The organism is Actinacidiphila sp. DG2A-62, assembly GCF_035825295.1.
Lineage (GTDB): Bacteria > Actinomycetota > Actinomycetes > Streptomycetales > Streptomycetaceae > Actinacidiphila.
The window spans coordinates 7,748,086-7,805,756 of record NZ_JAYMGI010000002.1; the positions used below are offsets into that span (position 1 = coordinate 7,748,086).

The 57,671-nt window shown below is 73.9% G+C and carries 42 protein-coding genes and 4 pseudogenes (2 of these 46 only partly in view); 17 read left to right on the plus strand and 29 right to left on the minus strand.

The window, feature by feature from the left end:
- Both VSR01_RS34200 and VSR01_RS34205 read left to right on the plus strand, forming a co-directional pair.
- On the plus strand, positions 1–3,663 hold the 3' portion of the coding sequence (locus tag VSR01_RS34200; RefSeq protein ID WP_326452858.1) for a GH92 family glycosyl hydrolase. Its footprint begins 291 nt before the window's first position; 3,663 of the gene's 3,954 nt are visible here — the last part of the coding sequence; its start codon lies beyond the left edge, outside the window; its stop codon occupies positions 3,661–3,663.
- Between the two features lie 522 nt (positions 3,664–4,185).
- Positions 4,186–5,619 carry a hypothetical protein gene (locus tag VSR01_RS34205; RefSeq protein ID WP_326452859.1) on the plus strand — a complete coding sequence of 478 codons (1,434 nt, stop codon included), beginning with the start codon at positions 4,186–4,188 and terminating at the stop codon, positions 5,617–5,619.
- An 18-nt stretch (positions 5,620–5,637) separates the two neighbouring features.
- On the opposite strand, the gene VSR01_RS34210 is transcribed toward VSR01_RS34205, so the two are convergent.
- The 7 genes from VSR01_RS34210 to VSR01_RS34240 form a co-directional block, all read right to left on the minus strand.
- A complete protein-coding gene (locus VSR01_RS34210) occupies positions 5,638–6,024 on the minus strand; it encodes a UBP-type zinc finger domain-containing protein (protein ID WP_442785603.1) in 387 nt (128 codons plus the stop codon).
- Positions 6,021–7,472 carry an ATP-binding protein gene (locus VSR01_RS34215; protein ID WP_326452860.1) on the minus strand — a complete coding sequence of 484 codons (1,452 nt, stop codon included), beginning with the start codon at positions 7,470–7,472 and terminating at the stop codon, positions 6,021–6,023. Before VSR01_RS34215 ends, VSR01_RS34210 begins: the two co-directional genes overlap by 4 nt.
- The gene (locus VSR01_RS34220) at positions 7,469–9,145 is read right to left on the minus strand and encodes an FAD-dependent oxidoreductase (protein WP_326452861.1); all 1,677 of its coding nucleotides are present in this window, start codon (positions 9,143–9,145) and stop codon (positions 7,469–7,471) included. The genes VSR01_RS34215 and VSR01_RS34220 overlap by 4 nt, the downstream gene beginning before the upstream one ends.
- Before the next feature lie 109 nt (positions 9,146–9,254).
- Positions 9,255–10,085, minus strand: coding sequence for a M55 family metallopeptidase (locus VSR01_RS34225; protein ID WP_326452862.1), 831 nt, complete (start codon positions 10,083–10,085; stop codon positions 9,255–9,257).
- Positions 10,082–11,047 (minus strand): N(4)-(beta-N-acetylglucosaminyl)-L-asparaginase, encoded by a 966-nt coding sequence (locus tag VSR01_RS34230; protein WP_326452863.1) that lies wholly within the window; start codon positions 11,045–11,047, stop codon positions 10,082–10,084. Before VSR01_RS34230 ends, VSR01_RS34225 begins: the two co-directional genes overlap by 4 nt.
- Positions 11,048–11,159: 112 nt before the next feature.
- Positions 11,160–12,677: a glycerol kinase GlpK gene (gene glpK, locus VSR01_RS34235; RefSeq protein ID WP_326452864.1), complete on the minus strand. Its 1,518-nt coding sequence runs from the start codon at positions 12,675–12,677 to the stop codon at positions 11,160–11,162.
- A 51-nt stretch (positions 12,678–12,728) separates the two neighbouring features.
- Positions 12,729–13,592: an MIP/aquaporin family protein gene (locus VSR01_RS34240; RefSeq protein WP_326452865.1), complete on the minus strand. Its 864-nt coding sequence runs from the start codon at positions 13,590–13,592 to the stop codon at positions 12,729–12,731.
- A gap of 300 nt (positions 13,593–13,892) precedes the next feature.
- Here VSR01_RS34240 and VSR01_RS34245 point away from each other — a divergent pair, with 300 nt between their 5' ends.
- Positions 13,893–14,702, plus strand: a complete 810-nt coding sequence (locus VSR01_RS34245; RefSeq protein ID WP_326452866.1) for a ferritin-like domain-containing protein — start codon at positions 13,893–13,895, stop codon at positions 14,700–14,702.
- Positions 14,703–14,836: 134 nt separating this feature from the next.
- On the opposite strand, the gene pntB is transcribed toward VSR01_RS34245, so the two are convergent.
- The 9 genes and pseudogenes from pntB to VSR01_RS34285 form a co-directional block, all read right to left on the minus strand.
- A complete protein-coding gene (gene pntB, locus VSR01_RS34250) occupies positions 14,837–16,294 on the minus strand; it encodes a Re/Si-specific NAD(P)(+) transhydrogenase subunit beta (RefSeq protein ID WP_326452867.1) in 1,458 nt (485 codons plus the stop codon).
- Between the two features lie 6 nt (positions 16,295–16,300).
- Complete coding sequence (locus VSR01_RS34255) at positions 16,301–17,842, minus strand: Re/Si-specific NAD(P)(+) transhydrogenase subunit alpha (protein WP_326452868.1); 1,542 nt, start codon at positions 17,840–17,842, stop codon at positions 16,301–16,303.
- Positions 17,843–18,174: 332 nt separating this feature from the next.
- On the minus strand, positions 18,175–19,269 hold the full coding sequence (locus VSR01_RS34260; RefSeq protein ID WP_326452869.1) for a sugar ABC transporter substrate-binding protein: 1,095 nt from the start codon (positions 19,267–19,269) through the stop codon (positions 18,175–18,177).
- A 329-nt stretch (positions 19,270–19,598) separates the two neighbouring features.
- Positions 19,599–20,198, minus strand: a complete 600-nt coding sequence (locus VSR01_RS34265; RefSeq protein WP_326452870.1) for a hypothetical protein — start codon at positions 20,196–20,198, stop codon at positions 19,599–19,601.
- Positions 20,156–20,725, minus strand: coding sequence for a hypothetical protein (locus tag VSR01_RS34270; protein ID WP_326452871.1), 570 nt, complete (start codon positions 20,723–20,725; stop codon positions 20,156–20,158). The genes VSR01_RS34265 and VSR01_RS34270 overlap by 43 nt, the downstream gene beginning before the upstream one ends.
- A 43-nt stretch (positions 20,726–20,768) precedes the next feature.
- Positions 20,769–21,017 (minus strand): annotated as a pseudogene (locus VSR01_RS38095) (FAD-dependent oxidoreductase); the annotation flags it as partial.
- 19 nt (positions 21,018–21,036) lie between these two features.
- Positions 21,037–21,438 (minus strand): CGNR zinc finger domain-containing protein, encoded by a 402-nt coding sequence (locus VSR01_RS34275; protein WP_326452872.1) that lies wholly within the window; start codon positions 21,436–21,438, stop codon positions 21,037–21,039.
- A gap of 506 nt (positions 21,439–21,944) precedes the next feature.
- Positions 21,945–22,913 (minus strand): ketopantoate reductase family protein, encoded by a 969-nt coding sequence (locus VSR01_RS34280; protein ID WP_326452873.1) that lies wholly within the window; start codon positions 22,911–22,913, stop codon positions 21,945–21,947.
- A 111-nt stretch (positions 22,914–23,024) separates the two neighbouring features.
- Positions 23,025–23,855: an aldo/keto reductase gene (locus tag VSR01_RS34285; protein WP_326452874.1), complete on the minus strand. Its 831-nt coding sequence runs from the start codon at positions 23,853–23,855 to the stop codon at positions 23,025–23,027.
- Positions 23,856–24,076: 221 nt separating this feature from the next.
- Between VSR01_RS34285 and VSR01_RS34290 the strand changes: the two genes are divergently transcribed.
- The gene (locus VSR01_RS34290) at positions 24,077–25,126 is read left to right on the plus strand and encodes a cellulose-binding protein (RefSeq protein WP_326452875.1); all 1,050 of its coding nucleotides are present in this window, start codon (positions 24,077–24,079) and stop codon (positions 25,124–25,126) included.
- Positions 25,127–25,206: 80 nt separating this feature from the next.
- On the opposite strand, the gene VSR01_RS34295 is transcribed toward VSR01_RS34290, so the two are convergent.
- From VSR01_RS34295 to VSR01_RS34320, 4 genes and pseudogenes are all read right to left on the minus strand, one after another.
- The gene (locus VSR01_RS34295; protein WP_326452876.1) at positions 25,207–26,421 is read right to left on the minus strand and encodes a cellulose binding domain-containing protein; all 1,215 of its coding nucleotides are present in this window, start codon (positions 26,419–26,421) and stop codon (positions 25,207–25,209) included.
- Positions 26,422–26,583: 162 nt separating this feature from the next.
- Positions 26,584–27,511: pseudogene (locus VSR01_RS38100) on the minus strand (carbohydrate ABC transporter permease).
- Entirely contained in the window at positions 27,508–28,524 is a 1,017-nt protein-coding gene (locus VSR01_RS34315) for a carbohydrate ABC transporter permease (RefSeq protein ID WP_326452879.1), read from the minus strand. The pseudogene VSR01_RS38100 and the gene VSR01_RS34315 overlap by 4 nt, the downstream one beginning before the upstream one ends.
- Positions 28,524–29,879, minus strand: a complete 1,356-nt coding sequence (locus tag VSR01_RS34320) for an ABC transporter substrate-binding protein (RefSeq protein ID WP_326452880.1) — start codon at positions 29,877–29,879, stop codon at positions 28,524–28,526. The genes VSR01_RS34315 and VSR01_RS34320 overlap by 1 nt, the downstream gene beginning before the upstream one ends.
- A gap of 426 nt (positions 29,880–30,305) precedes the next feature.
- Here VSR01_RS34320 and VSR01_RS34325 point away from each other — a divergent pair, with 426 nt between their 5' ends.
- The gene (locus VSR01_RS34325) at positions 30,306–31,301 is read left to right on the plus strand and encodes a beta-ketoacyl-ACP synthase III (protein WP_326452881.1); all 996 of its coding nucleotides are present in this window, start codon (positions 30,306–30,308) and stop codon (positions 31,299–31,301) included.
- An 83-nt stretch (positions 31,302–31,384) separates the two neighbouring features.
- Here VSR01_RS34325 and VSR01_RS34330 read toward each other — a convergent pair whose 3' ends face one another.
- Both VSR01_RS34330 and VSR01_RS34335 read right to left on the minus strand, forming a co-directional pair.
- Positions 31,385–32,278, minus strand: coding sequence for an IS982 family transposase (locus VSR01_RS34330; protein ID WP_326451486.1), 894 nt, complete (start codon positions 32,276–32,278; stop codon positions 31,385–31,387).
- Between the two features lie 56 nt (positions 32,279–32,334).
- On the minus strand, positions 32,335–33,564 hold the full coding sequence (locus VSR01_RS34335) for a phosphotransferase family protein (protein WP_326452882.1): 1,230 nt from the start codon (positions 33,562–33,564) through the stop codon (positions 32,335–32,337).
- Between the two features lie 214 nt (positions 33,565–33,778).
- Here VSR01_RS34335 and VSR01_RS34340 point away from each other — a divergent pair, with 214 nt between their 5' ends.
- Positions 33,779–35,029, plus strand: coding sequence for a phosphodiester glycosidase family protein (locus VSR01_RS34340; RefSeq protein WP_326452883.1), 1,251 nt, complete (start codon positions 33,779–33,781; stop codon positions 35,027–35,029).
- Positions 35,030–35,234: 205 nt separating this feature from the next.
- Here the strand turns inward: VSR01_RS34340 and VSR01_RS34345 are convergent, their stop codons facing one another.
- A complete protein-coding gene (locus VSR01_RS34345) occupies positions 35,235–36,158 on the minus strand; it encodes a LysR family transcriptional regulator (RefSeq protein ID WP_326452884.1) in 924 nt (307 codons plus the stop codon).
- Between the two features lie 255 nt (positions 36,159–36,413).
- On the opposite strand from VSR01_RS34345, the gene VSR01_RS34350 reads away from it, so the two are divergent.
- Positions 36,414–36,812 (plus strand): RNA-binding S4 domain-containing protein, encoded by a 399-nt coding sequence (locus VSR01_RS34350; RefSeq protein WP_326452885.1) that lies wholly within the window; start codon positions 36,414–36,416, stop codon positions 36,810–36,812.
- A 175-nt stretch (positions 36,813–36,987) separates the two neighbouring features.
- Here VSR01_RS34350 and VSR01_RS34355 read toward each other — a convergent pair whose 3' ends face one another.
- The gene (locus tag VSR01_RS34355; protein WP_326452886.1) at positions 36,988–37,395 is read right to left on the minus strand and encodes a VOC family protein; all 408 of its coding nucleotides are present in this window, start codon (positions 37,393–37,395) and stop codon (positions 36,988–36,990) included.
- A gap of 177 nt (positions 37,396–37,572) precedes the next feature.
- Between VSR01_RS34355 and VSR01_RS34360 the strand changes: the two genes are divergently transcribed.
- From VSR01_RS34360 to VSR01_RS34375, 4 genes are all read left to right on the plus strand, one after another.
- Positions 37,573–38,253: a MarR family winged helix-turn-helix transcriptional regulator gene (locus tag VSR01_RS34360; RefSeq protein WP_326452887.1), complete on the plus strand. Its 681-nt coding sequence runs from the start codon at positions 37,573–37,575 to the stop codon at positions 38,251–38,253.
- A 175-nt stretch (positions 38,254–38,428) separates the two neighbouring features.
- Positions 38,429–39,616 (plus strand): thiolase family protein, encoded by a 1,188-nt coding sequence (locus VSR01_RS34365; protein ID WP_326452888.1) that lies wholly within the window; start codon positions 38,429–38,431, stop codon positions 39,614–39,616.
- Between the two features lie 134 nt (positions 39,617–39,750).
- Positions 39,751–40,617 carry a metallophosphoesterase family protein gene (locus VSR01_RS34370; RefSeq protein WP_326452889.1) on the plus strand — a complete coding sequence of 289 codons (867 nt, stop codon included), beginning with the start codon at positions 39,751–39,753 and terminating at the stop codon, positions 40,615–40,617.
- Positions 40,614–41,387: a 4'-phosphopantetheinyl transferase family protein gene (locus tag VSR01_RS34375; RefSeq protein ID WP_326452890.1), complete on the plus strand. Its 774-nt coding sequence runs from the start codon at positions 40,614–40,616 to the stop codon at positions 41,385–41,387. The genes VSR01_RS34370 and VSR01_RS34375 overlap by 4 nt, the downstream gene beginning before the upstream one ends.
- Here the strand turns inward: VSR01_RS34375 and VSR01_RS34380 are convergent.
- From VSR01_RS34380 to VSR01_RS38110, 3 genes and pseudogenes are all read right to left on the minus strand, one after another.
- Positions 41,353–42,396 (minus strand): LacI family DNA-binding transcriptional regulator, encoded by a 1,044-nt coding sequence (locus VSR01_RS34380; protein WP_326452891.1) that lies wholly within the window; start codon positions 42,394–42,396, stop codon positions 41,353–41,355. The two genes, VSR01_RS34375 and VSR01_RS34380, sit on opposite strands and share 35 nt — an antisense overlap.
- Before the next feature lie 45 nt (positions 42,397–42,441).
- Positions 42,442–44,115 carry a discoidin domain-containing protein gene (locus VSR01_RS38105; protein ID WP_442785737.1) on the minus strand — a complete coding sequence of 558 codons (1,674 nt, stop codon included), beginning with the start codon at positions 44,113–44,115 and terminating at the stop codon, positions 42,442–42,444.
- 942 nt (positions 44,116–45,057) lie between these two features.
- Positions 45,058–45,537, minus strand: a pseudogene (locus VSR01_RS38110) (discoidin domain-containing protein); the annotation flags it as partial.
- Between the two features lie 1,803 nt (positions 45,538–47,340).
- On the opposite strand from VSR01_RS38110, the pseudogene VSR01_RS34390 reads away from it, so the two are divergent.
- The 6 genes and pseudogenes from VSR01_RS34390 to VSR01_RS34415 all read left to right on the plus strand — a co-directional run bounded on the left by VSR01_RS34390 (position 47,341) and on the right by VSR01_RS34415 (position 56,570).
- Positions 47,341–49,913, plus strand: a pseudogene (locus VSR01_RS34390) (glycoside hydrolase family 3 C-terminal domain-containing protein).
- Between the two features lie 353 nt (positions 49,914–50,266).
- Positions 50,267–51,547 (plus strand): alpha-L-fucosidase, encoded by a 1,281-nt coding sequence (locus VSR01_RS34395; RefSeq protein ID WP_326452893.1) that lies wholly within the window; start codon positions 50,267–50,269, stop codon positions 51,545–51,547.
- A gap of 428 nt (positions 51,548–51,975) precedes the next feature.
- Positions 51,976–53,175, plus strand: coding sequence for an ROK family transcriptional regulator (locus VSR01_RS34400; protein ID WP_326452894.1), 1,200 nt, complete (start codon positions 51,976–51,978; stop codon positions 53,173–53,175).
- Positions 53,176–53,523: 348 nt separating this feature from the next.
- Positions 53,524–54,792 carry a glycoside hydrolase family 6 protein gene (locus VSR01_RS34405; RefSeq protein WP_326452895.1) on the plus strand — a complete coding sequence of 423 codons (1,269 nt, stop codon included), beginning with the start codon at positions 53,524–53,526 and terminating at the stop codon, positions 54,790–54,792.
- 144 nt (positions 54,793–54,936) lie between these two features.
- Positions 54,937–55,536, plus strand: a complete 600-nt coding sequence (locus VSR01_RS34410) for a hypothetical protein (RefSeq protein WP_326452896.1) — start codon at positions 54,937–54,939, stop codon at positions 55,534–55,536.
- 119 nt (positions 55,537–55,655) lie between these two features.
- Positions 55,656–56,570, plus strand: a complete 915-nt coding sequence (locus VSR01_RS34415; protein WP_442785738.1) for a carbohydrate kinase family protein — start codon at positions 55,656–55,658, stop codon at positions 56,568–56,570.
- Between the two features lie 75 nt (positions 56,571–56,645).
- Here the strand turns inward: VSR01_RS34415 and VSR01_RS34420 are convergent, their stop codons facing one another.
- Both VSR01_RS34420 and VSR01_RS34425 read right to left on the minus strand, forming a co-directional pair.
- On the minus strand, positions 56,646–57,491 hold the full coding sequence (locus tag VSR01_RS34420) for a DUF6227 family protein (RefSeq protein WP_326452898.1): 846 nt from the start codon (positions 57,489–57,491) through the stop codon (positions 56,646–56,648).
- Positions 57,492–57,651: 160 nt separating this feature from the next.
- A protein-coding gene (locus VSR01_RS34425; protein ID WP_326452899.1) for a ThuA domain-containing protein crosses the window boundary here: on the minus strand, positions 57,652–57,671 show its final stretch. Its footprint extends 661 nt past the window's final position; only the last 20 of its 681 coding nucleotides appear in the window; its start codon lies off the right edge, out of view; the stop codon is at positions 57,652–57,654.

Consider the following 57,671-nt stretch of genomic DNA (forward strand, 5'->3'; position numbering starts at 1 on the left):
AGTTCGGACAACCCGCCGAACGAGATCGCGAAGAACGCCGCCGACGAGGACCCCAACACCAAGTGGCTGACCTTCGCGAGCACCGGCTGGGTGCAGTACAAGCTGTCCGAGGACGTGACGGTCAAGAAGTACGCCCTGACCGCCGCGAACGACGCCCCGGAGCGGGACCCGAAGGACTTCACCCTCCAGGGCTCGGCCAACGGCACCGACTGGACCACCGTCGACAGCCGTAGCGGGGTGAAGTTCGCCGGCCGGTTCAAGAGCAACGTCTACGAGGTCGCGAACCCGGCCGCGTTCCGCTACTACCGGCTGAACGTCACCGCCAACAACAGCGGCGCCATCGTGCAGCTGGCCGACCTGATCCTGTCCGACGGCTCCGCGCCGCCGCCGCCGGTCTCCGGCATGACCACCGAGGTCGGCAAGGGCCCGTCCTCCGGGCCCAACGTCAAGCCGAGCGTCGGCTTCACCGGCCTCAAGGCCCTGGAGTACGCGGGCAGCCACATCCAGTCCGGCGAGGTGTACGCGTACAACAAGCTGTACGACGTGCACATCAAGGTGAAGCACGACACCCGGCTGTCGTACGACATCTTCCCCGAGCTGACCGGCGGCGACCTGAAGTACCCGAGCACCTACGCCTCGATCGACCTGCACTTCACCGACGGCAGCTACCTCAGCCAGCTGCGCACCGCGGCGCAGGACCAGAACGGCGTGCCGCTCACCCCGAACGGCCAGGGCGCGGCGAAGATCCTCTACGCCTCGCAGTGGAACGCCGTGGCCGCGGACATCGGCAAGGTGGCCGCGGGCAAGACGATCGACCGCATCCTGCTGGGCTACGACAACCCGACCGGCACCGCGCAGGAGGGCTCCAACACCCAGTTCAAGGGCTGGATCGACGACCTCACCATCGGCGCGGCCCCGGCCGTCGACCGCTCCGCGACCTACGCCGAGCACGTCGACACCCGGCGCGGCACCAACGCCTCCGGCTCCTTCTCCCGTGGCAACAACCTGCCGCTGACCGCCGTGCCCAACGGCTTCAACTTCTTCACGCCGGTCACCGACGCGGGCTCCACCAGCTGGGAGTACAGCTACGCGGCGCAGAACAACGCCGACAACCTGCCGACGCTCCAGGCGCTCGGCATCAGCCACGAGCCCAGCCCGTGGATGGGGGACCGCGACACCTTCCAGGTGATGCCGTCGGCCGCGTCCGGCACCCCCGACCTGAACCGCGGCAAGCGCGCGCTGGCCTTCGACCACAAGGACGAGGTGGCCCAGCCGCACTACTACGGCGTCACCTTCAAGAACGGCATCAAGGCCGAGATAGCGCCCACCGACCACGCCGCGGAGTTCCGCTTCACCTTCCCCGGCGACACCGGTGACGTGCTGTTCGACAACGTCAACAACAACGGCGGCCTGACCTTCGACGCCGCCAAGGGCACTCTGGACGGCTACTCCGACGTCAACATCGGCGGCGGCGAGGCCGCGACGCGGATGTACGTGCACGGCGAGTTCGACCGGGTCCCCGGCACGGCCACCAAGGTCACCGGCCAGGGCCGGGACAACGTCACCGGCTACGCCCAGTTCGACACCTCCTCGTCCAAGACCGTGACGCTGCGGATCGCCACCTCGTTCATCGGCGCCGACCAGGCGAAGAAGAACCTGGACCTGGAGATCCCGCAGGGCACGTCCTTCGCCACGGTCGAGAAGAACGCCGAGCGGCTGTGGAACGCCAAGCTCGGCAAGGTCCAGGTGCAGGGCGCCAGCCAGGACCAGCTCACCACGCTGTACTCGAACCTGTACCGGATGAACCTGTACCCCAACTCCGGTTCGGAGAACACGGGCACGGCCGCGAAGCCGGTGTACCAGTACGCCAGCCCGTTCTCGCCGGCCACCGGCGCCAGCACGGCCACCCGGACCGGCGCCAAGATCGTGGACGGCAAGGTCTACGTCAACAACGGCTTCTGGGACACCTACCGCAGCGAGTGGCCCGCCTACTCCCTGCTGGAGTCCAAGACCGCCGGTGAACTCGCCGACGGCTTCGTCCAGCAGTACAAGGACGGCGGCTGGACCTCCCGCTGGTCCTCGCCGGGCTACGCCGACCTGATGACCGGCACCAGCTCCGACGTGGCCTTCGCCGACGCCTTCGCCAAGGGCGTGGACAACTTCGACGTCAAGGCCGCCTACGAGGCCGCGGTGAAGAACGCCACCACGGTGCCGACCCAGTCCGGCGTCGGCCGCAAGGGCCTGGACACCTCGGAGTTCACCGGCTACACCAACACCGACCAGGACGGCAGCATCTCCTGGTCGCTGGACGGCTACATCAACGACTTCGGCATCGGCACCATGGCGGCCAAGCTCGCCAAGGACCCGCACACCTCCAAGGCCGACCGGGCCCGCTACCAGGAGGAGTCCGACTACTTCCTGGGCCGCGCGCGGAACTACACGACGATCTTCAACAAGAACGTCGGGTTCTTCGAGGGCCGCAACGCCGACGGCTCCTGGCGGGTCCCGGACGCCGACTTCGACCCGCAGCAGTGGGGCAGCGAGTACACCGAGACCAACGCCTGGAACTACGCCTTCACCGTGCCGCAGGACCCCAACGGTCTCGCCGCGCTCTACGGCGGCCAGCAGAGCCTGGAGAAGAAGCTCGACGCCTTCTTCGGCACCCAGGAGACGGCCGACGGCGACGCCGGCGGCTACGGCGGCACCATCCACGAGATGATCGAGGCGCGCGACGTCCGCATGGGCGAGCTGGGCATGAGCAACCAGCCGTCCTTCGGCATCCCGTACATGTACGACTACGCGGGCGCCCCGGCCAAGACCCAGGCCGCGGTCCGCGAGATCCAGCAGCGGCTGTTCACCGGCAGCTCGATCGGCCAGGGCTACCCCGGCGACGAGGACAACGGCGCCACGTCGACCTGGCAGATCTTCAGCGCGCTGGGCTTCTACCCGCTGCAGGTCGGCAACGACAACTACGTGATCGGCTCGCCGCTGTTCACCCGGGCCACCGTCCACCTGGACAACGGCCGCAGCATCGTGGTGAACGCCCCGAACAACAGCCGCAGCAACGTCTACGTGCAGTCGCTGCGGGTCGACGGCAAGCCGTGGAACAAGGTCTACCTGACCGGTGACCAGCTCAGGAACGGCGCGGTGCTCGACTTCACCATGGGCTCCAAGCCGTCGTCGTGGGGCACCGGCAAGAACGCGCTGCCGCCGTCCCTGACCCCGGCCGGCCAGACCCCGCAGGGGCTGACCGACACCACCGGGCCCGGCCAGGGCACCGCGAGCGCGGCGGACGGCACCGACGCGGCGAAGCTGTTCGACAACACCTCCGCCACCCGCGTCACCTTCCCGACCGCGACCCCGGTGATCGGCTACGCCTACTCCGGCAGCGGCGCGCAGGCGCGGCACAAGGCGGCCTTCTACACCCTGACCTCCGCCACCACGGCGGACCAGGACCCGAAGAGCTGGCAGCTGCAGGGCAGCACCGACGGCACGCACTGGACGACGCTGGACAGCCGCAGCGGCCAGGTCTTCTCCGACCGGCTGCAGACCCGGCCGTTCGAGATCGCCCACCCCGGCGCGTACTCCTCGTACCGCCTGGTGGTCTCGGCCAACGCCGGCGGCTCCTCGACGTCGCTCGCGGAGGTGGAGCTGCTCGACTGACGCACCACGGTACTGAGTGGCAGGCGGTGGAACCGCCTCGATAGGGTGCACGTCTTGCCATTCATGTGCGCTTTCGCGCGGCACGTCCGCGGGCCCACCGCCCGCGGACGTGCCGCGCGGCGCGTCCTGGGAGGGGACGGTCACGGTGGTACCGGAGGACGAACCGACGGACACGGAACCGGGGGAGAAGCCGGCACTGCCTGACTCCGGACACGGCGCGGCGATCCCGCCGCCCAGGCCGGAACAGCCACCCGCGGCGCAGGCCGCCGCGCCGCTGCCGGCCGCCGCGCCGCCGCCGGCCGAGGGGGCGCCGCCGGCGGGGAGCCGTACGCGCAGTCGCCGTACGCGCCGCCCGGGTACGGCCCGTCGCCGTACGCGGGACCGCCGTACGCCGGCGGCGGGTTCGGGTTCCCCGCGCAGCCGTCCGCGCCCGCCGCGCCGCCGCGCGGACCGGCCGACCCGCTGCGGGCCGTCGCCGTCGCGCTGCTCAACCTCGGCGGCCTGGGCCTGGGGTACGCGCTGATGCGCCGGTGGATCGCCATGGCGGTGTGCCTCGCCGCCACCGCGGCGCTGCTCGTCGTCGCGCTGCCCGCCGACCCCGACGGGGTCCCCGGCGGCGTGGTCGCCGGCTACCTGGCGGTGCTCGTCCTCGCCGCGGCGCACGGCGCGCTGCGGGCGCTGCGCACCCCGCTGCGTGTTCCGCCGCGCCGGCCGCCGAGCGCGCCGATCGCCGCGCTGCTCGGCCTGGTGCTGCTGGCCGTGCCGGTCGGCGGCGCCCTCGCCTACGGCAGCGCCAAGGACGAGGCGACGCAGAAGATGCTGCTGGACCGCCTCGCCGCCGCGGACGCCCTCGTGCAGGCCGCCAAGGACAAGCCCTTCGACGCCGCCCGCGACGACTACCGCACGGCCCTGTCCGCCTACCGCGACCTGCACCGCCGGCACGCCGGCTCACGCGCCGCGCAGCGGGTGCCGGACCGACTGCGGACCTACTACGCGACCGTTGGCGCCCCTTACGCCCGCAAGGACTACTGCGGCGCCGTGCAGCCGCTGACGTACCTGCGCACCGTCCCGGCCGACTACGGCGCGAAGGACCTCGGCGACCTGGCCCGCTGGCCCGACGACCGGCTGGCCACCTCGCTCTACGAGTGCGGTGCGGCGGACCTGGCGCACAACGGCACCGGCGCGTCCCGCGACGAGGACGACTTCTCCGAACTGCTCACCACCTTCCCCCGGTCCGCACAGGCCGCCAAGGTCGCGCCGGCCCTGGGCGCCTCCATCGACGCGGCGGGCAGGGCGGTCAAGGGTTCCGACCCGTGCGCCGCCACCGACCGGGTCAAGGCGCTGGGCACCCGCGCCGGCGACCTGCCCGGCGACAAGGCGGGCGCGAGCGCCGCACTGGCCCAGGACGCCCGGCGGGCCGACGGCTACGCCGAGTCCGGCGCCTACGCGTGCGGCGTGCACCAGTACCGCGCCGGCGACTTCGACAGCGCGCAGCAGACCATGGACGACTTCGCCGCCGCCTACCCGCACGACCGCAACAGGGCGCTCGCGCGGAAGTTCTCGATCGCCGCGCAGATCGCCCAGCACGAACCGGCGGCGGGCAAGCACGTGCCCACGCTCGCCACCGGCGGCGGCATCGACGTGACGGTCAGCAACGACAGCCCCGACCCGGTGACCGTGCTCTACACCGGCACGGTCACCGGCAGCTTCACCCTCGGCGCGTGCAAGGGCTGCAGCACCTACGCCAGCCGGGCCGAGGCGCGCCTGAGCGCGTGCAAGGCGGGCAAGAGCTACCCGCACCGGACGCTGCACCTGCCCGCCGGCGCGGTGTACTTCATGCACAAGGGCGGCGGCAGCGGCGTCTCCGGGACGCCCGCCACCGACTCCGAGACGCTGCGCTACGGCTACATCTACACCGAGTGCGCGTACTCGGTGACATCGGCCTTCGACCTCTGACTCGGTGCAGCCGGTGACTCAGTGCAGCCGGCTCTGCCAGTCCGGCGGCACCCGGTCCTGCGGGCCGGGCGCCGGCTGGTCCTCGGGGTGGGCGGACGGCTCGGCGAGCGCCGGGCCGTCGTCCACGTACGCCTCGGTGCGGTAGTTCCAGAACCAGTCCTCGCCCGGCTCGAAACTCTGCACCACCGGGTGCCCGCTGGCCTGCGCGTGCGCGCTGGCGTGCTGCCCGGGGGAGCTGTCGCAGCAGCCGACGTGCCCGCAGGCGGCGCACCTGCGCAGGTGGAACCACCAGCCGCCGGCCTCGTCGCAGTCGGCGCAGCCGGTGCCGCTGGGCCGGACGGTGGGGTCGATGGCCACCCCGCCCTGGCCTTCTGGCATCTCGTCCGGGGGGTTCAGCGAGGTCATGCGGAGGTCTCCTCTGCGTCGGGGGTCGCCGCCGCGGTCAGCGGCAGGCACACCCGGAAGCGGGTGTTGCCCGGTTCGGACGTCACCTCCAGGTCGCCGTGGTGCTTGTTGACCACGATTCGCCAGGAGATGTCGAGGCCCAGGCCGGTGCCCTGGCCCACCGGTTTGGTGGTGAAGAACGGCTCGAAGATCCGGTCCCGGATCTCCGGCGGGACCCCCGGCCCGGTGTCCAGGAAGTCCACTGCCAGCCTGCCGCGGTCGAGCGAGGTCCGCACGGTGAGCGTGCCAGGGCCGTCCATCGCGGAGACCGCGTTGTCGATCAGGTTGGTCCACACCTGGTTCAGCTCCCCGGGGAAGGCCGGCACCTTCGGCAGCGTGTGGTCGAACTCCCTGACCACCGTCACCTCCGGCCCGATCTTCCCGGCGAGCATCTGCAGGGTGCTGTCCAGCAGCTCGTGGATGTCGACCACCTGGTACGGCGCCCGGTCGAGCTGCGAGTACTGCCGGGCGGCGTTCACCAGCCCGGAGATCCGGGCGGTCGAGTCCTCGATCTCGTTCATCAGCAGCTCGGTCTCGACCGTGTAGTTCAGCCAGCGCAGCGCGCTCTCCAGCAGCTCGGCGTCCACCGCCGCGGCCACCTGGTCCAGCCACTCCTCGTCCAGACCCGCCTGCACGAACACCGGCGCCAGGTCCCAGCCGCCGGCGATGCCGTGGCCGTCCAGCCAGTCCGCGACCGCGTCCTCCTGGTCCGAGGCGTCCAGTGGGCCGAGCTGCTCGGCCTTGGCCACCCGCTCCGCGGCGCGCTCCTGGATGCCCACCAGCGTGTCCAGGTCGGCCTGCCGGTAGGGGCCGCCGGCCAGGATCTTCAGCTTGTGCCGCATCCCCGCGACCCGCTCGCGCAGCGCCGAGGTGGCCCGCAGCGCCGCCGCGGCCGGATTGTTCAGCTCGTGGGTCAGGCCCGCCGACAGCGACCCCAGCGCGAGCAGCCGCTCACGCTGGCTGACCTTCTGCTGGAAGGTCCGGTTGCCGAAGAACAGCCCCTCCAGCAGGTGCACCGCCATCGGGAACCAGTCGTGCACGATCCGCGAGAACTCCTGCGCGGACAGCACGAAGAACCGCGAGCGGACCGGCACCCGCATCGAGTTGGTGTACAGCTGCGGTACCTGGTCGTCCAGGTACGCCTGGAACGCGCCGGCGTACACACCGCGCTGCGAGGTGCGGTTGATCTCCACGTCGTCGGCGCCGACCCGCCGCGAGGTCACCACCGTGCCCTCCAGCAGGACGTAGAAGCACGTCGCCGGGTCGCCCTCGGCGTACACCGGGCCGGCCTCGCGCACCTCCACCCGGCCGGAGCGGCACAGCTGCCCGAGCTGGTCGTCGGTGAGCTTCTCGAACAGGAAGAGGCTGCGCAGCTCCTCCGGGTCGCAGGGCGACGGTTGCACGGTCACAGCCCCTCCAGATATCGGTGCACCAGCATCACGGCCATGGCGCCCTCGCCGACGGCGGACGCGACCCGCTTGGCCGACTCCGACCGCACGTCGCCGGCCGCGAAGACGCCCGGCACGCTGGTCTCCAGGTGGTACGGCGGCCGGTCCGGCTCCCAGCCGGCCGGCGCCCCGTCCCCGTCGTCCAGGTCCGGCCCGGTGAGCACGAAGCCGTGCCGGTCGCGGCGCACCGTGCCGTCCAGCCAGTCGGTGCGCGGCGCGGCGCCGATGAAGACGAACATCCGCTGCGCGTCGACCAGCTCGGTGCCGCCGCCGTCCCGGTCGCGCAGCACCAGGCCCTCCAGGTGGTCCGAGCCGTGCACGGCGGACACCTCGGTGCCGGTACGCACCCGGATGCTGGGTATCGCCGCGATCTGCTGGATCAGGTAGTGCGACATCGACGCCTCCAGCGAGGGGCCGCGCACCAGCAGCGTCACCGACTTCGCCCGGCGGGAGAGGTAGACGGCGGCCTGGCCGGCGGAGTTGGCGCCGCCGACGATGTAGACGTCCTGGTCCTCGCAGCCTGCGGCCTCGGTCAGCGCCGAGCCGTAGTAGACGCCGCGGCCGGTCAGCTCGGCGACGCCCGGCACGTCCAGCATCCGGTAGGCCACCCCGGTGGTCAGCAGCACGCTCTGCGCGGCGATCGCCGAGCCGTCCGACAGGCGCACGGTCCGCGCCGGGCCGCTCACCTCCAGGCCGGTGACCTCGCACGCGGTGAGGATCTCGGCGCCGAACCGGCTGGCCTGGCGGCGCGCCCGGTCGGTCAGCTGGGCCCCGGACACCCCGTCGGGGAAGCCGAGGTAGTTCTCGATCCGCGCGCTCTGGCCGGCCTGTCCGCCGGTCGCGGTGCGCTCCACCAGGACCGTGCGCAGGCCCTCGGAGGCGCCGTAGACCGCCGCGCCGAGCCCGGCCGGGCCGCCGCCGACCACCACCAGGTCGTAGAACTCCTCGGCCGGTGCGGTCGACAGGCCGACCCGGGCGGCCAGGTCCTGGTCGCTGGGCTCGACCAGCACCTCGCCGCCCGGCGCGATGACCAGCGGCAGCCGCAGCCCGTCGCAGCCCGCCGCGGCCAGCAGCCGCTCGCCCTCGGGCTGGTCGGACAGGTACCAGCGGTACGGGATCTGGTTGCGGGCCAGGAACTCCCGCACCTTCGACGAGCGCGCCGACCAGCGGTGGCCCACCACCTTGGTCTCCGGCACCGGCCGGTGGTCCGAGGCCAGCCAGCTCTCCAGCAGGTCGTCGACCACCGGGTAGAGCTTCTCCTCCGGCGGGTCCCAGGGCTTGAGCAGGTAGTGGTCCAGGTCCACCACGTTGATCGCGTCGATGGCCGCGCCGGTGTCGGCGTACGCGGTGAGCAGCACCCGGCGCGCGCCGGGATAGACGTCCATGGCCCGTTCGAGGAACTCGATGCCGTTCATGTCGGGCATCCGGTAGTCGGCGAGCAGCACCGCGACCAGGTCGCCGCGCAGCTTCATCTGCTTCAGCGCGTCCATCGCCGAGGCGCCGGACTCCGCGCGCACCACGCGGTACCGCTCGCCGTACCGCCGGCGCAGGTCGCGCGCGACCGCCCGGGAGACCCCCGGGTCGTCGTCGACGGTGAGGAGCACGGCACGGCGCGTGCCGTCCGGCTGTGGCATGGGCAGTCCCCGCATCCGGTCGTGGCCGGACCCCCGGTGTCCCGGCCGCTTCGCGTTTCAGCCTAGTGGCCGGTCGGGGACCGCGCACGGGCGTTCCTCCCAGCTCAGGTCACTCGGCGATGGCGCGGGTGAGCAGCACCACCGTGATGAAGGTGCGGTACAGCCGCAGCGGGTCGTCGCCGGTGATCGTCACCGCCGCCGGGTCGGCCGGGTCGGGCTCGACGCCGGCGACCCAGGTGGCCATCTCGGCCAGGTCGGGGTTGCGCATCCGCACCGCGAGCGTCGCCGGCAGCTCGATCCGCGGCAGCCCCGCCCCCGGCAGCGACTCCACCGCCCGCCGGGCCGCCGCCCTGATGGCGTCGCGCGCGTCCAGCGGGTGCATGCTGTCCGCGGAGAACCGCGACAGCGAGGACTTCACCACCGCGGGCACCGCGTCCGGGCAGAACGGTTCCAGCTCGCGCGCCGTCGTCTCGTCACCGGTGACCAGCAGCACCGGCACGCCGTGCCCGAGCGCCGCCAGCGCGTTGATCCCGCTCTCCCCGGCGACCACGCCGTTCAGCCGGACCTCGCTGATCGCCAGCGGGTTGTAGGTGTGCGACAGCGTCGCGGGGGAGCCCTGCATCGAGCCGTGGTACGACACGAAGAAGACGCCGTCGAAAGAGGCGTCGAGACCCTGCATCATGTACAGCGGCTTGTGCCGGCCCGACAGGTAGCGGGCCCGGCCGGCCAGCGCGTCGGGCCGCAGGTTCGCCATCGCGCCGTGCGAGTCGTTGACCAGGAAGCCGGTGGCGCCGGCCTGCGCGGCGCCCTCGATGGCCGCGTTGACCTCTTCCAGCAGCAGCGTCCGGTAGTGGGCGTACTCCTCCTGGCCCGGCCGGCACTGCGACCAGTCGACGACGCCCGCGGTGCCCTCCATGTCGGACGAGACGAAGATCCTCACGCCGACCCCCGCGGACGCAGCACCTCGCGCGGCCGGAACTCCGGCTCGGTGGACGAGGGGGTCATCAGCGCGTACACGCTGCCCTCCTGCCCGGCGGCGCCGCCGTGCCGGCCGTCCGGGGTCAGCGCCAGCGCGCGCAGCTCCGAGCGGTACTCGTCGGGCAGCGTCGCGGCGTCGGCGAGCGCGGCCAGGCACGCCTGCGCCGGGTCGGAGCCCGCGCCGATCAGGTCCACGATGGTACGGGCGGTGCCGCCGCGCATGCTCAGCTCGCCGCGGCCGGTGCAGGCCGCGCCGCCGGCCCGCAGGTCGCACCAGTTGCCCGCGCCCGGCAGCGCCGAGTCGCCGACCCGGCCCGGGTACTTGTACGGGTAGCCGGAGGTGGACACCCCCACGCACATCTCGCCCCGCGCGTCCAGCGCGATGATGTTGATGGTGCCCCACGGGCCGTCGTGCGGCGCCAGCCGCCGGATCAGCTCCAGCGCGCTCTCCCGGTAGCGGCGGTCCCCGTCGGTGGCCTCGGTGTTCTCGCCCTCGACCGCCTCGCGCGAGTCCGCGACCTGCTTGCGCCACTGCTCGCGGGACTCGTCGGTGAGCAGGTCGGCGGTCTCGAAGCCGTTCTCGCGGGCGAACAGCGCGGCGCCCTCGCCGACCAGCAGGCTGTGCTGCGGCAGCTTCTCCAGCACCGCCCGCGCCACCGAGATCGGGTGCGGGTAGCCCTGGAGGGCCGCCACCGCGCCGAACTGCCGGCCCGAGCCCAGCATCACCGAGGCGTCCAGCTCCACCACGCCCCGCGCGTTGGGCAGCCCCGCGGTGCCCACGTAGTGGTCGGCCGGGTTGTCCTCGCAGACCCGCATCGCGGCCTCCACCGCGTCCAGCGCGGAGCCGCCGCGCAGCAGCGCCTCCATGCCGGCCGGCAGCCCGACCTCGCTGCGTTCGCTGCCGATGATCACCTGTTCGTGCACGGGGCCCCTCCGCTCGGATCGACCGTCACGGCGCGGCCGAGGGTGACGGCCGCGCCGTGGATCAACCTATGCGACCGGTGGCCGCGGTGAGCGCGGGGCCCCGGCTACCCGGTCACTCGACGTCCACCCAGTCCAGCGTCCGCTCCACCGCCTTCTTCCAGCCGGTGTAGCCGGTCGCGCGCTGCTCGTCGGTCCACTGCGGCTCCCACCGCTTGGACTCGTTCCAGTGCTCGCGCAGCTCGTCGGTGTCCCGCCAGAAGCCGGTGGCGAGCCCCGCCGCGTAGGCCGCGCCGAGCGCGGTGGTCTCGGCCACCACCGGACGGCTGACCGGCACGCCGAGGATGTCGGCCTGCGTCTGCATGCACAGGTCGTTGGCGGTCACGCCGCCGTCGACCTTCAGCACGTCCAGGTGCACCCCGGAGTCCTGCTCCATCGCCTCGACCACGTCGCGGCTCTGGTAGCACATCGACTCCAGCGTGGCCCGGGCCAGGTGCCCGTCGGTGTGGTAGCGGGCCAGGCCGACGATCGCGCCGCGCGCGTCGGACCGCCAGTACGGCGCGAACAGGCCGGAGAACGCCGGCACGAAGTAGATGCCGTCGCTGCTGTCCACGGTACGGGCCAGCCGCTCGCTCTCCGGCGCGCCCTTGATGATGTGCAGCTGGTCGCGCAGCCACTGCACCGCGGAGCCGGTCACCGCGATCGACCCCTCCAGCGCGTACACCGCCGGCGCGTCGCCGAACTTGTACGCCACCGTGGTGATCAGGCCGTGCTCGCTGCGCACCGCCTCGGTGCCGGTGTTGAGCAGCAGGAAGTTGCCGGTGCCGTAGGTGTTCTTCGCCTCGCCGGGGGAGAAGCACACCTGGCCCACGGTCGCCGCCTGCTGGTCGCCCAGCACGCCGGCGATCGGCACCGGCGACCCGGTCGGCCGCGAGGCGCGGGTGCTGCCGTACGCCTCGGGGTGCGAGGAGGGGTTGATGGTCGGCAGCATGGCCCGCGGGATGCCGAAGATCTCCAGCAGTTCGTCGTCCCAGTCCAGCGTCTCCAGGTCCATCAGCATGGTGCGGCTGGCGTTGGTGACGTCGGTGGCGTGGATGCCGCCGTTCGGGCCGCCGGTGAGGTTCCACAGGATCCACGAGTCGGTGGTGCCGAACACCGCGTGGCCCTGCTCGGCCGCCTCGCGCAGCCCCTCGACGTTCTCCAGCATCCACTTGATCTTGCCGCCGGAGAAGTACGTGGCCGGCGGCAGCCCGGCCCGCCGCCGGATCAGGTCGCCGTGCCCGTCGCGCTCCAGCGCCTTGGCGATGGAGTCGGTGCGGGTGTCCTGCCAGACGATCGCGTTGCCGTAGGGCCGGCCGTTGCGCGGGTCCCACACCACCGTCGTCTCGCGCTGGTTGGTGATGCCGATCGCCGCCAGGTCGGACGCCTGCAGGCCGGCCGAGCGGACCGCGGTCTGGATCGCGACGTTGGTGCGCTCCCAGATCTCGGTCGGGTCGTGCTCGACCCAGCCGGGCTTGGGCAGGTACTGGGTGTGCTCCAGCTGGTGCTTGGCCACCTCGTTGCCCTGGTGGTCGAAGATCATGAAACGGCTGCTGGTGGTGCCCTGGTCCACCGCGCCGACGAAGTCCGCCATGGGTGTCGCCTCTCGTCAAGCCCGTGGGGCTGGGGGATGTCGGACGGTGTCTCAGACCTGCGGCTGCGAGGCCGGGGCGCGCCCGGGGGGCTCGGGCTCGGCGCCGGGCAGGAACCTGGAGACGAAGAACTTGTAGAACACCCCGCCGATCAGACCGCCGACCAGCGGCGCCACGATCGGCACCCAGAAGTAGAGGTTGCCCCATTGATCTCGCCAGGCCGTGTGGTAGCCGGTGATGTAGCTCGCCAGCCGCGGCCCGAAGTCACGCGCCGGGTTGATCGCGTACCCGGCGTCGGTGCCGAACGCCATGCCGATCGCGACCACGATCAGACCGACGATGAACGGGCCCAGGTTCGCCCCCGGCGGGGTGTTGAGCGCGTCCGTCACGGCCAGGATCAGGATCAGCAGGATGGCGGTGCCGATCACCTGGTCGCGGAAGGCGCCCCACTCGTGCACGCCGGCCGCCGGGTTGCCGTTGCCGGGCAGCGTGGAGAACACGGTCTGCGTCTTGATGGTGTGACCGGGGTCGAAGTGCCCCAGCACCTCGGTGTAGTTCCACCGCACGATCAGCGCCGCGACGAACGCGCCGAGCGTCTGCGCGATCATGTACGGCGCGACCTTCTTCCAGGAGAACCCCTTGAAGGCCGCCAGCGCCAGGGTCACCGCCGGGTTGAGGTGCGCGCCGCTGAGCCGCGCGGCCACGTACACGCCGAGGGTCACGCCCAGGCCCCAGGCCCAGGAGATGCTGTCGTGGTTGCCCAGCCCGCCGGCCGGATCGGTCAGTCCGCCGCCGGCCACCACCTGGGCCACGACGCCGATACCGAAAAGAAGGAGGATCATCGTGCCGGCGAACTCCGCTGAGAGTTCGCCGATCAGCCCAGATCCCGATGCCGCATCGCGTTCGCGTTCCGCCATGGATACCTGCTTCCCGCCGCCGCGGGGTGCGCCCGCGCGCGGCTGTCGGCCAGTGCTGCTCCGGCTGCTCGCTTCCACCGAAACACCTGGGGCCGTCGCGGGCGCGAGGCGGTGAGCCGTCCGGGCGACGTCCACGGCGTTCCGGCGCGTCGACAGTATGCCCCCGCACTGCCCCGATCGGCCCAGTCCCTGCGCCGCCCGGTTGCGACCCGTTGCGGACGGCCATTGACTGCTGCTGACCGGTGGCCGTCCGTCCGGCTGCCCGCGACGGCGCGGGCGTACGACCGAAGGAGGCACGCGATGCTCTCGGCGCGCAGCCTGTTCACGGAAATCCTCGACGACGACGAGTCCTTCCGGCTGTTCTGCTCCATCGCCGCCAGCGGCGAGGCGCAGGGCGGCTGGGAGAACGGCAGGATCGCCGCGCTCGTCCCCGACTCCCAGCGCGACCTGGCGCCGAAGATCGCCCGGCACGGCGCCGACGAGGACAAGCACGGCCGGATCTTCGCCGCGCTGATCCGCAAGCGGGGCCTGACCCCCGTCCCGGTGCCCGGCGACACCGACTACACGATGCTGCTGGAGCGCTGCGGCATCGGTCTCGCGCACGTCCGGCTGCGCCGCGACGAGCCCCTGACCGAAACGGACATCGTCACCTACCTGGCCCACAGCAGGGTCACCGAACAGCGCGCCTCGGAGCAGATGGCGCTGCTGCTCAAGCACTTCGGCGCGCACCCCGAGGTGGGCCGCGCGGTGCGGGCGATCTCCCGCGACGAGGACAACCACCTGGCGTACTGCCACGAGGAACTGCTGCGGCTGGCCGGCGAGGGGCACGCGCGGACGATCCGGCGCGTCCTGCGCGAGAGCGCGCTCGCCGAGATCAGGATCTACCGCGACGTCAGCCTCGCGGTGATGGCGCACATGGGCCGGGTGCTGCACTGGCCGGCCGCCAAGTCGGCGGTGCTGCGGGCCGGCATCCAGGGCGTGTACCTCTACGAGCGGCTCGGCGGCTGGCGGCGGATGGTCCGGCTGCGGATGCCCGAGCCGGAGCTCAGGAACGCGCTGGGCGGCCCGGCGCCGGCGCCCGCGGTCGCGCCCGTCGCGTCCGAGGGCTGAGCCCAAAGCGCGGCGGGCGGACCGGACACGCCGTCAGGCCGGCCCCGAACGCGTCCATTCGGGCGCGGGCGGCCCGCCCGTGTCGGCCGTGCGCCTGGCCCCGCTCGGGCGCCGGCGCCGCGGCTACGAGGCGGTCACCGCGGTCGTCCGCCGCGGGCCGCCGGCGGCGCGCCGGGGTCCGCGGAGCCGAGCGCCCGCAGGATCGCTTCGACGCTCTGCTTGGCGTCGCCGAACAGCATCCGGCTGTTCTCCCGGAAGAACAGCGGGTTCTGCACGCCCGCGTAGCCGGAGGCCATCGAGCGCTTGAAGACGATGACGTTCTCCGCCTCCCACACCCGCAGCACCGGCATGCCCGCGATCGGACTCGACGGGTCCTCCGCGGCCGACGGGTTCACCGTGTCGTTCGCCCCGATCACCAGCACCACACCGGTCGACGCGAAATCGTCGTTGATCTCGTCCATCTCCAGCACCACGTCGTACGGCACCCGCGCCTCGGCCAGCAGCACGTTCATGTGGCCGGGCAGCCGGCCCGCCACCGGGTGCACGCCGAACCGCACCTCCACCCCGCGCTCGCGCAGCGCCCGGGTCAGCTCGGCCACCGGGTGCTGCGCCTGCGCCACCGCCATCCCGTAGCCCGGGGTGATGATCACCGAGCCGGCCGACGCCAGCAGCTCGGCCGCCTCCTCGGCGGTGGTCTCCCGGTGCTCGCCGGCCTCCTCGCCCGAGGACGCCGCCGCCTCGATGCCGAAGCCGCCGGCGATCACCGAGAGGAACGACCGGTTCATCGCCTTGCACATGATGTACGACAGGTACGCGCCGGAGGAGCCGACCAGCGCGCCGGTCACGATCAGCAGGTTGTTGTTCAGCAGGAAGCCGGCCGCCGCGGCGGCCCAGCCCGAGTAGCTGTTCAGCATCGAGACCACCACCGGCATGTCGCCGCCGCCGATCGACACCACCAGGTGCCAGCCCAGCGCCAGCGCCAGCACCGTCACCGCGATCAGCAGCCCGCGGCCCGGGTGCACCGCGAACCACACGGTCAGCGCGGCGAAGGCGACCAGTGCGCCCAGGTTGAGCGCGTTCTTGCCCGGCAGGGTCAGCGGGCGCGACTTGATCCGCGCGGACAGCTTCAGGAACGCCACGACCGACCCGGTGAAGGTGACCGCGCCGATGAAGATGCCGATGAACACCTCGGCGTGGTGGATGCGCAGCAGGTCGTGCGCGATCGCGGTCTGCGCCGCGCCCTTGGCCTCGACCTCCTGGTAGCTGCTCCAGCCCACCAGCACCGCGGCCAGGCCGACGAAGCTGTGCAGCATGGCGATCAGCTCCGGCATGCCGGTCATCTCCACCACCCGGGCCCGCCACAGCCCGACGGCCGCGCCGATCGCCATCGCGAGGATCAGCAGCGCGATGCCCCACCCGGAGATGTCGTCGGCGGTGAAGCCGAAGGTGGCCACCAGGGCGATGGCCATGCCCGCGGTGCCGAAGAGGATGCCGGAGCGCGAGGTGCGGTGCTGCGACAGACCGGCCAGGCTCATGATGAACAGCAGCGCGGCGACGACGTCGGCGGCCTGGATTCCCGTACTGGCTTTCATGCGGCCTCAGCCTTTCGAGAACATGCCGAGCATGCGACGGGTGACGGCGAACCCACCGAAGATGTTGATGCTGGTGAGCAGGATCGCCACGAACGACAGCACGGTGACGGCGGTCGAGCCGCGGCCGATCTGCAGCAGCGCGCCGATCACCACGATCCCGGAGATCGCGTTGGTCACCGACATCAGCGGGGTGTGCAGCGCGTGGTGGACCTTGCCGATGACGTAGTAGCCGATCACCACCGACAGCGTGAACACCGTGAAGTTCTCCGCCAGCTGCGCCGGGGAGAAGGCGATCACCAGGAACAGGGCCACCATCCCCGCGCCGATCAGGCCCAGCCGGGCCGGCGCCGACAGCCTCCGCTCGGGCGCCGCGGCCGGGGGCGCGGCGGCCTCCGCACGCGCCGCCGGCGCCGCCGACACCTGCACCGGCGGCGGGGGCCAGGTGAGTTCGCCGCGCCGGACCACGGTCACCGCGCGCTGCACCACGTCGTCGAAGTCCAGCGCCATCCGGCCGTCCTTGTCCGGCGTGAGCAGCTTCAGCAGGTTGACCAGGTTGGTGCCGTACAGCTGCGACGCCTGCGCGGGCAGCCGGGCCGGCAGGTCGGTGTAGCCGAGGATGGTCACGCCGCCCTCGGTGACCACCGCCTCGCCCGGCACCGTGCCCTCGACGTTGCCGCCCTGCGCCGCGGCCATGTCCACGATCACGCTGCCGGGCTTCATCACCGCCACGTCCCGCGCGGTCAGCAGCCGCGGCGCCGGGCGGCCGGGGATCAGCGCGGTGGTGATGACGATGTCCACCTCGGCGGCCTGTTCGTGGTAGATCTCCGCGGCCCGGCGGTCGTACGCCTGCGAGGTGGCCTTCGCATAGCCGTCGGTGCCCTGCTCCTGCTCCACGTCGACCGCCAGGTACCGGCCGCCCAGGGAGGCGACCTGGTCGGCGACCTCCGGGCGCGGGTCGGTGGCGCGCACCTCGGCGCCCAGGCTGCCGGCCGCGCCGATCGCGGCCAGCCCCGCCACGCCGGCGCTGGCCACCAGCACCTTGGCCGGCGGCACCTTGCCCGCCGCGGTGACCTGGCCGGTGAAGAACCGGCCGAAGACGTGCGCGGCCTCGATCACCGCCCGGTAGCCGGCGATGTTCGCCATCGAGCTGAGCACGTCCATCGACTGGGCGCGGGAGATGCGCGGCACCGCGTCCATCGACAGCACGGTGATGTCGCGTTGCGCCAGGTCCTCCAGCAGCTGCGGGTTCTGGGCCGGGGCGAGCAGGGCGATGAGCGTCGCGCCGTCGGGCAGCCGGGCGATCTCCTCCGGCGAGGGCGCGTTGATCTTGAGCACGATGTCGGACCGCCAGGCCGCGCCGATCGCGGCGCCCTCCTGGACGTAGGCGTCGTCGGTGAAGCCGGACGCCGCGCCCGCACCGGACTCGACGACCACCTCGTACCCCAGGCGCAGGAGTTGGCGGACGGTGGCGGGGGTGGCGGCCACGCGGGTCTCACCCGTTCGGGTTTCGGCCGCGACGCCGATCTGCTGTGGCACTGACTCCGGCATCCGTATCCCTTGTCCCTTTCGGCTCGGCTCTCGGCTCAGATCTCGACGGAAACGGGCTTGGCAGGCGGAAAACAGGGCTTGCGCGGTGCGTGCGCGGCAGCGCACGCGGTAGACACTGCTGGAACCCGCGGGCCCGGCACAACCCCGTAAGGGGTGGCGGTGGACACAGCGTCCGCACAGCGTCCGTACAGGGGTTGCGCGAGCGCCGCACGGTGTGCGTGCGGTCCCGCACGCACCAAGGGGTCCCCCGCGGCCTGCGGGGGACCCCTTGCGGTGCTGTCGAATCTATGCCGAACCGGGGGCGTTCGCGGTGTTCGCCCCGCCGGTGGCGGCTACTGGAGGCCGACGGCCTTGCAGGCCGCGGCGAACTGGCCGGTGCAGATCTGCGCCACGGTGTACATGCCGTCCTTGACCACCGTGTCCTTGATGTTGGCCTTGGTCACCGACACCGCGGTGAGCAGCTTGGCCGGCACGTCCTGGCCGGAGCCGGACTTGGCGGTGGTGTCGGCGACCGACGTGACGTCCTTGCCCTCCAGCAGGGCGACGGCGATCTCGGCGGTGGCGTCGGCCTCCGGCTTGTACGCCTTGTAGACCGTCGCCGTCTGGTGATCGGTCAGGATGCGCTGGATGGCCGCGAGGTCGGCGTCCTGCCCGGTCAGCGGGACCTTGATGCCCTGGCCGTTCAGGGCGGTCGCGATGCCGCCGGCCATGGTGTCGTTGGCGGAGTACACCGCGGCGATGTTCTGCTTGCCCAGCTGGGTGATGGCCGCGGTCACCTTCTGGTTCGCCACGGTGTCCTTCCACAGGCCGCTCTGCTCGTAGGCGATGTCGACCTTGCCGTCCAGGACCTTGTGCGCGCCGGCCTTGAACTGCGCGGCGTTGGGGTCCGCGTCGTCGCCGTTGATCATCACGATCTTCGACTGCGGGGTGGCCTTCGGGCCGAGCGCGTCCAGCAGCGCCTGCCCCTGCAGCTCGCCGACCTTCTCGTTGTCGTAGGAGACGTAGGCGGAGACCGGGCCCTGCGCGAGGCGGTCGTACGCCACCACCTTGACGCCCTTGTCGACCGCGGCCTGCACCGAGGAGCGGATGCCCACCGCGTCCTGCGCGTCCAGGATCAGCACCTTGACGCCCTTGGTGATCATCGTGTTGACCTGCTGGGCCTGCTTGGACGCGTCGGCGCCGGCGTTGTCGTAGCTGACCGTGCAGTCGGAGCACAGCTCCTTGATCTTGGCCTCGATGAGCGGCTTGTCGAACCGCTCGTACCGGGCGGTCACGGTGTCGGGGAGCAGCAGGCCGATGGACTTGGCCCCGCCCTTGTCCTTGTCCGAGCCCTTCGAGTCGTCCCCCGCCTTGCCGCAGGCGGCCATCGCCAGCGCCATGGAGACGGCGGCGGTCGTGACGACGATGCGTCGTGTCAACGCGTTCATGGAACGTTGCCCTCCCGGAGCGGGCCGCAACGCCGCAGCCCAAGTGCGGGTGAGTCAACTGGCGTTAGTCCCCACTCGTCAAGAAGTGGACCATGATTGCCGACATTCCGCAGGAGATTTGCCTGAACTCGGACGTGGGCGCGCTCTCCCCGTGGTCACAGGGGTGACATCGGCCGGGTTCTGACACAGCAGGCGCCCGGCGCCTGCCGGTGGGCAGACGCCGGGCGCCGCGGCGGTGCGGGGTGTGCGGTGCGGGGTGTTCGGTGTGGGGAGTGCGGCGCGGGGCGGTGGCGATGCGCGGGGCGCGGTGCGGCTCGCGCCCCGCCGGCTCAGGCGGTGAGCAGCGGCAGCAGCGTCTGCTCGGTGAACTCCCACAGCAGCGCCGAGTCGTGGGCGTGGAAGGCCGCGCCGTGCCAGTAGGCGCCGCGCCGTCCCTGCAGCCCGTTCAGCGCCCGGTAGAAGCCGGCGGCGATGTCGGCCGCGCCGACGGTCAGCTCGTAGGGGGTGTGGCTGGAGAAGTCGCGGAACTCCACCCGGCTGACGTCCACCGCGCCCTGGGAGCGCAGCCGCTTGAGGTCAGCCACGATCGCCCCGCGCACCGCCGCGTCGCCCACGGGCGAGGGACTGCCGTACTTCACGTCGTGCAGTCCCGGTACGCTGCTCGGCGAGAACGCGTAGGCGGCCGGCAGCGGCGGCAGGTTGTACGGCGTGTCCGCGCCGACGTTCTGCACCGTCAGGTCGGCCGGCACGCCGGCCAGCCGCACCAGCCCGGTGTAGTAGTTGCCCTGCCGGAACCGTCCGAGCACGTCGCGCTCGTGCGCGTCGAGGTCGAAGGCGGCGAGCCTGGCCGGCAGCGGCGGCGCGGTGATCAGCAGCTTCCCCGCCTTCACGGTGAGCGGACCGTCCGGGGTGTCGACCCGCAGCAGCACCCCGCCGCCTGCCGGTCGCGGTCGGTCGCCGTGACCCGCGAGCCGAGCAGCACGTCCTCGCCGAGGAACGCCCCCGCCGCCTCGTACAGCGCGCTGTTGTCGCGGTGCGCGGTGGTCAGGAAGGAGTTCTGCAGGACGCCGGTCACCACGCCCGCGCCGAAGTACTTCAGCACGTACAGCGCGGGCAGCGCCAGGATGTCGTTGAAGCCCTGGCCGAAGGAGTAGGCGAGCTGGGCGATCGACTCCAGGCCGTGGGCGGTGACGAAGTCGCCCCAGGGCTGGAGCAGTTCGGCCGGCACCGGGTCCGGCAGGTCGTATCCGGTCTCCAGGTAGGGGTACTGCTGGAGGATGCCGAGATACGTGCCGAGGGCGGTGGGCGCCGACGGGGTGTAGCCGTCGACGACCCGGCCGGTGCGGAAGTCCGCGTAGACGGTGGCGCCGCCGCCGAGACTGCCGGAGCCGACCAGGTCGACGCCGAACCGGCCGAAGTACCCGCGCACCAGCGGCGTGTCGTGGAAGACCGTCACCCCGATGTCGGTCGTCGCACCGGTCCGCGGGTCGTGGTAGGTCTCGCAGTGCCCGCCCGAGCCGGCCTTTGGACTCGATCACCACGACGCTGCGGCCCTCGTCGCGCAGCCGCACCGCGGTGTACGTGCCGGACGAGCCGCCGCCGACCACGCACACGTCGCGCTCGATCACCCGGCCCGCGCCCCCGCCGGACCCTCCCGCCGCCGCGGCCACTCCCGGCCGCAGCGCGACGGCCGCGGCCACCCCGCTGCCGGCCAGCGCCTTGAGCGCCTGCTTGCGTGTCCACCCCATGGAACCCCCTCGGACGACGTCACGGTTGCTGAGAGGAGTAGACCGCGCGGCCCGCCGCCCCCGACAGACCGCGATGGCGGGCGGCCTTGGCCCGGTTGCCGCACACCCGCATCGAGCACCAGCGGCGCCTACCGCCGGCCGTCGTGTCCAGGTACAGCATCCGGCACCGCGGCGCCTCGCACTCGCGCAGCCGCGCGCGCAGCCGCGGGTCCGCCATCAGCGCGAGCAGGTCGCGGGCCACCAGCGAGAGCAGATGACGACCCGTCAGCGGCGGGAGCCGGACCGCCAGGGCGCGGGACCCGGCGTCCGGCGCGGCGGTCAGCTCCAGACGCGGCGCGGGCGGGGCGTGGTACGCGCACTCGTTGACCAGCGCGACCGAGGCGAGGGAGGGCGCGGCGCCGCGCAGGTCCGCCGCCGCCACGTCGTACGCGGCCTCGCGCAGCAGCCGCAGATCGGCGAGGAGGGGGAGAGGTCCGGCGCGGAGTCCGACACGGCGCCCGGCGCGGCGCCCGGAGCAGCGCCCGCGATAGCGCCCGGAGCAGCGCCCGGGGCGTGGCCGGCCCCGCGCCGAGCGCCGTCGCCACGCTCGTGCCCGAACTCGAACTCGAACCCGAACCCGAACCCGCGACGGCCACCGCGTCCGCGGCCCCGTGGGGCTTCGCGCCCCCCTCCACGTCCGGCACCACGTCCGGCTCCACGTCCGGCACCGGCAGCCCCACGCCCTCGCACCACGCGCGCAGCCGCCCCGGCCCGTCCAGCCGCTCGACCGGCGTGGCGTGCCGGCCGCCGAGCGTCGCCACGAGGTTGAGCGCCAGGCTTCCGGCGTCGAAGCGCAGGTCGGGCACCGGCCCCCCGGAGGCCGGCCCCTCGGCGCCGGCCCCGCGGCGGCCACGGTCGGCTCGCGTGTCGTCATAACCGCTCCGCCGGTTACTCGACCGGGGCCGGAGCGCCCGCCACATACGGGGAGAGGATGTCCGCGACGGCCTTGTTGCGCGGCACCGGGACGCCCGCCTCCCGGCCTAGCCGGGCCACCGCCCCGCTCAGCCACGGCAGTTCGAGCCGGTTGCCCTGGACCAGGTCGCGGTACATCGAGGCCGTCATGGCGGCCGGCAGGCTGTCGCAGAACGCCAGCCGCTCGTCGGCGAACCCCGGGTCCAGGTCCACGCCCCGGGCCCGGCCGACCTCGGCGGCCTCCCGCATCACGTCGTGCAGCAGCGACCGCGCGCCCGGGTCCGAGCGGACCACCCCGATCGGCTGCCGGACGGCGGCGGTGGCCGCCGACAGCCCCACGAGGAACACGAACTTCTCCCAGATCACCCGCTCGATGTCCGGGTGCGCCGCCGCGTCGATGCCGGCGTCCAGACACCGCTGGAGCAGCTCCGACACCCGCTTGCTCGCGGAGCCGTCGAACTCCCCGAACACCAGCTTCTGCAGCGGCGCGTGGTGCTCGACCACGCCCGGCTCGCCGATCGCCGCCGAGATGTAGGACACCCCGCCCAGCAGCGACCGCGGCGGCAGCACGCGGCGCATCACGTCGTCCTTGTCGACGCCGTTCTGCAGCGAGAGCACCGCCGCGCCCGCCTCGGCCAGCGGCAGCACCTGCCGCGCCGCCTCCTCGGTGTCCCACAGCTTGACCGCGACGATCACCAGATCGGCGTGCCCGACCTCCCGCGGTGTGGCCACCACCGCCTCGGACGGCACGGTGACGTCGCCCAGCGGACTGCGCACCCTCAGACCACGGGCCCGGATCGCCTCCAGATGCCGGCCGCGCGCCACCAGGACCGTCTCGCCGGGGCCGCCCGCCGCGGCCAGCCGCGCCCCGAAGTACCCGCCGACGCCCCCCGCGCCCACCACCGCGATCCGCACCGCGGCCCTCCTTCCGTCGAGTGCCGTCACGCCCGTGTCCGGCGTAACCGGTCGGACGGTTACTCTACCCGGCAGAGGGCAGTCGGCAGGGGGCAGTCGGCAGGGGCAGCCGGCACCGGGCGCGCGGCTCCCCGGCCGGCCTCAGAACTCCTCGTGGTGCCGCGGGTCGCCGCCGAGGCGGTGCGGGGTGTGGGAGGCGATCGACGCCATCTCCCGCTCGTCCAGGGTGAAGTCGAAGACCGCCAGGTTGTCCCGCTGGCGGCCGGGGTCGGCGGACTTCGGCAGCGGCACCGCACCCGACTGGACGTGCCAGCGCAGCACCACCTGCGCGGGCGTGCGCTCGTGGGCCCGCGCGACGGCCCGCACCGCGCGGTCCTCCAGCAGGTCGCTGCCGCGCCCGAGCGGGCTCCAGCTCTCCACCGCGATCCCCTTGGCGGCGAGCGCGGCGCGCAACTCCGCCTGCGGGAACAGCGGATGCATTTCGATCTGGTTCACCGACGGCAGCACCCCGGTCTCCCGCTCCAGCCGGTCGATGTGCTCCGCGGTGAAGTTGGAGACCCCGATCGAGCGGACCGCTCCCTCCTCGCGCAGCTTGACCATCGCCCGCCACGAGTCGACGTAGGCGTCGACGCGCGGCAGCGGCCAGTGGATGAGATAGAGGTCCACGTAGTCCAGGCCCAGCCGCTTGCGGGACTGTTCGAACGACCGCAGCGTCTGCTCGTAGCCGTGGTCGCGGCCGGGCAGCTTGGTGGTGACGACGATCTCCTCGCGCGGCACGCCGGCGGCCAGGACGCCGCGGCCGACGCCCGCCTCGTTGCGGTAGTTGGCCGCCGAGTCGACCAGCCGGTAGCCGTGCGCGACGGCCTGCGCCACCGCGCGCTCCGCCTCGGCGTCGTCCATGGGATACGTGCCGAGTCCGAGCGCGGGCAGCGCCGTTCCGTCGTCGAGCGTGTGGAGCGGAGCTGTGGGCATGAGGCGGTTCCCTTGCGTCGCTGCGTTTCGTGCCGGTCCCGCCGCCCCCCGGCAGAACCGGCGATCTTCTGCCCGCCACCCTAGACGCCGCGGCCGGTGGCGCCCGCGGGGCTCGCGGGGCGGCGCGCCGCGGGACGGCGGCGACCCTGGACACGCCTGGGGCCCGAGCGCAGTATGGGAGCGCTCCCATATGCCGTCCCCCCACACCACCGGAGGCATCGATGCGCTCTTCCCCGCCCCGGCCCGTCCCCGGCCGGCGGTCGCGCCCGCCCGCACGCCGCCGTCCCGCCCTGCTGGCCGCGCTCGCCGTGATCAGCGGCACCGCGCTGCTGTGGGCGGCGGCGCAGGTGTCGGCGCCCGCCGCCACCCCGCGGTCCGGCGCGGCCACCTCCCCGGCCGCCGCCCACGCCGCCGCGGCGGCCGGCGCTCCCCGCGCCGCGCACGCCGACGTCGTCGGCAACGCCACCCACTTCGACGGCCTCGGCCAGCCCTACGGCGGCTGCGGCCTGCCGCAGGCCGAGCTGGACTCGCCGGACTTCGTCGCCCTCAACGTCTTCAACACCCCCGGCGACTACGCGAGTTACCCACGTCCGGTGCCGCCCGCCCAGGCCTCGCGGATCGGCGCCTTCGACAACGGCCGCAACTGCGGGCGCTGGGTGCGGGTCACCATCGGCGACTACTGCACCGGGGTCAACGACGGCGCGCCCGGCCAGCCGTTCTGCCGGAACGGCTCGTGGATCCCGGACTCCTACGACGGCGCGACGCTGACCATGCTGGTCGCCGACAGCTGCGCCGACGCCAACGCCTGGTGCCGCGACGACCCGAACCACCTGGACCTGGTGACCTCGTCGCTGGGCCGCTTCACCCAGGGCGGCGTCCCCGTCAGCGGCCTCGCCGACCACTGGAACAACCGGCACGTGTCCTGGTCCTACGTGCCCGCCCCGAACTACAGCGGCGACATCAGGATCGGCTTCCTGCAGGGCGCCCAGCGCTGGTGGGGCGCCGTCGCCGTCTCCCACCTGCCCAACGGCGTCCACGGCGTGCAGTACCTGGCCGACGGGACCTGGCACGACGCGCAGCCGGACAGCGACATGGGGCACGCGTTCGTCCTCGCCCCCACCACCTCCGGCGGCACCGACTTCAGCATCAGGGTCCGCGACGCCTCCGACGCCTACCTCTTCGACGGCCGCGTCTACGACTTCTCGCTCCCGGCCGCCTGCGCGAACTCCTGCTCCGCGCCCTACACCGCGGCGGCCTACACCACGCGGTGACCGGCTCCCGGTCCGGACCGCCGCCGATTTCACGGGCGGCGGTCCGGACCGGGTTCCCTCCGGCCGATCGGCTCGCGGCGTCAGCAGCCGACGGGCGAGGAGCCCACCGCGACGTCGTCGAACCAGAGCGTGTCGTCACCGGTGGCGTAGCTCTCCCAGCCCAGCCGCAGCGCGGTCGGGCGCGGCGGCGTGGTCCGGCTCAGCCACTGCTGGTCGACGTCCTGCGTCGGCACGCCGTCCATGTGCAGGCCCGGCACCTGCTGGCCGTTCAGCCAGGTGTCCAGATGGCCGGACGAGGTGTCGATCGCGAACCGCAGGCACTGCCAACTGCCGGTCGGCAGCGGGCTGCTGAGCGCCACCCCGGCCGGACTCTGGGCCGGCAGGGTGGCGTCGTCGGTCTCCCGGTTCCACTGCAGGGCGCCGTTCTGGCCGCCGATCCGCAGCGCCCGGCCGCCCTGCGAGGAGTCCGGCATCGACACGAAGGCCACGTGCGAGGTCGGCAGCGCCGTGGTGTGGCGCACCCACAGCCGCACGTAGACCACCGGGCCGACGGTCGACAGGTCGTGGGTGGAGGCGACGAAGGCGTGGTTGCAGTAGCCCGCCTTGCCGTCCACCCGCAGCGACTTGTTGCCGGTGTGCGCGACCGCGGAGTCCACCGTGACGGTGCCGGTGCCCTGGCAGTCCGGCGCGGTGAACTGCCAGTCGCCCGACGGCGTGCCGCCCGACTGGTCCTCGAAGCCGGAGCAGATCACCGCGCTGCCGCAGTCCGCGGGCGGCGACGTCGGGGGACTGGTCGGCGGCGAGGTGGGCGGCGAGGTCGGGGGAGAGGTCGGGGGAGAGGTGGGCGGCGTGCCGCCGTCGCAGGGCGCGCCGCCCAGGGTGAACGCGCTCGGCGCGGGGTCGGCCGACTGCCAGGTGCCCTGGAGGCCGAAGTCCACCGAACCGCCGGTGGCCAGCGTGCCGTTGTACGCGGCGTTGACCGCGGTGACGGCGGCGCCGCTCTGGGTGACGGTGGCGTTCCACGCCGAGGTGACGTGCTGGTCGCCGCCGTAAGTCCAGCCGAGCTGCCAACTGCTCACCGCCGGGCCGAGGTTGGTCAGCCGGACCTGCGCGGTGAAGCCGCCGGCCCACTCGTTGACGGTGTAGGTCACCGAACAGCCGCCGGTCGCGGCGGCCCCGCTGGCCGGGATCGCCGCCGCCGCGGGCACGAACAGGGCCGCCGCGGCGAGCAGCAGCAGCCACAGGCGCGGGCGGCGGGGTAAGCGCGACCGGAGCCGGTCGCGTGCGGTACGCATGTGCGCCTCCTGGGATGTGGGGAATGGGAGCGCTCCCACATATGAGAGCGAGCCCGGGGCGCACTGTCAATCCCGGCGACCGCGCGAGGAGGCTCCGGGCGTTGCCCACACGACGCGGGGGCGGCGGCCCGCCGGCCGCCGCCCCCGTGGACCGCCGTGTGCTCAGCCCTTGCTCGACCCGAGCGCCAGGCCCGCGATGAACTGCTTCTGCAGCAGGATGTAGACCACCAGCGTCGGGATGGCGGCGATCATCGCCGCCGCCGCGATCAGGTTCTGGTTGCTGACGAACTGCCCCTGGAGGTTGGCGAGGGCCGAGGTGACCGGCCGCTTGTCGCCCGACGACATCAGGGTGATGGCCCAGAAGAAGTCGTTGTAGATCCAGGTGGTGAGCAGGGTCGCGAGCGCGGCCAGGGCCTGCGCACAGCGGCACGGTCAGCCGCCAGAAGCGCGTCCACAGGCTCGCGCCGTCCACCAGCGCGGCCTCGTACATCTCGCCGGGGATCGACTTCATGTAGTTGCTCAGCACGAAGACGCAGAAGCCCAGTTGGAAGGAGACGTTGATGACCACGAGGCCGAAGATGGAGTTGTACATCAGGCCGCTGCTGCTGACGAAGTGCGGCAGGGTGATCTTCAGGTAGATGCGGTACAGCGGGGTGATGATCACCTGCTGCGGCAGCAGGTTGCCGGCCGTGAACAGGATCAGCAGCGCGACGTTGACCTTCACGTTGACCCGGGTGAGCACGAACGCCACGCCGGAGGCGAGCGCCAGCACGATGATCACCGCGGGCACGGTGATCAGCACCGAGTTCCAGAAGAAGTGCGGCATGTCGGACTGGGTCCACGCCTCACGGAAGTTCTGGAAGGTCAGGTGGTGCGGCATCGACACGTAGCCGTACTTGCGGGTGTCGGAGTACGGCCGGACCGCGACGTAGAGCGCGAACAGGATCGGCAGCACCCACAGCACCGAGGCGACGATCAGGAACACCTGGGAGGCGACCTTGCCCCACGGCTTCGGCTTGACGCCCGGTCGGCCGGCGCGCGGCGCGGCGGTGGTCCCCACCGCGGCGCCGGGAAGGGTCTCGGAACTCAACTTGACTCCTCCCGGCGGAACGTCTGGTACAGGAAGATCGAGATGGGCACCAGCGAGATCACCAGCAGCACCACGCCGAGCGCCGAGCCGAAGCCGACCCGCTGCGTCTCGCCGACGATGTTGGTGGTCACCAGGACGGACAGCAACTCCAGTCCGTTGATGCCCTTGTTGGTGATGTACACCAGGTCGAAGGCTCTCAGGCTCTCGATGACGGTGACGACCATGATGACGATGTTGATCGGCTTCATCACCGGGAAGACGACCCGCCAGAACGTCTGCCAGGGGTTCGCGCCGTCGACCAGCGCGGCCTCGCGCAGGCTCGGGTCCACCGCCTTGAGGCCGGCCAGGTAGAGGATCATCACATAGCCGGCCTGCCGCCAGGTCGCCTCCAGCAGCACCGCCCACAGGTTCAGATGGGGGTTGCCGAGCCAGTCGATGGCGTTGTCGTTGTGGTTGCGGCCGATCACCGTGTTGATCAGGCCGTAGTTCTGGGAGTACACGAACTCCCAGATGATGCCGATCAGCGCCAGCGACAGCATCACCGGCAGGAACAGCAGGCTCTGGTAGATCCGGGTGCCGCGCAGGCCCCGGTCCAGCAGCACCGCGAAGAGCATGCCGAGCGGGGTGGCGATCACCACGAAGACCGCGAGCCAGATCAGGTTGTGCCGGACCGCGGGCCAGAACTCGGGGTAGATCGTCGCGGCCTGGTGGTAGTTCTGCACGCCGTACCAGCAGCCGTTGTTGAGGATCGACGGCATGTTCGGCTGACACGTCTTGGTGTGCAGGCTGCCCACGCCGTTCCACTTGGTGAACGACAGCAGCACCGTGCCCACCGCGGGGAACCACACGAAGGCCAGGTCCAGCAGGAGCGGGATGCCCAGCAGCAGCGCGACCACCACGCGGTCGCGGACGGTCATATGGCGCATGCGGCGACGGCGGCGGGCCGGGGCCCGGTCCTTCTCGGACCGGGCCCCGGCCGCCGCCGGGTCGTGCACCTGGGAGGCGGAACTCATCAGGAGTAGATCGCCTTCGCCTGGGACTCCGCGCTCTTCTGCAGCGAGGCGATGTTGCTCGTGCTGGGGTCGTCGATGAACTTCTGGCAGATCGAGATCATCGCGTTGGCCATCGCCGGGTCGGAGTCGCGGTCCATGAACTGCGCGACCGACTTGCACTTGGCGATCTCGGTGACCGACTTCTTCTGGATCGCGTTGTAGGTGGGCACCTGCAGGCCGGTGACCAGGCCGACGTCCCACTGGTCGGACTTCAGGTACGCCGACTCGGCCGGGCCGGTGCCGATGTACTCCAGGATCGCCTTGGCGGCGTCGGTGTTCTTGGCCTTCTTGCTCAGCATGAAGCCGTCGGTGGGGGCGTCCATGTAGTCCTGGCCCCACTGCGGGTTGATCGCGGGGAAGGTGAAGAAGTCCAGGTCGTCCAGGTTGGCCTTGTCGGTGACGTACTGCGCGGCCACCTGGTTGGTGCCCTGGAACATCATGCCGGCCTGCTTGGCCTCCAGCGCCTTGGTGGCGTCCTGCCAGATCCGGCCGTTGGCGCCGCTCTGCAGGTAGGGCATGATCTCGGCCCAGTGCTGGAAGACGGTGTGCACGCCCTGGTCGGTCCAGGGGATCTCGTGCTTCATCAGCTTGATGTGGTAGTCGTACCCGTTGATCCTCATGTTGAGGATGTCGAAGGTGCCGAGCGCCGGCCAGCCGTCCTTGTCCGCGAACGCGATCGGGATCAGGCCGTCGGACTTCATCTTCTTGGCGAGCTTGACGTACTCGTCCCAGGTGGTCGGGATCTCGTAGTGGCGCTTGGCGAACTCGCTCTTGTTGTAGAAGACCACCCACGGGTAGTTGTAGATCGGCACCAGGTACTGGTGGCCGTCCAGGCCCGTGGACAGCTGCTTGGCGGGCGCGCTGAAGCTGCCGCCGATCTTCTCCCAGACGTCGTCGATCGGCTCGACCAGGCCCTGCGCCGCGAAGTACTGCATCCGGTAGCCGGCGAACCAGGTGAACAGGTCGTCCGGGGTGCCCTGCAGATAGCTGGTGATGTTCTGCTGGAAGGTGTTGTGGTCAACGGTGTTGATCTTGACCTTCACCTTGGTGCTCGCGGTGGCCGCGGTGGTCAGCGACGCGAAGGCGGCCTTCGGCGCGGGGTCGGAGTAGTTCGACCCGAAGGTCACCGTGCTGCCCGCGACCGGCTGGGAACTGCCGCCGCTCTTCTTCTTGTCGTCATCGCTGGAGCTACAGGCGGTGAGGAGCCCTCCGGAGACCGCGGCGAGGCCCGCGGCCCCGGCCACCCCCCTGAGTACGTTCCTGCGCGACGCGGACAGGCTGTGTGCCGTGCTGCCCGACGACTCGACGTCCGACATGGTGCCTCCATGTGTGTGTGGGCGTTACTGGGGGGCCGAAGGCGAAATGCTGGCGGATTCGGGAGGTTTCTGGGCGGCTCCAGCACCGATCCGTTTCCAACAGAAGTCACCAAGATGAAACGCCATCGCAACTGCAGGGTAGTTCTACGCCACATGCCCAAGGTCGTCAACGTTCCGATGAAGATGCGTTGCCGGACCGTGATGTGCAGGAGGTGTTGGAACATGTTCGCTTCCGGTCGATGGTGCCGCCCTGCGGCCGACGCCCCCAACGTACCGGCCGACACCCCGCCCACTCAGGAGGGACGCGGCCCTCGCGGGCCGGTCCGGGTGGCGTGAAACCTGCCCCGCAACCCGCGGAGGGTGCCGCGCGTTGGAGGATGGGCCGGGGGTCCGCCCCCGGCCCGACGCCTCGTCCGAAAGGCTCCCATGAAAGCTGAAACGCGCCCGTCCGCGGCCCACTCCCGCATCCTCGGCGTCGGGGCGTACCGACCGCGCCGCGTCGTGGACAACGAGGAGGTGTGCCGCACCATCGACTCCTCCGACGCGTGGATCCGCAGCAGGACCGGCATCGTCAGCCGCCGCTGGGCCGGCCCCGACGAGACGCTGGGCGTGATGGCCGAGCAGGCCGCGAGCAAGGCGGTGGCCGCCGCGGGCCTCACCCCCGAGGACATCACCTGCGTCATCGCCGCGACCTTCACGCACCTGATGCAGACACCGGCCGTCGCCACCGAGATCGCGCACCGGGTCGGCGCGACCCGCGCGGCCGGCTTCGACGTCTCCGCGGGCTGCGCCGGCTTCGTCCACGGCGTGGTGCTCGCCTCGGACATGGTGCGCGCCCGCGGCGGCCACGTCCTGGTGGTGGGCGTGGAGCGGATGTCGGACATCCTGGATCTCACCGACCGCTCCACCGCGTTCATCTTCGGCGACGGCGCCGGCGCGGTGGTCGTCGGGCCGGCCGAGGAGCCGGGCATCGGCCCCGCGGTGTGGGGCGCGGACGGCTCGCAGGCGGACGCGATCCGGCAGAGCGTGCCCTGGGACACCCTGAAGAAGGACCCCGGCCACCCCTTCCCCGCACTGCGCCAGGAGGGCCAGCGGGTCTTCCGCTGGGCGGTCTACGAGATGTCCAAGGTCGCCCGCCAGGCGCTGGACGCGGCCGGGGTGGCCCCCGGCGAGCTGCAGGCGTTCGTCCCGCACCAGGCCAACGAGCGAATCATCGACAGCATGACCAGGGCCATCGGCCTGCCGCCGGGCGTCGCGGTCGCCAAGGACATCGTCACCAGCGGCAACACCTCGGGCGCGTCGATCCCGCTGGCGATGGACGCGCTGCTGTCCTCCGGGCAGGCCGCCTCGGGCGACACGGCGCTGCTGCTCGGCTACGGCGCGGGCCTGTCGTACGCGGCGGTCGTGGCGACGCTGCCCTGATGACGACCGGCGGGCGGGGTCCGTGACGGTACGCGCGCGGCGGGGCGCGCGGGACCTAGATGAGTAAGTCCGAAGTCTGGGGGTTAGTGGTCGTAGGCGATCAGTGATCTGGTGATGGGGCTTCCGGTGTTGCGGTTGTGCCAGATGGCGGTGGTCAGGGCGAGGATGCGTTGGCCGATGCGGGCCAGGACTCCTTCTGGTGTTCTGGCGCCGTGGCGTTCGAGGTCGAGTTGGCCTTTGAGGGTGTCGTTGACGGACTCGATGAGCTGCCGGATCGGCTTGAGCAGGTGCTCGTCGGGGCGGGGTTTGCGGTTGCGGTAGCTGGGTCTGATCAGGGTCGGGCCCAGCTGCGCCAGGTGGGCGTCGAGCTGGTGGGAGACGTAGCCCTTGTCGCCGATGATGGTCTGCCCGGGGTGGGTGGCCGGCAGGTCGGGGTCGCGGGTGAGCATGTCGGCCAGGATTTCGCGTTCGTCGACCTTGGGGTTGGCCAGAGCCCAGGCGATGGGCAGTCCGCCGGGGGTGCACATCAGGTGCAGACGCAGGCCCCAGAAGAACCGTGAGTGCGAGGGGCAGTAGCCGTAGCCGGCCCATCCGGCCAGGTCGGAGCGTTTGGCCGTCGGGCGGGAGCGGGCGCATTCCACCGGTGTGGAGTCCACGACCCACACGTCGTCGTGCCACAGGTCGCTGTCGCGGGCCAGTGTGCGGATGAAGCGGCTGATCAGGGTGTTCGCGGCGCGTAGGCGTTTGTTGTAGCCGGACTGGCCGGGCAGGTAGGGGAACTCGGCCGACAGGTGGGTGCGGGTGTAGCGCAGCCATCTGGCCTCGGAGACGAAGCCGAGCAGTGCCTGCATGACCGCCAGCGTCAGCAGTTCGGCGTCCGACAGTCGGGGCGGGCGTCCTGAGCGCCGCGATCCTGCCAGACAGTCATCGATCTTCACGTAGAGTGCTGTCGCGAGGGCCTTGAGGTTTGTCGTCACACACAAACAACGAGGCCCTCGCGCCTTTGCACCCTGAAGACTTCGGACTTACTCATCTAGCCCGCCGCCGCGCCGAGGGCCTCCTCCAGCCGCGGCCCGGCGAACGTGCGCACCCACGCGGTGTGTTCCGCGCCGTACTCCCGCGGCACCACCTCGACCAGCATGATCAGGTACAGATAGCACCGGTAGAGCGCTATCCGGCGCAGCGCCCCCGCGTCGAACACGGTCCGCCCGCCGCCGGCACCGTAACCGGCCAGGAACGCCGGATCGCGCTCGGCGTCGGCGGCGAACAGCGACAGCGACGCGAAGTCGGCCAGCGGATCGCCCCAGAACATCCGCTCGCCGTCGATCAGGCCGCTGATCTCCCGCCGCCCGGCCGGGCCGTCCACCAGGACATTGCCCGGCCACAGGTCGAAGTGCACCAGCGCCGGCGTGGTCACCTCCGCCAGCAGCGGCGTTGCGGCCGCCAGCGCCGCGCGGACCCGCGCGGCCGGCCGCGGCAGCCACGCGCCGTACCGCTCCGCGTCGTCGAGCACCGCCCCGGTCATCGCGGCGAACGCCTCGGCCCAGCGGCCAGGCGCACCGGTGCTCCGCGACGGATAGCCGACGCCCGGGCCCGCGACGCCGTGCAGCCGCGCCACCATCCGCCCCAGCGACTCCCGCAGGCGGTCCCGCTCCCGTTCCTCCATGCCGTCGGCCGCGGACCACCAAGTGACGCCCGGCAGATGGGTCATCAGCGCGAAGGGGACGTCGTCCGCGGCGGTGTTCGTGGCGGTGTTCGTGGTGGTGTCCGCGGCGGTGTTCATGGCGAGATCCGCGGGTGCGTCCACGTCGGCGTCCGCTTCGGCGCCCGGCGCGAGGTCGCCCCGCGTGTGCAGCACCCGCGGGGCGGGCACGCCGACCGTGGCCGCCGCGGCGTAGAACAACGCCTCGCCGTGCAGCAGGCCCCGCTCGTAACGCAGGCCGGGCGCGCCGAGCGGCGGCGGGATTTTGAGCACCAGGCGCTCGCCGCCGGTGAGTTCGACGGCGGCAAGGGTGTTGTAGGTGCCGCCGGAGAGCGCGGTGACGCGGGCGACGCGGTCGCCGGCCGCGCCGCCGAGGACGCCGGAGGCGGTCAGCCGGGCGATCGCCGCGCCGATCCGCGGATCGCCCGCCTGCCCGTCCGCCGGCTCGTCCGCCGGCTCGTCCTCGTCCGCCTGCCCGTTCTCGCCCGCCTGCCCGTCCACGCCTGCCCGGTCGTTCTCGCCCGCCGGGTCGTTCTCCTCGGTCCGCGTGTCCGCGCCCATGCGCCCCCGCCCCTCCCGTGCCCGCCGCGCTCCGTCCCCGTGCCCGCGCGCGGCCGTCGCGGCGGCCCGCGGGCGAGCGCCACCCTACGTCGGGCGCGGGCCGTGGGCGTACGGCGGCCGGGTGCATTTTCGCGCCCGGGGGAGGGGACGGCCGAGGAAGCGGACATGAGGTAGGTAATACGACTAATGCCGCTCAGGTGGAGGAAGGAGCGCCATGGCCCACGGCCAGATCTCCGAGGTGGAGCAGGACGATCCCGAGGCCGAGGGCGCCCCCGGCGCTTCCCGGCGGCGCAGACGCCTGCTCCCCTGGAAGCACCGCCGCGACCTGACCACCGCCCAGCTGCGCCGCCGCAAGCTCACCACCCGCGGCGTCCTCGGCGTGTGCGTGGTCTGCGCGGGCGCCCTGGGCTGGTCCGTCGGCAAGGCGCTCACCTATCCGGGCAAGGACAGCACCCAGGCCCGCCTCGCCGAGTGGGCGCGCGACCACGAGCTGGGTTTCGTCGTCGACCAGTTGGAGAACTGGCAGTACGAGATGAACCCGCCCAGGGTCGGCGGCAGCCTGTCCGCCGACGCGCTGGCCCGGATGAACGACACCGCGCCCGCCACCCCCTCGCCCGCGCACGTCGCCGCCGCGCCCCTCGTACCGCTGCGCGCCCCCATGAAGCCGCTGGTCAGCCCGGCGCTCCCGGGCGAGGGCGTCTACCGCACGCTGGCCACCGCGCACGACCAGCCCATCGTCCAGGGCACCTATGTGCGCCCCGACGCCGAGCACACCTCGTACGAGGCCGCCGTCGCGTGGATCAGCGGGAAGTACGCCCGCTTCCAGCTGCACCCCGGCGCGCGGGAGCCCGGCGGTGACTTCGACGTGCCCCCGACCATCCCCGAGGGGCAGCGCACCGGCCTCGTCGCCACCTGGAACGGCGGCTTCCGCGTCACCGACGGCGGCTCGCGCGGCGGCTTCTACCTCGACGGCAAGACGTCCGGCGAACTGCGCGACGGCGCCGCGTCCGAGGTCTTCTACCGCGACGGCTCGATCAGGATCGGCCAGTGGGGCCGCGACGTGTCCATGACCCCGGACGTGGTCGGCGTCCGCCAGTGCCTGGAGCTGATGGTCGACGGCGGCCGGGTCGTCCCCGACATCGACGACGACTCCAAGTGGGGGGTCAGCGACCAGAGCCGCATGTTCGTCCAGCGCTCCGGCGTCGGCGTCACCGCCCAGGGCGACGTCATCATGGTCGTCGGCCAGGCGCTGTCCGCCCGCACCCTGGCCGAGCTGATGCAGCGCGCGGGCGCGGTACGCGCCATGCCGCTGGACATGAACCGCGCCTGGCCCTCCTTCATGTCCTACGACGCGAGCCGCGACCCCTCGAACCCCAAACCCACCAACATCCTCGACTTCGAGGACCCCCCGGACCGCTACTACGTCACCGCGACCCGGGACTTCGTGGCGGTGTACGCGCGCTGAGCGGTGTACGCGCGCTGAGCGGCGGGTGCGCCGGGTGCGGCGGTGCGGTGGGTGCGGTGGTGCGCCGGGCGCGGTGGGTGCGCGGCGGCTCAGGCGGCGAGGGCGGCCGTGCGGGCGACGGCCTCGCCCCTGGACCGCCGCGGGCGCGGCGCGGGGGCGAGCCCGCGCCCGGCGTGTCCGGGACGCCCGGCCGTGGCGCGCCGGTCTACAGGCGCGGGGCCGACGCCGTCGCCGCCGCGCCGGTGCGCCGCCCTCCCGGGGCCGCGGCCTCCGCGAACGCGCGGATCCTCGCGTTCGCGCGCGAGGCGCGCCACACCGGACCCCAGTCCAGCGGCGGCGTGTCGTGGAACGGCACGAACGCCACGTCGGGCCGCACATGGGCGCGCGTCGCGTGCGCACCGACCGGGAACACACCGTGCCCCGCGCCGACCAGCGCCAGCACCTCGCCGAAGGTCGCCGCGGACCGGCCCTCGGCGATCGCCCGGCCGCCCGGCGTCACCCGGGGCGACCCGGGCTCGCGCCAGTGGTCCGGCAGCGAGCACGGCGCCTGCAGCACCTCGGCGTGCGCCAGGTCCTCCACGGACACCGAGGCGCGCCGCGCGAGCGCGTGCCGCGCGGGCACCGCGAGCACGCGCGGCTCCGACAGCACCACCGATCCGTTCGCCAGGTCGGGCCCGGCCACCGGCAGGCACGCGATCAGCACGTCCAGCGCGTCCGCGCGCAGCCGCTCCAGGGCCTCGCCCATCCGCACCTCGCGCACGCTCACCTCGCAGCCTGGGTGGCGCAGCCGGAACGCCTCGGTGGCGCCCGCGAGCACCGGCCCCTCGGCCGGTCCGACGAAGCCGACGCGCAGCGTCCCGGTCACCCCGCGCCCCGCCGCGACCGCCGTCGCCAGCGCCGCCTCCAGCCGCTCGAACGCCGGCCGCACGTCCTCGTGCAGCCGCCGCCCGATCGGCGTGAGCCGCACGCCCTGGCTGCTGCGCTCGAACAGCGGCGCGCCGACCCGGCGCTCCAGCTTCCCGATCACCTGGCTGACGTGCGCCGTCGTCACCCGCAGCCGCAGCGCGGTCCGGCCGACGTGCAGCTCCTCGGCCAGCGTCAGGAACGCCTCGATCTCGTGTCGCTCCATGCCGGCCTCCGTCCATGAGCCGAGGGCGGTCCCGGGCGGTCGCCCTGGACGCGGGTGCGAGTGGTCCGACCATTAAATCCCACGTAACGATCAGCCTGCCAACGCCAATTGGCCCGCCCGCCGTCCGTAACCCCGCGCGCCCACCGACCGCCCGCCGTCCGTAACCCTGCGCGCCCACGCCGGCCCGACGCGGCCCGCGCGCGCACCTGCGTCACCGGTTTCCGCGCGGCGGCCGTGACGTCATACGCTCGGAAGATGGCCGATCCCCAGCCCGCCGCCGAGCCGGCGGCCCCCGTCCGCGTGGACACCTGGATCTGGTGCGTCCGCCTCACCAAGTCCCGCTCGCTCGCCGCGTCCGCCTGCCGCGCGGGCCACGTACGCGTCAACGGCGAGCGGGTGAAGGCCGCCCAGCAGGTCAAGCCCGGCGACGAGGTGCGCCTCTTCCACGCCGGGCGCGAACGCGTCGTGGTCGTGCGCCGGCTGATCGCCAAGCGGGTCGGCGCGCCCGTCGCCGTCGAGTGCTACGTCGACAACAGCCCGCCCCCGCCGCCGCGCACCGACGCGCTCGCGATGGGCGTGCGCGACCGGGGCGCCGGCCGCCCCACCAAGCGCGACCGCCGGGCGATGGAGCGCCTCCAGGGCCGTATGCGCTGACGATCCACCGAAGACGCGGTGGAGCCGGCCAGGCCCCTCCGACCGTGCGGTGCGGGTCCGGTCCGGCGGGGTGGTGCGGGTCCGGTCCGGCTGTCCGGTACGGCTGTCCGGTACGGGTCCGGTCCGGCGGGGCGGGCGCGACGGGCGTCCGGGCGTCCGGGCCCCGCGGTCCGGGTCAGTACGACTGGAACTCCAGCAGGCGGCCCTCGGGGTCGCGGACGTGGGCGGTCCGCAGCGTCGGGCCCCACTCCGGCCGGGCCGCCGGGGGAGCGACGGGCGCGGCGCCGTGCCGCAGGCACAGCTCGTACGCCTCGGCGACGTCCGTCACCCGGCTGACGAGCATCGCCGTGTCCTGGGCCGGCGGCGCCTGCGCGGGCAGCGCCCGTGTCCCGGCGACCGCGGCCATCGCCGCGCGATCGAGCAGCATCACCGCGCCCTGGTCGCCCACGTCCCAGCTCGCGTACGGCCCGGCGGCGTCCCCGGAGGAGCGGACCGCGCCGATCAGGGGCGGCAGCACCGCGTCGTAGAAGCGGAAGGCTGCCGCGAAGTCGGCGGTGAGCAGGCGGGGGTGGAGCGCGTCCACGGAGATCCCTTCGGTGGCGGTGGCGGTGGCGGTGGCAGTTGCGGTGGCGGGCGGGGCAGCCGGGGCCGTGACTCGCGGGGCGGCCGTGCGCGCGGCGGCAGCGGTGGGCCCGTGCTCGGCGGGTGCGTGCATTGATGGGTGCGCACCCATCATCGGTCCGACCCTACAATGTTGTCCATGGACGACGCGACGAGGGCGGCGCCGCCGCCGACGCTGACCGGGCTGACCGCGTACCTGCTGTCGCGGACCGGGAAGGCGGCCCGCGGCGCCGTCGCGGCGGACCTCGGCGCGGAGGGGCTGCGGCTGTGGCACGTCGCGGTGCTCGCCGCCCTCGCCGACTTCGGCCCGCACGTCCAGCGCGACCTGTCGGCGCGACTGTCGATCGACCGCAGCGACATGGTGAAGATCGTGGACGACCTCACCGCGTGCGGCTGGGCGGAGCGGACCCGCGACGCGGGCGACCGCCGCCGCGTCACCGTCACCCTCACCGCGGACGGCCGCGCCGCCCTGGCCGCCCGCCGGGACCGCATCGCGGCCGTGCAGGACCGACTCCTGGCGCCGCTGGACGCGGGCGAACGCGCCCAGCTGCACGCGCTGTTGGAACGGGTCCACACGGGCATCGCGGCAGCCGCCGCCCCGGCGGGTCCCGTCATCGCCTCGGCCGGCCCGGCAGACCCCCCGGCCGGTCCCGCGGCCTCTTCGGCCGACCCCGCCGCCGCCGTGGCCGGCCCCGCGGACGCCTCGCGGCGCGGTGGCGCGTCCTCCGGCGAGCGCGGTGATCGGCGCGCCGGCACGTCTCCACACCCTGGTGAGCGCTCTCCCAGCCGCTCGCCGCGCGCCCGCCCCTCGCCGCCATAAACTTGCGGTGCTAGTTTCCCAGTCGGGTCCCGACCGACCGCGCCGCGCGTCCGGCCGGGACCCGGAGGCCGCCCGGCGCGACCCGCCGCGCGCGGCCACCGCGCGCCCGCCGCACACCACGCGCCGGCGCACCCGCGTCCGACCCGCCGCACGCCCGCCCGACCAGGAGCCAGCCATGCGCCCAGTCCACTTCGCCGCGGCCCGCCGCACCCCCATCGGCAAGCTCCGTGGAGCGCTCTCCACGGTCCGGCCCGACGACCTCGCCGCCACCGTGCTGCGCGGCCTGCTCGCCGACGTGCCGTCCCTGGACCCGGCCCGCATCGACGACGTCTACTGGGGCGCGGCCAACCAGGCGGGCGAGGACAACCGCAACGTCGCGCGGATGGCGGTGCTGCTGGCCGGACTGCCCGACAGCGTTCCCGGCGCGACCGTCAACCGGCTGTGCGCCTCCGGCATGGAGGCCGTCACCTCCGCCGCCCGGATGATCGCCTCCGGCGAGGCCGACGTCGCCGTGGCGGGCGGCTCGGAGTCCATGAGCCGGGCCCCCTTCGTCCTGGCCCGCCCCGACGAGGCGCTCCCACGCGCCCTGCAGACCCACGACACCCGCCTCGGCTGGCGGCTGACCCATCCGCGGATGCCGGAACTGCACGGCGTGCTCTCCATGGGCGAGACCGCCGAGGAGGTCGCCGACCGCCACCGGGTCTCGCGCGCCGACCAGGACGCCTTCGCGCTGCGCTCCCACCGCAACGCCGCCGCGGCCCGCAAGGACGGACTGTTCGACGCCGAGATCCTCCCGGTGACCCGGCCGGACGGCGTCGTCGTCACCGTCGACGAGTGCGTCAGGGAGGACACCACCGCCGAGCGCCTCGCCTCCCTCCAACCGGTCTTCCGCGACAACGGCACCGTCACCGCCGGCAACGCCTCGCCCATGAACGACGGCGCCGCGGCCCTGCTGCTGGTCAGCGAGGAGGCGCTGCACGACCTCGGCCTGGAGTCCCTGGGCCGCTACGCCGCCGGCGCCAGCGTCGGCGTCCACCCCGACGTCATGGGGATCGGCCCGGTGCCCGCCACCCGCAAGGTCCTCGCCCGCCTCGGCCGGCAGGTGGACTCGGTGCAGGAGGCCGAGGTCAACGAGGCGTTCGCCGCCCAGGCCCTGGCCTGCGTCCGTGAACTCGGCATCGACCCCGACCTGGTCAACCCCACCGGCGGCGCCATCGCCCTCGGTCACCCGCTCGGCTGCTCCGGCGCCCGCATCCTGACCACGCTGCTGCACCGGATGCGCCGCACCGGCGCCCGCCGGGGCCTGGCCACGATGTGCGTGGGCGTCGGCCAGGGCGCCGCGGTCCTGGTCGACCGCGACTGACCCCCGGCCGGCACCGCGAGCGGCCGGCCGCGCCCCCGAGGGCAATATCAAGGGTTGGCCGCCGCCGTGGCGCGGTGCGAGTATTCCGTTGTGCCGCATCCCGAGATCCGCCACGCCACCCGCCGGGACCCGCGATGACCGCCCCCGCGCCGCCCGGCGCGCGGCTGCTCGCGATCAGCGACCTGCACGTCGGCTACGACGACAACCGCGCCATCGTCGAACGGATGCGGCCCGGGCACGACGGCGACTGGCTGATCGTGGCGGGCGATGTCGGAGAGCGCTTCACCGACATCGTGTGGGCGCTGACCCAGCTCAAACGCCACTTCGCCGAGGTCCTGTGGCTGCCCGGAAACCACGAGCTGTGGACCCCGCCGGGCGACCCCGACCTGCGCGGCCAGGCCCGCTACGACGCCCTGGTGCGGGAGCTGCGCGGCCTCGGCGTGATCACCCCCGAAGACCCCTACCCCCTCTGGGAGGGCCCCGAGGGACCGGTCGCCGTCTGCCCCTTGTTCCTGCTCTACGACTACACCTGGCGCGACGGCACCCCGGGCGCCGCCGACAAGGAACAGGCCCTGGCCCACTCCCGCGAACTGGGCGTGGTCTGCACCGACGAGCACCTGCTGCACCCCGACCCGCTGCCCGGCATCGACGACTGGTGCCGCGCCAGGGTCGCCGCGACCGCCGCCCGGCTGGACGCCCTCGACCCCGCGCTGCCCACCGTGCTCGCCAACCACTGGCCGCTGCACCGCGAACCCACCGAGGTGCTGCGCTACCCCTCCTTCGCCCTGTGGTGCGGCACGGAGCTGACCGAGGACTGGCACGTGCGCTACCGCGCCACCGAGGTCGTCTACGGCCACCTGCACATCCCCCGGGTCATCTGGCGCGACGGCATCCGCTTCACCGAGGCCTCGCTCGGCTACCCCCGCGAGTGGGGCGCCCGCGCCATCGGCCCGCAGGGACCCCGGCTGATCCTGCCCGGCCGCCTCGGCGCCCGCCGGTGATCGAGCACCTGGTGCCGCCCTCGGTGCGCACCCGCGCCGCCTACGGCGCCGAACTCGACACCGCGCCCCTGCACCCCGAGGAGGCCCCGGCCGTCGCCCGGGCCGTCCCCAAGCGCCGCGCCGAGTACGCCGCGGGCCGCGCCTGCGCCCGCGGCGCGCTGCACGACCTCACCGGCCGCCCCCCGGGCCCCGTCCTGCGCGACGCCGAACGCGGCGCGCCCCGCTGGCCCGACGGCGTCGTCGGCAGCATCACCCACTGCGACGGCTACCGCGCCGCCGCGGTCGCCCGCCACACCGACGTCCTCGCCCTCGGCATCGACGCCGAACCCCACGCCCCGCTGCCCGGCGGCGTCCTCGACGTCATCCTCGCCACCGGCCCCGAACGCGCCGCGCTCGACGCCCTCACCGCCCGCGCCCCGCACGTGCACTGGGACCGGCTGCTGTTCAGCGCCAAGGAGACCGTCTACAAGGCGTGGTACCCCTACCACCGCCGCATGCTCGGCTTCACCGAGGCCGAACTCACCTTCACCCACGACGAGTTCCCCGACAGCGAGTTCCCCGACACCGACACCGCCGACGGGCCGCGCGCGGGGACCCAGCGCGGCACGTACACCGCACGGCTGCTGATCCCCGGGCCGCTGCTCGCCGACGGCATCGGACCCGACGTCTTCACCGGCCGCTGGATCGTCCGCGACGGACTGCTGGCCACCGCGATCGCCGTGCCCGCCACCGGCGCTACGCCGACTCCCGCACCACCAGCGTCGTCTTGAAGATCACCGAACGCGTCGGCTGAGCCGGGTCGTCGACCTGCGCCATCAGCAGCCGGGCCATCTCCGCCGCCATGTCCTCCACCGGCTGGCGGACCGTGGTCAGCAGCGGCCGCGACGCCATCGCCGCGCTGCTGTCGTCGAAACCGACCACCGCCACGTCCTGCGGCACCCGCTTGCCCAGGTCCCGCAGCACCAGCAGCGCCCCCTGCGCCATCAGGTCGCTGGCGACGAACACCCCGTCGGTCTCCGGATGCTGGTCGAGCAGCTGACGCATCGCCCGCTCGCCGCCCTCCTGGGTGAACCCGCCCTCGACGCTGGGCACGTACGGCTGACCGTGCTCGGCCATCGCGTCGCGGAACCCGGTCAGCCGGTCCCGGCCGGCCGCCGAGTCGTACGGCCCCGCGATCGTCGCGATCCGCCGGCACCCCCGCTCCACCAGCCGGTCCGCCGCCAGCCGCGCCCCGGCCTGCTGCGCGATGTCCACGAAGCTGATCGGCAGCGGCGTGGTCGGCCGCGCGAACACCACCGTCGGCACGCCCGCCTCGGTGAGCAGGAACGGCAGCGAGTCGCCCGGCGCTATCGACACCAGCACCACGCCGTCGATGTGCTCCTGCCGCAGCCCCGCCACCATCGAGCGCCGTGCCTCCTCGGAGTCCGCGAGCATCAGCACCGGATGAACCCCGCGCGGCCGCAGCACCGTCAGCAGACCGCCGACGATCCGCCCGAAGAACGGGTCGCTGAACACCCGCCCCATGAACGGATCGTCGGCCGTGTGGTGGTCCGGCACCGAGAACACCAGCGCCACCGCATCGGTGCGCCGGGTGACCAGGGAACGCGCCGCGCGGTTCGGCACGTACCCCGTCGCCTGCACGGCCTCCTGGACGACCCGCTGGATCTCCGGGTCCACGTTCCGGGTGCCGTTCACGACCCGGGAGACGGTCGCGCGCGACACACCCGCGCTGCGCGCGACGTCTTCCAAGGTCGGCAGGCGTGGCCGGCTGCTGGTCATACGGCAGTTATACCACGCAGGAGAGCGCTCTCCCGGGCCCGTTCGCTACGCATACACCCCCAACTCGTACAGGGAGTACCCGTACGTGGTACCCCGCTGCGTCATGGTGACGCGCACGTAGCGGCCCGAGCCGTTGACGTCCAGGGTGTCCACGCCCCCGGTGCCCGAGGTCGTCGAGTACAGCGTGGACCACGTGTTCCCGTCGTCCGAGACCTGCACCTGGTACGCCTTGCCGTACGCCGACTCCCAGCCCAGCTGCACATGCTTGACCGCCGTCGTGCGACCCAGATCCACCTGCACCCACTGCGGGTCGCTCCAGTCGCTGGCCCAGCGGGTGTCCCACTTGCCGTCCACCGTGTTCGACGGCGGGTACGGCGCCCCGTTGCCCGTCGCCTGGTACGACGAGGCCGTCGCCGGCCTGCCCAGCGCCACGTTCGTCCCGCTCACCGGCGGCGCCACCACCCGGAACGACCGCGTCTCCACGCCCACGTTGCCGTGCCCGTCGAAGGCGTACACGTACACCTTCCACACCCCGAGGGTCTTCGGCGCGGTCGCGGTGAAGACACCGTCGCCGCTCTGGGTGAAGTCCACCTGCCGCAGCCCGGTCCCGCCGTCCACGTACTTCGAGGTGTACATCAGCGTGTACCGCACCAGGTCGCCGTCGGGGTCGGTGGCCGGCGCGGTCACCGTGAACGTGCCGCCGGCCGGCACCGAGGAGGTGCTGCTCAGCGTCATCGACCCGATCACCGGCGGGGTGTTGGACTGCGCACTGCCCCCGTAGGCGTGCGCCACCGAGTAGTACGTCGGCTGCCGCCAGCCCTCCGGCGTCAGGTTGAACCAGATCCCGCCGAAGTCGTTCTCCTCGCCGTAGTTGAACATCGTCGCGCCCAGCGCCACCCCGGTGTGCCCGGCGATGCAGTTCCAGGCGCTGGTGTAGCCGTCCCGCTTCTGCGTCTCGCTCGGCTCGGTCGGGACGCCGTTGGCGTCGGCGGGCACCTCCCACTCGCCCGGCTCACCGGACTCGGTCACGATGTACGGCTTGGTGTAACCGCCGTTCACCCAGTCCTGCTTGACGTTGCACACCGCGCCGTAGGCGTTCACCGCGTACAGGTCGAGCGACGGCGTGTACTGCTTGTAGTACGGCCACGCCCCCGTCCACGCGTCGGTGGACGTCACCGGGTGGTTGGGGTCGATCGCGTGGATCGCCTGCACCACCTGCTCCACGTACTTGGCGTACGCGATCCGCTCCTGCTCGATCTGGTCGCCGGAGTAGTGGTCCTGCGTCGTCAGGATCACCTCGTTGCCCACGTCCCACATCAGCACGCCCGGATGGTTCTTGTACGTGGTCACCCAGTTCTTGATGTCGTTCAGCGTGTTCGTCTTGTACGTCGTGTCGTTGACGTAGTCCGCGCCCTGGTTGAGCCAGAACCCGTTGACCACCTTCAGCCCGTACGCCGCGGCCGAGTCCAGCAGTGGCTTGCTGCTCGCGTCGGTGCCCCAGGTGCGCACGGTGTTCACGCCCATCGACTTCAGGTCCCGCATGTGCGCGTCCGCGGTGGCCGTCGACGGGCCCCACGTCACGCCCTTGACCTGCCACGGCTTGCCGTCCACCGTCAACTGCCAGTTGCCCTGCGAGCCGGTCACGTGCACGGTGCTCGCGCCCGAGGGCACCGGCGGGTCGCTCAGCGGCGCCGGCGCGGTCCCGGTGTTCTGCGCCACGGTGACGCTGTCGATGCTCAACACGCCCCCGGAGGAGGTGTCGTCGGCCGGCGAGGTGCACCCGCACACCGCGTTGGGGTACGAACCGCCGATCCGCAGGCTGAAGTCGAGGTACACCCCGTGGTCCACCGCGGCCCGCCAGGTCGCGGTCCCCACCTGCGACTCGCTGACCTGCCAGATCTGCTTGCCGTCGAGGTAGTAGCGGATCTGCTCGTCGGACGTGGTGCGGTCCACGACCTCGGAGTACGTGTGGTAGCCGCTCTGGCAGCCTGCGCAGGTCGCCAGTCCGCTCGTCATCCCGTTGTACTCACGGCAGTTGCCGTTCGGCGCGGTGCCGCAGTGCAGCGTCGCCGAGAGCTGGTTGCGGCCGTTGACGTCCTCCATGATGTCGCTCTCGCCGACGGCGGGCCACGTCGTGGTGTCGCTCTTGTACGCCGCGCCCATCGCGCGGAACGACGGCCAGTAGCCCAACGCCTTCGCCGGCGCGGGCTGCTTGAGCACGGCGGAGATCTGGAGCTGGCCGCCGGCCGGCGCGGCGAAGTCGCTGCGCTTGGTCTCGATCCGCGCGGAGGTCCAGGACGTGCCCGACTTCAGCGCGGTGATGTTGAGGTGACCGGAGCCGTCGAGGCCCACGTTGGCCGGGGAGTCGGTGGCCGTCTCCACCTCGCCGGTGCCCCACTGGGCGGCGCCGCCGGGATAGGACGTGCCGGTGTCGAGCTGCCAGTCGGCGGTGTTGGGGCGGGCGCCCGACGAGCCGTTGAAGTCGTCGCTCCACACCGTGGTCCAGTTGCCGGGCGGCGTCGAGCCACCGGTCGAACCGCCGGTGGAGCTGCCGCCGGTCGAACCGCCGTTCGTGGTGCCGCCGTTGGTCGTGCCGCCGTTGGTCGTGCCGCCGGAGGTCCCGGTGCCGGGCGTGCCGTAGACCTGGAACTCCCAGAGGGAGTAGCCGTACCCGCCGGGCCGCTCGGTGCCGTACATGCGGACGTAGCGGCCGGAGCCGCTGACGGCGAGCGTCTGGGTGCCGCCGGTGCCGGACGTCGTGGAGTAGACGTCGGTCCAGTTCGTGCCGTCGTTCGACGTCTGGATCGTGAACGACTTCGCGTACGCCGCCTCCCAGGTGAGGACCACGGAGGTGACGGTGTCGGTGGCGCCGAGGTCGACCCGCAGCCACTGCGGGTCGCTCCAGGCGCTGGCCCAGCGCGTGCCGGGATCGCCGTCGACCGCGTACGCGGCGGCGTAGCCGGCGCCCTCGGACGAGGACGCGGTCGCGGGCTTGCCCTGCGACAGCAGGCTGTCGGCGGCGTGCGCGCGCGAGGCGGGCACGGCCAGCGCGTACACCGCCAGACCGGCGGCGAGCAGCGCGAGCAGCACGGCGCGCAGCGGCGGGGGGAGGGAACGGGCACGGCCGGGGAGGACTTGCATCGCGGTCTCCTGCGAGGGGGGAAGGGGGAAGAAGAGGGTGTGCGTCGGGGAGTGGGCGAGTGGGGGCTCGGAACGGAGTCGCGCGGGGGGTCGTGGGGGTGTGAGGGTCGTGTTGTCCTGTCCGGGGGCTTCCGGGGTGGTGGGAGAGCGCTCTCCGTCGGCCCCGATGGTTGCCGCTGGATTTCCGGGGTGTCAAGGGATCGGACGCGAGCGGCGGCGCGCGGACGGGCTTTGCGGACGAAACGGTGACGACTCGGCCGGCGATCGTCGACGGTCGTGCGGGGGTGCTGTCCCGGGTGACGGGTGGCGGGGTTGACAGCGTGTCGGTCGACGGCCGAAAGTGAGGCGTTCGGAGAGCGCTCTCCCGTCGATCTGCGGCGGCAACCGTCCGCTCCGCCGACGACTCCGCGGGTGGGGCCGCGGGCCGCCGACGGGGCCGCTGCCGCGCGAGGCAGGTCGCGGCCGCGTCCTGGTCCCGGTCCCGCGGGGCCGACGACGTCGGCCGTGACCGCCTCGGTCCGCCTCGGTCCGCGGCGGTCCGCGGCACGCGGTCCCGGCCGGGACGTCCGTGCCGGGTCCCGGTCGGGTCGGCGTGCCTGCGGCACCCGCGGCGTCGCGGAGGCCGCGCGGCGGGGCGACCGGGCCCGCGGTCGCTGCGTGGGCGACCGCGCGGGCCGTCACGAGGCCGCGCTGCGGGGGCCGTCCGTGTCCCCGTGCGCGCGGGGCGCGCGGCCGTCGCGCACGTCGCGGCGCACCGCGACCGCCCTCAGCCCTCCGACGCCGCTTCGCCGTTCCGCTGCTCAACCGCCCAGTGCCCGGGGCGTGTCCGCGGCCCCGTGCCGTTCGCCCGCCGGGCGGACGGGACGGCGCGGGCCCTCCCCGGCCCCTGCTCCCGTACCCGAAGGGACCCCCATGACGGACGCCGCCGCGGTCGCGGCCGCCGACGACGCCGACGACTCCGAGCCGCCGACCCCGCCCGCCGCGGGCCCGGCGCAGGACCCCCCGCCGGAGCGCGCCCCCGACGCCGCCCGCGCGGGCTCCTCGCGGGCCCCCGCGCAGGACGGCCCGGCGGTCCTGGCGAACCCGGCCGCCCCCGCCGCCTCCGGCGGCGCGGTCCCGGGCGTGGGCGCGGGGGACACCCCGTTCCGCGCCCCGGTCCCGGGCGCCACGGCCGCGCCGGCTGCCGCCTCGCCTACGGCCGGGCCGGCGGCAGCCCGGCGCGCCGGCGCGGGGAGCGCCGCGGACCCGGGGCGGGCGCGGGCGCGCAGGGACGCGCCTGCTGGGATCGACGACGCCGTCGCCGACGCCGAGGCAGCGGAGGCGGCTGTGTCCGCGGGCAGTGCGTCGGACGCGGTTCCGGCTGGGAGCGCCGCCCCTGCCGGGGGTGTCGGGGACGCCGGGGATGCCGGTGTGGGGCGGGTGCGGGCGCAATCGGGCGCGTTCGCGGGGTCCGCCCGTTCCGAGGCAGCGGAGGCGGCTGTGTCCGCGGGCAGTGCGTCGGACGCGGGCGCGGGCGGGAGCGCCGCCTCTGCCGGGGGCGTCGGGGACGCCGGGGGCGGGAGTGGTGCTGTCGTCGGTCAGATGCGGGGTCCGTCGGACGTTTCGGTCGATGCCGCACGTGTCGGCGGCGCCGCTCCCGATGCGAGCGGGCAGGGGAGCGCCGTGCACGCCGGGGATGCCGGGGGTGCCGGCGCGGGGGGTGTCGCGCGCTCGGGTGCGTCTGACGGGTTCGCCGGCGGCGGCGGCGCGGCGGATGGGGGTACCGGGGGTGCGGGGGGCGCCGGTCGGGCCATCGGGGAGCAGATGGACGCGCTGGTCGCGCGGCTGGACCTCGCGGCGAAGGTGCGGTTGTTGTCGGGAGCGGCGACGTTCCGGTTGCCGGCGGAACCGGCGATCGGGCTCCGGGCGGTGGTGTTCTCGGACGGGCCGGCCGGGGTGCGCGGCGAGCGCTGGGACGAGCGGGACACCTCGCTCGCGCTGCCGTCGCCGACCGCGCTGGCCGCCAGTTGGGACGAGCGACTCGTCGCGGAACTGGGCGCGTTGCTCGCCGCCGAGGCCCGCCGCAAGGGCGTCGACGTACTGCTCGCGCCCACGCTCAACCTGCACCGCAGCCCCCGCGCCGGGCGCCACTTCGAGTGCTTCTCCGAGGACCCGCTGCTCACCGCCCGCACCGGCGCCGCGTACATCCGCGGCGTGCAGTCCGGCGGCGTCGCGGCCACCGCCAAGCACTACGTGGCCAACGACTCCGAGACCGAGCGCCTCACCCTCGACGCACGCCTCGACCAGCGGACGCTGCACGAGGTGTACCTTGCTCCGTTCGAGGCCGCCGTGCGCGCCGGGGTGTGGACGGTGATGTCGGCCTACAACCGGGTCAACGGCGTCACGATGTCCGAGAGCCCGCTGCTGGAGGAGCCGTTGAAGGGCACGTGGGGCTTCGACGGCGCGGTGGTCTCCGACTGGGGCGCGGTCCGCTCCACCGAGGCCGCCGCGCTGGCCGGGCAGGACCTCGCGATGCCCGGCCCCCACCCGCTGTGGCAGGAGCCGCTGATCGAGGCGGTACGCGCCGGCCGGGTGCCGGAGGCCGCGGTGGACGACAAGGTGCGGCGGCTCCTGCTCCTGGCCGCGCGCGTCGGCGCCCTGGACGTCCCCGGCCGGCCGGCCCGACGACACCCGCCGGGATAGCGCTCTCCTCCGGGGCCACCGAGCCCGCGCCCTCCGCCGAGTCCGCGCCGAGCGTCCACCCCGCGCCGCCCGCGTCTCCGCGACTGCCGGTCGACGCCGCGCGGCCCGCGCCGCCCGCCCCCACGGCCCAGAGCGATCCCCGCCGCCTGCTGCGGCGCGCCGTGGCAGCCGGCTGCGTCCTGCTGCGCAACGAAGGCGGCGTCCTGCCGCTGCGCCCGGCGGCCACGCCGGAGGCGAGGCCGTGGCGGCTCGCGGTGCTCGGCCCCAACGCCGCCGCCGCGCGCGTCCAGGGCGGCGGCAGCGCCGCGGTGTTCCCCGCCGAGGTCGTCTCACCGCTCGACGGCATCCGGGAAGCGCTCTCCGGCAGCGGCGCCGAGGTCGTGCACGCCGACGGCGTGCTGCTCACCAACCGGCCCACGCCCGTGCACGCCGGCAACGCCCGCAACCCGCGCGACCGGCGCCCCGGCGTCCTGGTCCGCTACCTGGCCGCCGACGGCTCCGAGGTGCACGCCGAACACCGGCTCTCCGGCCGGGTGCTGGAACCCGGCGACGCCCCGCACGCCGCCGCTGCCGCCGCGGCCGTCGAGGTCAGCGCGCTGGTCACCGCCGACACCGCGGGGGAGTGGCGGTTCTCGGTGGTCGGCCTCGACACCGTGACGCTGCGCGCGGACGGCGAGACGATCGTGCACGACTTCGTCGAGCCGGAGTCGGCGGACCCGACGTACGTGCACGTCGCGCCCTCCTTCCGCACCGCCGCGCGCAAGGTCGCGGCGGGCGACGAGGTGCTGCTGGTCGCGGTGCGCCGCTGGGAGGACGGCCACGGACACGCCGTCGCGCTCGCCGCCGACCCGCCGCGCCCGGACGAGGACGAGCTGCTCGCCCGCGCGGTGGCGGCGGCGCGCGGCGCGGACGCGGCGGTCGTGGTGGTCGGCACCACCGACGAGATCGAGAGCGAGGGCTTCGACCGCCCGGCGCTCGCGCTGCCCGGCCGCCAGGACGAACTGGTCGCCGCGGTCGCCGCCGCCAACCCGCGGACCGTCGTCGTGGTCAACTCCGGCGGGCCGGTGGAACTGCCCTGGCGGGAGAGCGCTCCCGCGGTGCTGGTGAGCTGGTTCCCCGGCCAGGAGGCCGGACACGGCCTGGCCGACGTGCTGTTCGGGCACGCCGAACCCGGCGGCCGGCTCCCCACCACCTGGCCGGGTAGCGCGACGGGCGCGCCGCTGCCGTCCACCGTTCCCGTCGACGGCGTCCTCGACTACGCCGAGGGCCCCTACCTCGGCCACCGGGCCTGGCGGCGGGCGGGGTCCGAGCCCGCCTACTGGTTCGGCCACGGACTCGGCTACACCACCTGGGCCTACGAGGACCTCGACGTAGCGCCGGACCCGGCAGGCGGCGGCGCCCTGGTCCGGGTACGGGTGCGCAACACCGGCGCCCGACCGGGCCGCGAGGTCGTCCAGGTGTACCTGACCACCGGCCCGGACGGGTACGACGACGGCGGCCCGCGACTGGCCGGGTTCGCCGCCGTCACCGCCGGCCCCGGCGGCAGCGCGGTCGCCGAGGTGACCGTCGCCGCCCGCGCGTTCGAGCGCTGGTCCCCGGCGGAGCGCGGGTGGACCGGCCGACCGGGGCCGTACACCCTGCACGCCGGCCCCTCGGCAGCACGGCAACCGCTCTCGCGGCCGTTCATCCGATGAACGCGGCGGCCGGGTCCGCCCGGCCGCCCACCCGTCCCGGCCGGGCCGACGTGCGGACGTGCGGACGTCCTCCAGCCCCGGCCGGCCCGGGCGCCTCCCGTGTCCTGACCCACGGGAGGCGCCCCCGCTTCCGCTCCTCCGCCTCCTTCGCGCGACTCGACGGCCACCGCTCCGCGCGCGTTCCACGGGCGCCCCCTGATCCGCCGCCCACGGTGGAGCGCTCTCCGGTCAGAGCGGCGGAAAGCCTCCGGGAGGCCTACGCCGCACCCGGATCGGGGTCTGCGACCGGCCGCGCTTAGAGTCGGGGGTGATCCGCTGACACCTCCGATGAATCACCTGTGAGGACCTGGCCCATGCCCATGCAACCCTGGTTCGCCGACGCCAAGCTCGGGATCTTCCTGCACTACGGGATCTACGCGGTGGACGGCGTCGCCGAGTCCTGGGCGTTCTACGGCGGCGAGATGACCCGCGAGCAGTACATGCGGCAGCTGCGCGGATTCACCGCCGCGGCGTACGATCCGCGGGCCTGGGCGGACCTGTTCGTACGCGCGGGCGCGCGGTACGCGGTGCTGACCGCCCGCCACCACGACGGGGTCGCGCTGTGGGACACCGGCGCGCCGCACGGCCTGTCGGTCGCCCGCGACACCCCGGCCGGCCGCGACCTGGTCGCCGGGTACGCCGACGCCCTGCGCGAGCGCGGGCTGCGGGTCGGCCTGTACTACTCGCACTCCGACTGGTCGCACCCCGACTACCCGACCGTCCGCCACCCCGACCCCGACCCCCTCCAGGTCCCCGTCAACGACAACCGCCTCAGCAGCCCCGAACCCGGCGCCGAGGACCCGGCGGCCTGGCGCCGCTACCTCGCCTACCGCAACGCCCAGGTGCGCGAGCTGACCACCCGGTACCGCCCCGACCTGCTCTGGTTCGACGGCGAGTGGGAGCGCTCTCCCGAGCAGTGGGGCATCGACGAACTCGCCGACGAGATCCTGGCCGTCAACCCGCGGACCGTGCTCAACGCCCGCATGCTGCACCGCGGCGACTACGCCACCCCCGAGCAGGGCGTCCCGCTCACCCCGCCGGACGGACCGTGGGAGCTGTGCCTGACCGTCAACGACTCCTGGGGCTACCAGGGCCACGACGACCGCCACAAGTCCGTCGGCCAGCTGGTCCGCTACTTCACCGAGACCATCGGCGCCGGCGGCAACCTGCTGCTCGACGTCGGCCCGCGCGAGGACGGCGGCATCACCCCCGAGCAGACCGAGCGGCTGGAGGGCCTCGGCGGCTGGATCTCCCGGCACGCCGCGGCGGTGCACGGCACCGTCGCGGGACTGCCCGCCGGCCACCACTACGGCCCCAGCACGCTCTCCGGCGACCGCCGCACCCTCTACCTGACCTGCTTCGACGCACCCCGCGAGACCGTCTCGGTGCGGGGCCTGCGCAACCGGGTGCGCCGGGTCAGCGTGGTCGGCACCGGCGCCGAGCTCGGCCACCGGGTCACCGGCGGCCTGCACGACGTCCCCGGCGTGCTGTGGATCGACGCCCCCGCGGCCGCCGACACCGACCCGCACGCCACGGTCCTGGCCGTCGAACTCGACGGCGAGCTCGACCTCTACCGCGGCGCCGGCCGCGGCTGACCGCCGTCCGCGCCCGGCACCGGCACCGGCACGCGGCCCACGCCCGGCACCGGCACGCGGCCCACGCCCGGCACCGGCACGCGCGCGGCCCACTCCCGGCACCCGCACGCACGCCGCCCGCGGACGACGCCCGGCGCACCCGCCGCACGGCACCCGCGCCCGCCGCCCACCGGACGGCGCCGGCGCCAGGCATCGGAGGTCTGCGCGGTCGACCCGCCTCGCCGGCGCCCAGAGAGCGCTCCCCGAGCACTCGGCCGCCGCCCGTCTTCTGGCACCATGTGGTCGTGCCGCGTGACGTCCCGGGCGCGCCGTGCCCGGGAACGGCGTCGTGGGGCCCGCGTCGGCCGGGCTCCTCCGGCCGCAGGCCGCAGCCCGACGCCGCGGCGGCCCGGCCCGGCGGCGGGCCCGACATCGTGAGGGGGACCCCGGTGACGCCCGACATGGGCCGGACCACGACCCGGGACCTGCGCCGCCGCAACCGCGCCGCCGTGCTCACCCGGCTCTACCTGCACGGCCCGGCCAGCCGGTTCGACCTGCAGCGCGCCACCGGCCTCAGCTCCGCCACCGTCAGCAACGTCGTCTCCGACCTCGTCGCCGACGGTCTGGTCGCCGAGGCCGGGCTGCTGGACTCCGACGGCGGCCGCCCGCGCACCCTGCTGCGGGTGCGGCCCGAACACGCCCGGGTGGCCGGCGTCGACATCGGCGAGACGCACGTCCAAGTGGGCCTGTTCGACTGGACGCTGGAGACGGTGGCCACCGCCACGTACCCGATCGCGGCAGGCCCCCCGGACCCCGCCGTGCTGGCCGGCCTGGTCACCGCCGGCGTCGAGGAGGTCACCGCGAAGGCGGGCGCCGACCCCGGCGGGCTGCTCGGCGTCGGCGTCGGGGTGCCGGGCGCGGTGCTCCCCGACGGCGTGGTGCACGCGCCCACGTTCGGTTGGTCCGGCGTGCCGTTCGGCGCGCTGCTGCGCCCGCGCCTCGCCGCGCCCCTGCGGCTCGACAACTGCGCGCGCACCCTCGGGCAGGCCGAGATGTGGCGCGGCGCCGCGCGCGGGGCCCGGCGCGCCGTGGTCGCGCTGCTCGCGGTCGGCGTCGGCGCGGCGGTCGCCACCGGCTCGTCCGGCGGGGTGACCAGCGCGGTCAGCGAGTGGGGCCACACCGTGGTCGAGGCCGGCGGCGCGCCCTGCCGCTGCGGTTCGCGCGGCTGCCTGGAGGCGTACATCGGCGCCGAGGCGGTCCTCGCCCACTACCGGCGGCTTCCCGGCGCCCGCAACCTGGGACCGGGCGACCCCGAGCGCCGGATCGCCGCGCTGCTGGCCGACGCCGCCGCGCCGGGGCCCGCCGCCGACACCGTGGCCCGGACCGCGGAGTACCTCGGCATCGGCATCGCCAACCTGGTCAACCTGCTCGGCCCCGACCGGATCGTCCTGTCCGGCTGGCTGGGCGCCGCGCTCGGCCCGGCGGCGCTGCCCGCGGTCCGCGACGCCATGCGCCGCCACGCCCTGGACCACCTGGCCGGCGGGACCGCGGTGGAGCTGGGCCGGCTCGGCCCGGACGCGGTGGCCCTCGGCGCCGCCACCCTCCCCGTGCACGAAGTGCTCACCCACGGCGGCCGGACCGGCCTCTGACGCCCGGTCGGCCCGTGCCCGCCGGGCGCCGGTCCCGGCGCCCGGCCGGTGTTCCCACCAGGCCGGGGCCCAGGAGCGGGCTTCGCCGCTCGCGCCTCCCGGGGGGCCCGGACCGGGTCCCCGACCATCTGCCGCCCCGGGCCGTCGCGTTCACTTCTTGAACCGCGCACAGGGGATTGACGCGGGTGCGCGGTGAGGAGTTAATTTCTCGTGCCGCGAGTGGGAGCGCTCCCATACACACCCCGCGTCCGGGCGCCCCACCCGCGGCACTTCCACGCCTCCCGTTCCGCCCGCCCTGCCCGCCGGCATCCGCCGCCGGCGGCCAGCCGTTCCGAGGAGCCGACCCGTATGACCGCACGCGCCCGCACCAGCGCCCGGCCGTCGCGTCCCCACGCACGCGCCGGCCGGAGCGCCGCCGCCAGAACCCGTAGAGCGCTCTCCGCCGCTGCGGCGGCCGCGGCCCTGACCGCGGTGGCCGCGGCGGTGCCCGCCCAGGCCGCCGCGCCCGCGCACCACCGCGCGCCCGGGCACTCCGCCGCGGCGCCGACCGCGCTCTACACCCCGCCGGCCAACCCGGACTCCCGGACGCAGGTCCTGGACCTGCTGCGGCACCGGCAGTTCAAGGACGCCGCGGGGGTGCTCGCCCTGACGCTGACCCCGCAGGCGGTGTGGTTCGACGGCGGCACCAGCCCGGCCGACACCCGGGCGGCGGTCGACAAGACGGTGACGGCCGCGGCGCGGGCCCACCGGCTCCCCGTGCTCTCGCTGTACAACATCCCGGGCCGCGACTGCGCGCAGTACTCGGCCGGCGGCGCGGCGGACACCGCCGAGTACGAGGCGTGGATCGACGCGGTGCGGGCCGGCATCGGCAACCGCCCGGCCGACGTCGTGCTGGAGCCCGACTCGCTCGCCCTGCTCCCCGCCGACTGCGGCATGGACGACGCGCAGGGGAGCCGGACCGCCGCGCGCTACGACGAGATCCACTACGCGGTGGACGCGCTGGAGCCACTGGCCGGCACCAAGGTCTACCTCGACGCCGGCCACAGCTCCTGGCACAGCGTCAACGACATCGTGCCCCGGCTGGTCAGCGGCGGCGTCGACGACGCCACCGGCTTCTTCCTGAACATCTCCAACTACCGCTCGGACGCCGAACTCGCCTGGTACGGCAAGCTCGTCTCGTCCTGCCTCAGCTACGTCGGCGCCGGCGGCGACGCGGCCGCGTGCCCCAACCAGTACTGGCCCACCGCCGACGCGCAGGCCTGGCTGGACGCCAACGTGCACGCCGCGCCCTCGGCGATGAAGCACTTCGTCACCGACACCAGCCGCAACGGGCAGGGGCCGTGGGTCCCGCCGGCCGGCGTCTACTCCGACGCCCAGGACTGGTGCAACCCGCCCGGCCGCGGCGCCGGCGCCCGGCCGAGCCTCAACACCGGCGACCCGCTCCAGGACGCCCGGCTGTGGGTGAAGATCCCCGGCGAGTCCGACGGCCAGTGCACCCGCGGCACCGCGGGGCCCGAGGACCCCGAGCGCGGCTACACCGACCCGCCGGCCGGCCACTGGTTCCCCCAGCAGGCCCTGGAGCTGGCCCGCAACGCCTCGCCGCGCCTGCTGCCCTGACGGCGAGCGCTCTCCCGGCGGCCCCGGGGCGGCGACGGCCGTCCCCGGGCCCGCCCGCCGACCAGCGCTCTCCGACCGCGTCCCCGAGCCGCGGTCGGAGAGCGCTTCCTCGATCACGGCCCGGCCGTCCGGCACAGTAGGGGCATGCTGCCCGAGGCCCCCTCACCGCATGACCCCCATGTGCGTCACATGCGCCGGATGTTCCTCGCCGTGGTCACCGGGAGCTTCCTCTTCCTGATCCCGTGGATCGCCTACCTGTCCGCGAGCCTGCCCGACCACCGCGAGGTGGACCAGTGGAAGCTCGCCTGGGTGGGCTTCGACGCCGTGCTGATCGTGGCCCTCGGGATCACCGCGCTGTGCGCCTGGCGGCGGCTGCAGATGTTCATCCCCTGGGCCGTGGTGACGGCCACGCTGCTGGGCTGCGACGCGTGGTTCGACGTCGTCCTCGACTGGCACAGCGACGACCAGACCGGGTCGCTGCTCACCGCGGTCTGCGCCGAACTCCCGCTCGCCGCGCTGCTGCTGTACGCCGCCCGGCGGATGATCCGACTCACCCTGATGATCGCCTGGCACCACGCCGGCCGCACCGACCCGGTCCCGCCGCTGTCCCGGCTGACCCTGGTCGTGCTCGCCGGCGAACTGTCCACCGGACGAGAGAAAGCCGGGGGAGCCGGACCGCCCGGCGCCCGCGACCGAGGAAACCGAGGAAACCGAGGAAACCGAGGAAACGGAGCAGCCCCGTGACCAGCGTCCCCCCGACCGGCCCGACCGGCCCGACCGGCCCGACCGCCCCGACCGGCCCGGCTCGCCCGAGCGGCCCGAGCGAGGGCGGACCTGACGAGGCGCCACCGCCCGCCCACGACGTGCTCGTGGTGGGCGGCGCCGGCGTCGACACCATCGTCAGGGTCGACGACCTGGCGATACCCGGCGGCGACTCCGTCGTGGTACCGCCGATCCTCGACTACCCCGCGCACACCGGCAACGGCGTCGCCCTCGGCTTCCACGCGCTGGGCCTGGCCACGAAGTTCGTCGACTTCCTCGGCGACGACCCGCAGGGCCGGCTGGTCCTGGACCGCTACGCCGCGGCCGGTCTCGACTTCAGCCCGCTGCCCGCGCCGCACGGCACCCCGCGCAGCGTCAACCTGGTGGACCGCTCCGGCCGCCGCTTCTCCTTCTTCGACGGCCGCCACCCGGCGGACCTGCGCCTGCCGCGCGACTTCTACCTGCCGCACCTGCGCCGGGCCCGGCACGTGCACGTCTCCCGGGCCGGCCACGCGCGGGACGTCCTGGCCGACGCCGCGGCCCTGGGCCGGCCGACCTCCACCGACCTGCACGCGTGGGACGGCGAGGACCCCGGCGCGCACCCCTGGGCGTACGGCGCGGACCTGGTGTTCCTCAGCGCCGCCGCGGTCGGGGAGCGCATTCCCGACGTGATCCGCGGCATCCTCGACCGCGGCAGGGCGGAGCTGGTGGTGGCGACCGACGGCGCCGCGGGCTGCCTGGTGCTGGAACGCGGCGCCCGCGAGCCGGTACGGTTCCCCGCCGTGGTCCCGGAACGGCCGGTGGTCGACAGCAACGGCGCCGGCGACGCCTTCCTCACCGCCTTCCTGCACACGCGCTTCGCCGGCGGCGACCTGGCCGCGTGCGTGCTGGCCGGCTCGGTCTCCGGCGCGTACGCGTGCGGCGCGCCCGGCACGCACGAGGAGCTCATCGGGGCGGACGCGCTCGCCGCCGCGGTCTCCCGGGCCCGGTACGCGACGCCCGTCGCCGGCGGCTGAGCGCCCGGTCCGTCCGCGGCCCGCAGGCGCGGGCCCTGGACGACCGGCGGCTCGTACCCGCGGGCGGCGCCGCGGTCAGCCGGCCTCGATACGGCGCACCGCGGTGTCCAGGGCCGCGTCCTGGGAGGTGTAGACCTCGCACACCGGGTCACCGCTGGGCGTGCGGGTGTGGTCGATCTCCCACAGGCTGACCTCGCTGCCGTCCAGCAGCAGGAAGGCGTGCTCGTACAGCGACCACGAGACCGGCCGGCCGGCGACGACCGTGCTGCGCCGGGTCACGATGGTGATGCCGTGCGCGATCGCGGTCCGCAGGCGGTCGCGCATCTCGTCGCCGGTGGCGCCGGCGTTGGCCGCCCGGCGTAACAGCCGCCAGGCGTGGTCCGCCGAGTCGCTCTCGGTGTAGGCGCGGCGGAAGCCCGCCCGGCCGCCGGCGCCGCGCGGCCCCGGCGCGTCCGAGGGCCACGAGCCGGGCGGCCACTCGCCGCCGGGACCCTCCGGCGCCTCCACCCCCCGGCCCAGCGCGCCGAGGCCCGGCGGCAGTTCGGGCGGCCCCGCGGCGAAGCCGAAGGCCGTGTCGACGTCCCACTCGGCGACCGCCAGGTCCTCGCGGTCGGTGAACAGCGCGTACACCGTGCCGCCGCCCGGTCCCGTGTCGTGCTCCAGCTCCCACAGCAGCCGCACCCCGCCGTCCGGCAGCAGGAAGCTGTGGCGGTACGTCCTGCGGTTCATCGGCCGCGGCGGGCCCTTGGCGTGGCGGCAGGACTGGAGACCGCAGTGGTGCATCAGCGCCGAGCGCACCTCCGCCGCCAACAGCGCGGCCCGCTCGCCGTTCTCCGCCCGCGCCAGCAGCGCGGCGAACCGTTCACCGGGTCCGCCGCCGCCCGCCGCCGCGTCCCCTCCCCGTGCAGGCTCTGCGTCCATACGGCCCTCCCGGCTCCGACGTCGCCCTCCTGCTGGTGGCTCAGGGTAGTAGGGCCGTCGCCGGATGCGCCCTGGAAGGACGAGAATTCCGGGCGCGCGGCGGCTGCGCGTGCGCCCCTCTTGCTCCGGGCCTCCCGCGCCGGGGCGCGCGGCGCGGAACCTATGCGCCCGGCGCGTCCC

Excerpts from the sequence above, each read along its gene's own strand:
- VSR01_RS34205 (WP_326452859.1), top strand. The coding sequence starts at position 4,186 with ATGCGCCGGTGGATCGCCATGGCGGTGTGCCTCGCCGCCACCGCGGCG.
- VSR01_RS34240 (WP_326452865.1), bottom strand. The coding sequence starts at position 13,592 with ATGGCGGAACGCGAACGCGATGCGGCATCGGGATCTGGGCTGATCGGC.
- glpK (WP_326452864.1), bottom strand. The coding sequence starts at position 12,677 with ATGGCGGACTTCGTCGGCGCGGTGGACCAGGGCACCACCAGCAGCCGT.
- VSR01_RS34420 (WP_326452898.1), bottom strand. The coding sequence starts at position 57,491 with ATGGACGCAGAGCCTGCACGGGGAGGGGACGCGGCGGCGGGCGGCGGC.
- VSR01_RS34410 (WP_326452896.1), top strand. The coding sequence starts at position 54,937 with ATGCTGCCCGAGGCCCCCTCACCGCATGACCCCCATGTGCGTCACATG.
- VSR01_RS34295 (WP_326452876.1), bottom strand. The coding sequence starts at position 26,421 with ATGCGTACCGCACGCGACCGGCTCCGGTCGCGCTTACCCCGCCGCCCG.
- VSR01_RS34255 (WP_326452868.1), bottom strand. The coding sequence starts at position 17,842 with ATGCCGGAGTCAGTGCCACAGCAGATCGGCGTCGCGGCCGAAACCCGA.
- VSR01_RS34335 (WP_326452882.1), bottom strand. The coding sequence starts at position 33,564 with ATGGGCGCGGACACGCGGACCGAGGAGAACGACCCGGCGGGCGAGAAC.
- VSR01_RS34350 (WP_326452885.1), top strand. The coding sequence starts at position 36,414 with ATGGCCGATCCCCAGCCCGCCGCCGAGCCGGCGGCCCCCGTCCGCGTG.
- VSR01_RS34365 (WP_326452888.1), top strand. The coding sequence starts at position 38,429 with ATGCGCCCAGTCCACTTCGCCGCGGCCCGCCGCACCCCCATCGGCAAG.
- VSR01_RS34370 (WP_326452889.1), top strand. The coding sequence starts at position 39,751 with ATGACCGCCCCCGCGCCGCCCGGCGCGCGGCTGCTCGCGATCAGCGAC.
- VSR01_RS34345 (WP_326452884.1), bottom strand. The coding sequence starts at position 36,158 with ATGGAGCGACACGAGATCGAGGCGTTCCTGACGCTGGCCGAGGAGCTG.
- VSR01_RS34380 (WP_326452891.1), bottom strand. The coding sequence starts at position 42,396 with ATGACCAGCAGCCGGCCACGCCTGCCGACCTTGGAAGACGTCGCGCGC.
- VSR01_RS34260 (WP_326452869.1), bottom strand. The coding sequence starts at position 19,269 with ATGAACGCGTTGACACGACGCATCGTCGTCACGACCGCCGCCGTCTCC.
- VSR01_RS34245 (WP_326452866.1), top strand. The coding sequence starts at position 13,893 with ATGCTCTCGGCGCGCAGCCTGTTCACGGAAATCCTCGACGACGACGAG.
- VSR01_RS34360 (WP_326452887.1), top strand. The coding sequence starts at position 37,573 with ATGGACGACGCGACGAGGGCGGCGCCGCCGCCGACGCTGACCGGGCTG.
- VSR01_RS34210 (WP_442785603.1), bottom strand. The coding sequence starts at position 6,024 with ATGACCTCGCTGAACCCCCCGGACGAGATGCCAGAAGGCCAGGGCGGG.
- VSR01_RS34325 (WP_326452881.1), top strand. The coding sequence starts at position 30,306 with ATGAAAGCTGAAACGCGCCCGTCCGCGGCCCACTCCCGCATCCTCGGC.
- VSR01_RS34285 (WP_326452874.1), bottom strand. The coding sequence starts at position 23,855 with ATGCCCACAGCTCCGCTCCACACGCTCGACGACGGAACGGCGCTGCCC.
- VSR01_RS34290 (WP_326452875.1), top strand. The coding sequence starts at position 24,077 with ATGCGCTCTTCCCCGCCCCGGCCCGTCCCCGGCCGGCGGTCGCGCCCG.
- VSR01_RS34340 (WP_326452883.1), top strand. The coding sequence starts at position 33,779 with ATGGCCCACGGCCAGATCTCCGAGGTGGAGCAGGACGATCCCGAGGCC.
- pntB (WP_326452867.1), bottom strand. The coding sequence starts at position 16,294 with ATGAAAGCCAGTACGGGAATCCAGGCCGCCGACGTCGTCGCCGCGCTG.
- VSR01_RS34395 (WP_326452893.1), top strand. The coding sequence starts at position 50,267 with ATGCCCATGCAACCCTGGTTCGCCGACGCCAAGCTCGGGATCTTCCTG.
- VSR01_RS34315 (WP_326452879.1), bottom strand. The coding sequence starts at position 28,524 with ATGAGTTCCGCCTCCCAGGTGCACGACCCGGCGGCGGCCGGGGCCCGG.
- VSR01_RS34405 (WP_326452895.1), top strand. The coding sequence starts at position 53,524 with ATGACCGCACGCGCCCGCACCAGCGCCCGGCCGTCGCGTCCCCACGCA.
- VSR01_RS34220 (WP_326452861.1), bottom strand. The coding sequence starts at position 9,145 with ATGCCACAGCCGGACGGCACGCGCCGTGCCGTGCTCCTCACCGTCGAC.
- VSR01_RS34320 (WP_326452880.1), bottom strand. The coding sequence starts at position 29,879 with ATGTCGGACGTCGAGTCGTCGGGCAGCACGGCACACAGCCTGTCCGCG.